This is a genomic window from Streptomyces sp. NPDC042201 (assembly GCF_055582185.1).
The window spans coordinates 397419-453572 of the sequence record NZ_JBVJDS010000005.1; the positions used below are offsets into that span (position 1 = coordinate 397419).

Sequence of the window (56154 nt, forward strand, 5' to 3'; positions counted from 1 at the left end):
GTGACGTCGGGGGAGATCCACCTCGACGAGACGGAGATCACGAAGCTCAAGGACAAGCGGCTCACGCAGCTGCGCAGAGACCGGATCGGCTTCATCTTCCAGGCGTTCAACCTGCTGCCGACGCTCAACGCCCTGGAGAACATCACGCTGCCCATGGACATCGCCGGCCGCAAGCCGGACGGCCCGTGGCTGGAGAAGGTCGTGGAGACCGTAGGGCTCGCCGACCGGCTCAAGCACCGGCCGACCCAGCTCTCGGGCGGCCAGCAGCAGCGCGTCGCGGTGGCCAGGGCGCTCGCCGCCCGCCCCGAGATCATCTTCGGTGACGAGCCGACCGGGAACCTGGACTCGCGGGCGGGCGCCGAGGTGCTGGGCTTCCTGCGCCGGTCCGTCGACGAGCTGGGCCAGACGATCGTGATGGTCACGCACGACCCGGTCGCCGCCTCCTACGCGGACCGCGTGCTGTATCTGGCCGACGGCCGCATCGTGGACGAGATGTTCCGGCCGACGGCCGACGCCGTGCTCGACCGTATGAAGGACTTCGACGCGCGGGGGCGGACGTCGTGACCGTGTTCAAGACCTCGATGCGCAACTTCTTCGCGCACAAGGGACGGATGGCGCTCTCTGCCGTCGCGGTCCTCCTGTCGGTGGCGTTCGTGTGCGGCACGCTCGTCTTCACCGACACCATGAACACCACGTTCGACAAGCTCTTCGCCGCGACCTCCTCGGATGTCACGGTCAGCCCCAAGGCCGCCAAGGGCGCGGACGAGGTCTCGCAGACCGGCAAGCCCGAGTCGCTGCCGGCCTCGGCCGTGGCGGCGGTCGAGAAGGCGGACGGAGTGAAGTCCGCCGAGGGCGCGGTCAGCAGCATGAGCGTGACCGTCGTCGACGCCGACAACGAGAACGTGGGCGCGACCAGCGGCGCCCCGACGATCGCCGGCAACTGGACGCGCAACGACCTCCGTTCGATGGAGATCACCTCCGGCCACGCCCCGCGCGGCCCCACCGAGGTGATGGTCGACGCCGACACCGCGGACAAGCACCACCTCGCGATCGGTGACGAGCTGCGCACCATCGCGGTCACCGGCGACCTCACGGCGAAGATCTCCGGTATCGCCTCGTTCACCGTGACCAACCCCGGTGCGGCCATCGTCTTCCTCGACACCGCCACCGCCCAGCGCGCCCTGCTGGGGGACACCGGCCGGTTCACCCACATCAACGTCACCGCCGCCGACGGCGTCAGCGACACCCGGCTCAAGCAGGACGTGGCGGCCGCGATCGGCGACGGCCCGTACAAGCTGCAGACGCAGCAGGAAGCCGCGGACGCGAACCGCTCGGACATGGGCTCCTTCCTCGACGTGATCAAGTACGCCATGCTCGGCTTCGCCGGGATCGCCTTCCTCGTCGGCATCTTCCTGATCGTCAACACCTTCTCGATGCTGGTCGCCCAGCGGACCCGGGAAATCGGCCTGATGCGGGCCCTCGGCTCCAGCCGTAAGCAGGTCAACCGCTCGGTGCTGCTGGAGGCGGTGCTGCTCGGGATCTTCGGTTCCCTGGCCGGTGTCGCCGCCGGGGTGGGGCTCGCCGTCGGGCTGATGAAGCTCATGGCCACCATGGGCATGGAGCTGTCCACGCAGGATCTGACGGTGAAGTGGACGACTCCGGCGATCGGGCTGGTGCTCGGCGTCGTGGTCACCGTCCTCGCCGCGTACATCCCCGCCCGGCGGGCCGGGAAGATCTCCCCGATGGCCGCGCTGCGCGACGCCGGTACGCCGGCCGACGGCCGGGCCGGCTGGATCAGGGCGGGCATCGGACTGGTTCTCACGGGCGGCGGCGCCGCCGCGCTGCTCGTCTCCACGCAGGCCGACAAGGCCGGCGAAGGCTCGCTCTTCCTCGGCCTCGGCGTGGTCCTCACGCTCATCGGTTTCGTCGTCATCGGCCCGCTGCTCGCGGGCGGTCTGGTCCGGGTGCTCAGCGCGGTCGTGCTGCGGATGTTCGGCCCGGTCGGCCGGATGGCCGAGCGCAACGCGCTGCGCAACCCGCGGCGTACGGGAGCGACCGGCGCCGCCCTGATGATCGGGCTCGCGCTGGTGGCCTGTCTCTCGGTCGTCGGCTCCTCGATGGTCGCCTCGGCGACCGAAGAGCTGGACAAGTCGGTCGGCGCGGACTTCATCATCCAGTCGGGCAACGGCCAGCCGATCATGCCGCAGGCCCAGGCGGCGCTGGAGAAGGCGCCGGACATCGCGTACGTCACCGAGTACAAGTGGGTCGACGTCGAGCTGACCGACCCCGCGGGCAAGACCGACAGCGTCGGAGTGGTCGCCGCCGACCCGACGTACGCGCAGGACCTGCGCCGCGAGACCGTCGGGGGCGAGCTGTCCGCGGCGTACGGGAAGGACGCGATGTCGGTCGGCGACACGTACGCCACGAAGCACGGCGTCAAGGTCGGCGACACGATGTCGGTCGTCTTCCCGGGCGGAAAGACCGCCCGGCTGACGATCGCGGCGATCACCTCGGACGACACGAGCGTCGACAAGGGCGCGATGTACACGAACATCTCGACCGCCGAGCGGTACGTGCCCGCCGACAAGATGCCCAAGAACATGATCATGTTCGCGGCGGCCGAGGACGGCAAGGAGAAGCAGGCGTACGCGGCCCTCAAGGACTCGCTCGCCGCCTACCCGCAGTACACGGTGCAGGACCAGACCGACTTCAAGCAGCAGCTCAAGGACCAGATCGGCCAGCTGCTCAATATCGTCTACGGCCTGCTGGCCCTCGCGATCATCGTCGCGGTGCTGGGCGTGGTGAACACCCTGGCCCTGTCGGTGGTGGAGCGGACCCGCGAGATCGGTCTGCTGCGGGCGATCGGTCTCTCCCGCCGCCAGCTGCGGCGCATGATCCGCCTGGAGTCGGTCGTCATCGCCCTCTTCGGCGCCCTGCTCGGCCTCGGCCTGGGCATGGGCTGGGGCACGGCGGCCCAGAAGCTGCTGGCTCTGGAGGGCCTCGGCGTCCTGGAGATCCCGTGGCCGACGATCCTGACGGTCTTCGTGGCCTCGGCCTTCGTCGGCCTGTTCGCCGCCCTGATCCCGGCCTTCCGGGCGGGCCGGATGAACGTGCTCAACGCGATAGCCACGGAGTAACCGCGATAGCCACGGAGTAACAGGGAGCGGGGGAGCGGAGCGATACGGTGGGGGCTTCCGGCCCCGGTGGGCGTCCTCCAACGCCCACCGGGGCCGGACCGCGTGGTGTGCGCGGCCGTCCGGCGTCAGCTCATCGGCGCTCAGTGCGGGGTCGGTGACGGCTCCAGGATGAAGAGCGGGATCCGGCGGTCCGTCTTCTCCTGGTATTCGGCGTACGGGGGGAAGGCCGCGACCGCGCGCTCCCACCACACGGCCTTCTCCTCCCCGGTGGCCTCGCGGGCGATCATGTCCCAGCGCTCGGTGCCGTCCCGGAGTTCCACCCGGGGGTCGGCCACGACGTTGTGGTACCAGACCGGGTGCTTGGGGGCGCCGCCCAGACTGGCCACGGCGGCGTACGCGCCCTCGTGCTCCACCCGCATCAGCGGGCTCTTGCGGATCTTGCCGCTCTTCGCGCCCCGGGTCGTGAGGACGATGACGGGGCGGCCGCCCAGCGTCGTCCCTTCCGTACCGCCCGAGCCTTCGTACACCTCGACCTGCTCGCGTGCCATCGCCAACGAACTGGGCTCGTACTCACCCTCAAGAGGCATGCTGACCATCCCTATCTGCGGAATCTCGCGTCGGAATCTACGGAATCTCACGCCGCGCCGGTCACGGCCGCGTCTTTTCGCGTCTTTTCCTTCGCTCAATGACCGGAGCTGGTGAGATCATTCCCGGTTTCGCCCGGACAGTGACCGTGCGGCCTCGCCCCGGGACCGCGCTCCGGTCCCCGGTGTCACACCGGCGTCGTACGCTGGAGAACCCCGGCCCGTGAGACGTGTCGGGCCCTTCGCGTTGCCCCTCGCTTTTCGGACCCGGACGGAAACCCCCTTCATGAGCCTGCACGGTCTGCTCGACGCCGTCACCAAGGACCCGGCGCTCGCCGAAGCGGTGAAGGCCGCCACCGACGGTCACCGCATGCATGTCGACCTGGTGGGACCGCCCGCCGCGCGGCCCTTCGCGGTGGCCGCGCTGGCGCGTGAGGCCGGTCGGCCGGTGCTGGCCGTGACCGCCACGGGCCGGGAGGCCGAGGACCTGGCGGCGGCCCTGCGGTCCCTGCTGGACCCGGACACCGTCGTCGAGTACCCGTCGTGGGAGACGCTGCCGCACGAGCGGCTCTCGCCACGCTCCGACACCGTGGGACGCCGGCTCGCCGTGCTGCGTCGGCTCGCGCACCCGGTGCAGGACGACCCGTCGGCCGGGCCGGTCAGCGTCGTGGTCTCGCCGGTGCGGTCCGTACTCCAGCCGCAGGTCAAGGGCCTCGGCGAGCTGGAGCCCGTCGCGCTGCGCACCGGCGAGAGCGCCGATCTGAACGAGGTCACGGAGGCGCTGGCGGCCGCCGCGTACGCGCGGGTCGAGCTGGTCGAGAAGCGCGGCGAGTTCGCCGTCCGCGGCGGCATCCTGGATGTCTTCCCGCCCACCGAGGAGCACCCCCTGCGGGTGGAGTTCTGGGGCGACGACGTCGAGGAGATCCGCTACTTCAAGGTGGCCGACCAGCGCTCCCTGGAGGTCGCCGAGCACGGTCTGTGGGCGCCGCCGTGCCGGGAGCTGCTGCTGACGCCCGAGGTACGGGAGCGGGCCGCCGCCCTCGCCGAGCTCCATCCGGAGCTGGGCGAGCTGCTCGGCAAGATCGCCGAGGGGATCGCGGTCGAGGGCATGGAGTCCCTCGCGCCGGTCCTCGTCGACGACATGGAGCTGCTGCTCGACGTCCTGCCCAAGGGCTCGATGACGCTGGTCTGCGACCCGGAGCGGGTCAGGACCCGCGCGGCGGACCTGGTGGCCACCAGCCAGGAGTTCCTGCAGGCGTCGTGGGCGGCGACCGCGGGCGGCGGCGAGGCCCCGATCGATGTGGGCGCGGCCTCGCTGTGGGGCATCGCGGACGTCCGGGACCGGGCGCGTGAGCTGGGCATGATGTGGTGGTCGGTGTCCCCGTTCGCCGTGGACGAGGAGCTCTCCGAAGAGTCCATCACGCTGGGGATGCACGCCCCGGAGTCGTACCGGGGCGACACCGCCCGCGCGCTCGCCGACACGAAGGGCTGGCTCGCGGACGGCTGGCGGACGGTGTTCGTCACGGAGGGCCACGGCACGGCGTCCCGTACCGTCGAGGTCCTGCGCGGCGAGGGCATCCCGGCCCGGCTCGACACCCCCGGCGCGCGGACCGCGGGCGGCCTCGCCGAGATCGCCCCGGCCGTCGTGCATGTCGCCTGCGGCTCGATCGACTACGGCTTCGTGGACCCGGCCCTCGGACTGGCCGTGCTCACGGAGACCGACCTGTCGGGCCAGAAGGCGGCCGGCAAGGACGGCGCGCGGATGCCCGCCAAGCGCCGCAAGACCATCGATCCGCTCACGCTGGAGGCGGGCGACTACATCGTCCACGAGCAGCACGGTGTGGGCCGCTATGTCGAGATGGTGCAGCGCACCGTGCAGGGCGCGACCCGTGAGTATCTGCTCGTCGAGTACGCCCCCGCCAAGCGCGGCCAGCCCGGGGACCGGCTGTACATCCCCACCGACCAGCTGGAGCAGGTCACCAAGTACGTCGGCGGCGAGGCCCCGACGCTGCACCGCCTCGGCGGCGCGGACTGGACGAAGACCAAGCAGCGCGCCAAGAAGGCCGTCAAGGAGATCGCCGCCGACCTGATCAAGCTCTACTCGGCGCGGATGGCGGCCCCTGGTCACGCGTTCGGCCCCGACACCCCCTGGCAGCGGGAGCTGGAGGACGCCTTCCCGTACGTGGAGACGCCCGACCAGCTCTCCACGATCGCCGAGGTCAAGGAGGACATGGAGAAGACGGTCCCGATGGACCGGCTGGTCTGCGGCGATGTCGGTTACGGCAAGACGGAGATCGCCGTACGGGCGGCCTTCAAGGCGGTCCAGGACGGCAAGCAGGTCGCGGTCCTGGTCCCGACGACGCTGCTGGTGCAGCAGCACTTCGGCACGTTCTCCGAGCGGTACGCGCAGTTCCCGGTCGTCGTGAAGGCGCTGTCCCGCTTCCAGTCGGACGCGGAGGCGAAGGCGACCCTCCAGGGGCTCAGGGAGGGCTCGGTCGATCTCGTCATCGGGACGCACCGGCTGTTCTCCGCCGAGACCAAGTTCAAGGACCTGGGCCTGGTCATCGTCGACGAGGAGCAGCGCTTCGGCGTGGAGCACAAGGAGCAGCTGAAGAAGCTGCGCGCCAATGTCGACGTCCTGACGATGTCCGCGACGCCCATCCCCCGTACGCTCGAAATGGCCGTCACCGGCATCCGCGAGATGTCGACGATCACCACCCCGCCGGAGGAGCGGCATCCGGTGCTGACCTTCGTCGGGCCGTACGAGCAGAAGCAGATCGGCGCGGCCATCCGGCGTGAACTGCTGCGCGAGGGCCAGGTCTTCTACATCCACAACCGCGTCGAGTCGATCGACCGTGCCGCCGCCCGGCTGCGCGAGATCGTCCCCGAGGCGCGGATCGCCACGGCGCACGGCCAGATGTCGGAACAGGCGCTGGAGCAGGTCGTGGTGGATTTCTGGGAGAACAAGTTCGATGTGCTGGTCTCCACGACGATCGTCGAGTCCGGGATCGACATCTCGAACGCCAACACCCTGATCGTGGAGCGCGGCGACAACTTCGGTCTCTCGCAGCTGCATCAGCTGCGCGGCCGTGTCGGGCGGGGGCGGGAGCGCGGCTACTCGTACTTCCTCTACCCGCCGGAGAAGCCGCTGACCGAGACCGCCCACGAGCGGCTCGCGACGATCGCCCAGCACACCGAGATGGGCGCGGGCATGTATGTCGCCATGAAGGACCTGGAGATCCGCGGCGCGGGCAATCTGCTGGGCGGCGAGCAGTCGGGTCACATCGCGGGCGTCGGCTTCGATCTGTATGTGCGCATGGTGGGCGAGGCGGTCGCCGACTACCGCGCCTCCCTCGAAGGCGGGGTGGAGGAGGAACCGCCGCTGGAGGTCAAGATCGAGCTTCCGGTCGACGCGCATGTCCCGCACGAGTACGCGCCGGGCGAGCGGCTGCGTCTGCAGGCGTACCGCGCGATTGCCTCCGCCAATACGGAGGAGGACATCACCGCGGTCCGCGAGGAGCTCACCGACCGCTACGGCAAGCTCCCGGAGCCGGTGGAGAACCTGCTGCTGGTGGCGGGCCTGCGGATGCTCGCGCGGGCGTGCGGCGTCGGCGAGATCGTGCTCCAGGGCCCGAACATCCGCTTCGCGCCGGTGGAGTTGAGGGAGTCCCAGGAGCTGCGGCTGAAGCGGCTCCATCCCCGTACGGTCATCAAGCCGGGCGCCCACCAGATCCTGGTCCCGCGCCCGACGGCGGGCAAGATCGGCGGCAAGCCGGTGGTGGGACGCGAACTGCTGGTGTGGACAGGCGAGTTCCTCACGACGATTCTCAGCTAGTAACCGGGGCACACGTCCTGTGCCGGGTCCGTCCGGCACAGGACGTAAGGTGCGGACGTGCGCAGACTTCGGGTACGGATATCGCGAACGTGTCGTTGCGGAGGGGCCGTTGCCCTCTCCCTGCTCGTGCTCGCGGGCTGCAAGGAGGAACTCGTCCCGGATCCGGGGCAGTCGGCGGCGAGCGGCGACCGGGGAACCGGCTCGGGAACCGGCCACGGGGCCGGTCCGCTCGGCAACCCCGACGGTACGAAGCCGGGGCTCGCGCCGATCACCTCCGAGCCCGACAAGAAGGCCGCGCGCCGGCTCATCGGCACGGTACGCACCGCCGGCCGGGGCCCGAAGACCGGCTACGACCGGGACGAGTTCGGCTACGCCTGGATGGACACGGCGGACGGGGTGCCGCTGGCGAGGAACGGTTGTGACACGCGGAACGACTTGCTGAAGCTCCATGGCCGGAACGTCCAGTTCCGAGCCGGTTCCGACTGCGTGGTCGTTTCCATGGACTTGTACGACCCGTACACGGGCAGGGACATCGCCTGGAAGAAGGCGAAAGCCACCGAGGTGCAGATAGACCACGTGGTGCCACTGTCCTACGCCTGGCAGATGGGTGCCGCCCACTGGGACAAGGACAAGCGGGAGCAGTTGGCGAACGACGTGCTGAATCTTCTGCCGGTCTCAGGCCCGACGAACTCCGCCAAGCGAGACTCAGGGCCAGCATCCTGGCTGCCACCCAGTAAGGCGATTCGCTGCTCGTACTCGGTGCGGTTCGCGCAGGTGGCAGAGAAGTACAAGCTCTCTGTGACGTCGGCGGACAAGAGCATGATGCTCAAGCAGTGCGGTGCCTGAGATACGCAGGCGCCAGATGTTCGGCTTTGTCGGCTTCAGGTCTGCAGCGGAAGCGGATCTTGACGTCCTGATCGCCAGGTGGGCGCCTTGGAACTCAATGGTGAAAGCTTCGGCGGCCGTGCAAGAGTGCTCCCCTGACCATCGACGGAGCCCAAGAATGACCCAGGACGATGCCCGGAGACATCTCAGCCATATCGCGCGCGAGAGGGCGTTCGGTAGGCATGTTGGGTCTGACCGGCTAATCCAGGCGGGGTTGCACGCACTGGTCGCTGGAATCGAGAGTCCCTCGCTCGCCATGTTGGCAGGCCTCCTGCGGAGTGAAGAGCCCGAAGCTCCGGAGCTTTTCGACCACGTGCTGGAGGAGCTGGGATTGCTCTTCCGCCTGCCGGCTGACCCCACGGTCGCAAAGTGGGCCATGGCCCGATGGATCGCTGGTCAGATCGTCGACGGATCCATCGATCCTGCCACCGGCACGTATCTCATCTGGGCGGACATCGCCTACGATCTCGACTATCCCGAAGACCTTGAACCACTCGTCCACTGTGCGCACAATTTGGACGGCTGGGAGGAGAGCTGGGGCGTCTCCATTGAGGAGCTCAACAGGGAAGCGGTCGAGGCCGCGGAGCAGTTCTTGAGCAAGCGGCCAGTGGAAGAGCCGAAGGGCTGATAGTCAGCCGACAGATTATCGACGCGTCACGTATGAACCGGCGGAGACGACGGAGCAGGTTCGCGTCGGCGCTCAAGTTGCCTGATCACACCGTCCTGGCTCTCCTCGCCATTGTGCTCCGGGCTCTCGAGAAACTCGTCGAGGAGCTGGATCGGTGTGTAGCCGGCGGCTCCTCAGAAGGGCCGCAGGATGCCTTCGGGATCGGCGAGTGCCGCCTCGGCAAAGTCTTCGAAATCCAGGTTCGCGATCGACAGATTCGCGTGCACGTCATGGACGGCGGCCGGAGTAGTACGGAACTCGCGGGGCGGCGGGGAGTCGATGAGCTCTTGGTAGTACATCGGGTCGAGATCCTCGTCCTCGGTCGAGGTGGTGAGGGCGAGAAGAGCGCGGTGGGCAGACTGCGTCGTGGCGCGATCGGCGATGAAGACCACGCTGAGGTCCTCGTCCCGTCTCACCGCGGTGAGGACGGCGTCGGGTGTGGCCCCAGCCCAGACGGGATCGTCGACCAGGTGGACATGGGCCTCAAACTCGCCGTTGTTTCCCCACGGCTGAGTCGCCTCCGCCACCACCGCCGGCCATGTCGCCTCGTCGTTGTAGTCGGTTCTGATGATCAGAGCAGCGAATTCATCACGTCCGGCAATCTCGGGCAACACGTTCACGGACTCCTCCCCTTCCTCGGTCCCTGGTTGGGGTCCGACTGTTTCGCGGAGCACTGACATCGCCTTCGCCTCCCCAGGCCGCGATCCGACGCGTCGCCATCATCGTCTGATCTTGACGTAGGAGAGCAGGATCGTGGAGTCCCCGGCTCAGTCGACGTCCTGCGTGAGCAGGTCCTCGATGCCGTCCGGCACAATGCCGGAGCAGATGCCGAACAACAGCCGTTGGGCGATGAGTACTTCCAGGTGCGGGAACAGGGCCTGCGTCGCGTCGTGGAAACCGCCGCGGCGGTGGACCGGAGCGGCCGAGATGCCGACGTTGCGGCCGAACTCGGAGATGCTCACCGGTCCGACGGTGGCCAGCAGCCAGCGAAGGTTCTGGGGGGCATCCGCCCTCGGCGGGATGCTGCCCATGAATTCGGCAACTCGGGGGCGATGGTTCAGCGGTGCGGATCTCAGCGCGCTTCCGTGAGCAACTCCGCCAGGTGGTCGACGAATTGGGTGAGCAGGTCCAGCCGTGGTCCGTTGCGGGCGATACGGAATCCGTGGCGGCGGCCCCAGAACGCCGCCTGGACGGCGTGGAGCTGGGCCCACCGCTGGACGCGTTCGCGATCGAGTTCCGCGGCCTCGGCGAAGATGTCCAGGAGGCGGTGGACAGCTGTGCGCAGGTCGTCCGCCGCGAGGAGTGTGAGCGCGCGCGTCTTGAGCAGGGTGCCGCCGTCGTAGGCGGGGTCTCCCACGTACCCCTTGGGGTCGACGGCCAGCCACGGCTCGCGGTCGGCGCGCAGGATGTTGCGGGCGTGCAGGTCGCCGTGGATGAGGGTGTCCGGCTGGACGCGCCCCAGTTCGCGGACGGTCGCGGCGGCGGCGTGCACCACGTGGCCCGGCAGGGCGTGCGTCAGCTCCTTGGCGTCCTTACGGAGCTGCTCCTCCCAGGTGGCGGCCCGCTCCCGCAGCCGGGGCAGGCCGGGTGGCGCGGGGATGGCCAGTCGGCGATTGATCCGCCCTGCGGCCGTCGCCACCTCGTCGCTGTCTTCGACCTCCGCCAGGGTCGACGTCCGGGCCCGTTCGAGCAGCATCGCGAACCGTTCGTCGTCGCGCTCGTGCAGCAGGACAGCGCCGCGCCCGCGCCATGCCGCGAACGCGTCAGGCTCATGGACGTTGCCGGGATGCGGAAATGACACTTTCAGCACGGCGGTCCCTCCGGCCCGCCGCCGCACCGGGACGATCACCCCGACGCCCCCGTGCATGACCTCGCCGTCCGGTGCGCATTCCCAGCCCTCCAGCAGATCGGCCACGATCCCGGGCAGTTCGGCGAGCCACGCCGCTCCGGGCGCTCCTTCGCGCTCGACGGTGCTCCGTACGAAAGCCTCCGGTACCGCAATCATCCGGGCACCTTACGCGCCGGCCCTTTCCCGGGCCGGAGGCGCTTCGGGGGTCAGCCTTCGGGGGTCAGCCGTTGAGGTTGTCCAGGTCCAGGATGTCCTTGTCGGCGGGGACCTTGGCGGGGACCGGCTTGTTGAAGTCGCTGAAGATCATCGTGCCGGGGTCGGTACCGGTGGAGACGACCTTCAGCAGGTAGGGCTCGCCCTCCGTGGCGACATGCATGGTGTAGCTGTCCTTGCCGTCGGTCTCGGTGAGGGCGATCGTCGGCTGGTTGTTCACCGTGCCGAGCGGTCCCTTGCGGGCCACCGAGCCGCCCTCGTACGCGGACAGCAGCTCGTCCAGGTCGCAGAAGGTGACGAAGTCCTTGGCGTCCGGGGACGTGGCGTCGGTCTTCACCCAGCGGCCGGCGAGCATCTTGACCACCGCGTCGGTCTCGGCCTTGGGCTCCCCCTTGGCCTGGGCCCGCAGGAACTCCTCGTCGTACTGCATGTAGACGGTCTTGCCGACCTTCGTGATGATCACGTTGCCCTCGTCGTTCATCGACATGGTGCCCGTGCAGTCGCCCTTGGTGCTGAGGGCCATGTCGAAGACGATGTGCCCCTCTTCGGTGTCCTGCAAATCGGCCTTGAGGGTCAGCGAGGAGGCGCCGCGGGTGGCCTTGGACGCCTTCTCGGCGATCTCGGGGCCCGACAGGTCCGCGAAGGGCGCGGCCTTCTTCTCCTCGCCGCCCTTGCCCGTGGTCTTGCCGGTGGTCTTGGGGTCCTTGCTGTCCTGGCCGAGCGGGCCGCAGGCCGGGAGGGTGAGGACGGCGGCCACGCAGAGGGTGCCGAGGACGGCGCGACGGATACGACGGGGACGGGAAGCGGCGGTGACAGACATGACGGATCTCCAGGAGACGTCTGGAACGGGCGGAAAGGAAGAGGAGAAGAGAGGAGAGGAGAAGCGCAAGCAATGAGCGAGAAGCGGACGGCACAGCGGGAGGTGGGCCTTCGAGGCCGTCCCGTGTAGCGATACGTCAATAACAACAGATGCTGTGAACCGAGTCAACACGGTTCGCGGGATTTGAATGAGTCCACGCTGTGAATCCCTCTTGGCCGCCCGCGCCGCTATGCTCGGCGCCACCACAGGTCGTGCGGTGAAGGAGGCAGCCAGGTGCCGGAGAACGCAGCAGAGGTGACGGCTGCCGGAATCGCCCGGCTCGCCGGGGTGGGACGGGCCGCCGTCTCCAACTGGCGGCGTCGGCACGCCGACTTCCCGCTCCCCGTCGGCGGCACCGAGACCAGCCCCGCCTTCGCGCTCGGCGAGGTCGAGCAGTGGCTTCGTGAGCAGGGAAAACTCGCCGAGGTTCCGCTGCGTGAACGCGTCTGGCAGGAGCTCTCGGGCGATCCTGCGGGCGCCGCCACCGCCCTGGTCCGCGCGGGCTGCGTCCTGCTCCTCGTACGGGAACGGCCGATGGAGTGGCTGGAGCTGGCCGCCGCCTCCGACGCGCGCCTCGCCGAGCTGCTGCCCGCGGCCCTCGAAGAGGTGCTCACCCCGCGCTTCGGATCCCCCACGGACCGGGCTGTTCACACCCCGGCGCCCCGGGAACTGCTGCCCGCCGTCCCGCTGCTGCGCGGCGTCGCCGAACTGGCGGCGGAGCGCGGCGCCCGTCAGACGTACGAGTTCCTGCTCAGCCGGCATCTGGACGCCAACCCCCGTCAGTACACGCCCACCCCGCCCGAGGCGGCCGCGCTGATGACGGCGCTGGCCGGCGCCACCACCAAGGGCGTCACCGTCCTCGACCCCGCCGCGGGCACCGGCACCCTGCTGCGCGCCGTCCCGCATCCCGCCGCCCTGTACGCCCAGGAGGCCGCCCCGGAGCCGGCCGCGCTCACCGCCCTGCGCCTCGCCCTGCACACGGACGCCGATGTCAGGGTGCGGGCCGGGGACACCTTGCGCGCCGACGCCTTCCCCCGGCTCACCGTCGACACCGTGCTCTGCCATCCGCCGTTCAACGAGCGCAACTGGGGCCATGACGAGCTGGCCTACGATCCGCGCTGGGAGTACGGATTCCCGGCCCGTACGGAGTCCGAACTCGCCTGGGTCCAGCACGCGCTGGCCAGACTGCGGCCCGGCGGCGCCGCCGTACTGCTGATGCCGCCCGCCGCCGCGTCCCGCCGCTCGGGCCGCCGGATCCGCGCCGATCTGCTGCGCCGCGGCGCCCTGCGCGCCGTCGTCGCCCTGCCCGCCGGAGCCGCGCCCCCGTACGGCATCCCGCTCCACCTCTGGGTGCTGCGCAAGCCCGTCGCCGGCGGCCGGCCCGCGCCCGAGCTGCTGCTCGTCGACACCGCCGAACTCTCGGCGGGCGGCGGCCGCGACAACGTCGACTGGGGGACGGTCCACGCCGCCGTCCTCGACGCCTGGCAGCCCTTCGACCGGCAGGGCACGGTCGAGGAGCAGCCGGGCGTCAGCCGTGCGGTGCCCGTCCTCGAACTCCTCGACGACGACGTGGACCTGGCCCCCGCCCGGCATCTCCCGCCCCCGGCCGGCGGCGGCGGGGCGGCCGAACTGGCGCGCGTACGGGAGCGGCTGGCCGACACCCTGCGGCTGACGGTCGAGCTCACCCCGCAGACCACCGGGCCCGCCGGTCCTGCGGGAGCGGCGCAGCCGGCCCACCGGCTCGCCACCACCGTCGGTGAACTCGCCCGCGCCGGCGCGCTGGTCCTGCACACGGGCGGTACGGGAACCACCGCCGCCGCCACCCCCGTGCCCGTCCTCACCGAGCAGGACGTGCTCGCAGGACGCGCCCCCTCGGGCACGCTCCCCGAGGGTGCGGCCGAGGAGCCCGTACGGACCGAGGAGGGCGATGTCGTCGTGCCCGTCCTCGGCGGCGGCGCGGTCGCCCGGGTCGTCGACGCCGCCACGGCAGGCGCGGCGCTCGGCCGCAACCTGCATCTGCTGCGCCCCGATCCGGCCACCCTCGACCCGTGGTTCCTCGCCGGCTTCCTGCGCGGCACCGCCAACAACCGGCAGGCCAGCAGCTACGCGTCCAGCGCGACCCGGCTCGATGTACGCCGTCTCCAGCTGCCGAGGCTGCCGCTCGCGGACCAGCAGCGGTACGGGGAACGCTTCCGCGCGCTCGCCGCGTTCGAGGACGCGCTGAGGCTCACGGGACGGCTGGGGGAGCAGCTGACGCAAGGGCTGTACGACGGACTGACGGACGGCACCGTCACGATGTGATCAGCTCGACATCGGTTACGTACAACTCCGGGCCGGGTGTCCGTGTCGGTGTATACGCTCGTCCCGTACCGTCCCGGATTCCGACATGGATCCCGGATCCGGATCCGCGTTCGTATCCCGTGCCCACCTCGACCAGGCATCCAGGAGCAGTCATGTACGGCCCCGGCCCCGGCTTCACGCCGACGCCCCGGCGGCGACCGCACCCCGCCGTGCTCGTCACGCTCAGGGTGCTGCTCGTGGCCATCACGATGCTCAGCGTCGGGTTCCTCGGCTGGGTGGCGATGCTGCGGATCGCGATCATGCGCAGCCGCGCGCTCGACTGGGTGCTGTTCTGCGTCACCGTCATCCTGGCCTTCGGCGCCCTGATATTCATCGGCGGGAGCGAGACGGAGGAGCCGCGGGACATCGACATGGCCCTCATCGGTCTGCTCTTCCTGATGTCGATCGCGATCACGACGCACTATCTGGTCGCCGACATCAAGCACTTCGCCGTGCACGGCAGGACCCCGCCGGGTCCGTACGCACCGCGGCAGCAGTACGGCTACGGCTACCCGCCGTTCTCCGCCACCGCCCAGACGCGGCCCCAGCCGCAGCCGCAGCCGGTGCCGCCCGAGCCGGTCCGCCCGCGCCCGGTCCTGCCTCCGCCGGTGCAGCCGCCCTCCGTGCAGCCGCCGCCGCCCGTGCAGCCGCCCTCCGTCCAGCCGCCGTCCGTCCAGTCCCAGCCGTCGCACACGCCTCCCCGTATCGACCAGGTCCGCGCCGAGCTGGACGAGCTCAGTGACATCCTGCGCAAGGGCCAGGAAGGCCGGTGAACGGACGGGTCATCGCCGGCCGTTACGAGCTGTCCACCGTCATCGGCCAGGGCGGTATGGGCCAGGTCTGGACGGCGTACGACCAGCGGCTCGACCGCCGCGTGGCGGTGAAACTCCTCCGTCCCGACCGGATGGCGGCCGCCACCGGCGCCGACGAGATGCGCCGCCGCTTCGTCCGCGAGTGCCGGGTCACCGCCCAGGTCGACCACCCCGGCCTTGTCACCGTCCATGACGCGGGCAGCGACAGCGACGACCTCTATCTCGTCATGCAGTACGTCGAGGGCGCCGACCTCGCCGACCATCTCGCCGAACACGATCCGTACCCCTGGCCGTGGGCCGTCTCGGTCGCCGCTCAGCTGTGCGCCGTACTCGCCGCCGTGCACGCCGTGCCCATCGTCCACCGCGACCTCAAACCGCGGAATGTGATGGTCAGGCCCGACGGCGCGATCACCGTCCTCGACCTCGGCGTCGCGTCCGTCATCGACACCGACACCACCCGCCTCACCCACACCGGATCACCCATCGGCAGCCCCGCCTACATGGCCCCCGAGCAGGCGATGGGCGGAGCGGTCGGCCCGTACACCGATCTCTACGCCCTCGGTGTGCTCCTGCACGAACTCCTCAGCGGCAATGTGCCGTTCGCGGGCTCCACCGTCCTCGGTGTGCTCCACCGCCATCTGTACGAGCCACCGGTGCCCGTCCGCCGGCTCAGACCCGAGGTCCCCGACCGGCTCGAAGAGCTCGTCCTCCGGCTGCTCGCCAAGGACCCGCAGCACCGCCCGGCCGGAGCCCAGGAGGTGTACGAGCAGCTCGCCCCGCTGCTGCCCTCCCGGGGCGGCCCCGCGGCCGGGCCGCTCGACCCGACCCGCCCCTTCCTGCGCCCGCACGCCCCCTGGCCCGACCGGGCCACCACCCCGCCGTCCGTGCCCGCGCCGCAGCAGCCGCCGGTCCCGGCGGAGCGACCGGATGTCGCGGCCGCCGTCGACGAGGTCAAACGCCTGCTCGGCGAGGGCAGCATCACCCGGGCCGTGGACATCCTCGGGGGCATCCTCCCGGCGGCCGCCGCCGAGCACGGCGAGCACTCCCCGGTCGTCCGCATCCTGCGCAAGCAGTACGCGTCGACGTTGATGGACGACGGCCAGTACCGCCGCGCGCTCCCGGAGCTGCGCCGGCTCGCCGACGACCGGGCCGCGGAGGCCGGGCCAGGCGATCCGCAGACGCTCCAGTTCCGTTACGACGCCGCGCAGTGCCTGGAACAGCTCGGCGAGGCGGCCGCCGCGCTGGCCGAATACCGCGCGGTCCTCCCGTACTACGAGAACGGGCAGCCGGCCGGCACCGATCCCGGCCGCGCCTTCGACATCCGGCACCGCGTCGGGCATCTGCTGCTCGCGGTGGGCGATCACCCGGCGGCGCGGCAGCAGTTGCAGAACCTGCTGTGGGACGTGGAGCGGGTCTACGGCCCGTACCACCCGCTCCCGGCCGAGCTCCGCCGCTCGCTCGACCACCAGCAGCAGTTCCGGGGCCTCTAGAGAGGCTGTTCTCGCCGGGATCCAGGGGGATTTGACGGCGCCCTCTCCTGGGCTAATGCCACACACCTGAGGGCACATCGGGGTCTGCTCTCGGTGTTCAACTCCCTTACTCGCACCCCACGGACCGTGGATGACACACCGGCCACGTGTGTCCGTGACGTGCGGCACCCACCCCTGGAGGTGTGATGCGGTCCAGATTCACCCTGACCCGCCTCGCCGCGACGCTGGTTCTGGCCTGCGCCGTCGCGGTGAGCGGCTGCGCCAGCCGCGACGGTACGGATATCGGCAGCGGCGGTGGCAGCGGCGGTGGCGGCGGCCGGTCGGCGGCGGCGCAGGCACAGACCCCGGGCGCCCCGCTGCAGGACCCGGAGGAGTGGGTGAGCCGCAACGGGCTGCTGCGCGCGCGCCTCGATGTGAGCAGGCGTCAGGTCGATGTGGCCGGCCGCAAGCTCTGGGCGCTCACCTACAACGGCCGCTACATGCCACCCACCCTGCGCATCCGGCCCGGCGACAAGCTGGAACTGGAGGTGAGGAACCGGCTGGACAAGTACACGAACGTGCATGTGCACGGATTGCACGTATCGCCGTCGGGCAACGCCGACAATGTCTTCGTCCATATTCATCCGGGCGAGACATTCCACTACTCGTACCAGTTCCTGAAAACCATTGAGCCCGGCACCTACTGGTACCACTCGCACGCGCACCCGATGTCCGCGGCGCAGGTCGCCGGGGGAATGTCCGGCGCCATCATCGTCGACGGTCTGAAGCAGTATCTGCCGCCGTCCCTGCGGAACATCACCGAGCATGTCATCGGTCTGAAGGACTTCCAGGTCCAGGGCGACAGCATCAAGACCAAGGATCTGCACATCGGCTCGGCCACCACGCGCACGATCAACGGCCAGCTGAAACCGGTCATCCGTATCCGGCCGGGGGAATATCAGCTCTGGCGGCTGGCCAACATCAGCGCCAATATTTACTACAAACTCCATTTGGAGGGGCAGAAGTTCCAGGTGATCGCCCAGGACGCCAGCCCCGTCGACCGGATCTGGTCGGCGGATTCGCTCCTCATCGCGGCCGGCGCGCGGTACGACGTACTCGTACGGGGCGGTCCGGCCGGCCGTACCCAGTTGCAGACGCTCGCGTACAGCACCGGGTCCGCGGGCAACCAGTTCCCGAAGGAGCAACTGGCCACCGTGGTCTCGGAAGGAGCCGCGGTGCCACCGGTGGAGCTGCCCCCCACCTTCGCGCCCAGGGAGGACCTGGACAACGCGACGCTCGCCGCCCGGCGCACCCTCGTCTTCTCCGAGAACGCGGCGGGGGACAAGTTCTACATCAACGGCAAGCAGTTCGACATGGACCGCATCGACGTCCGGTCCCGGCTGAACACGGTGGAGGAGTGGACCGTCCGCAACGACAGCGACGAGGAACACTCCTTCCACGTGCACACCAACCACTTCCAGCTGATGAGCGTCAACGGCCGCCCCTATGACGCGCGCAGCATGCAGGACACCGCGAACGTCCCCGCCAGGGGGCAGATCGTCATCAGGAACAAGTTCAGCGACTACACCGGGAAAACCGTCTTCCACTGCCACATCCTCAATCACGAGGACGAGGGAATGATGGCCACTCTGGAAATCGTCAAATAATCGGAGCCCGTCCGGGCCGCCCCGGCCCGGACGGCCCCCGTGGCGGCCGCCGGGGACCATGTCACACTTCCTGGTGGCCACACCGCGCTCCGGGGGCAGGGCCGGGCAGACTCAGGGAGAGCTCGTACGCAGATGACGGTCCGGCTGCAGATGGTCAGGTTCGCCTTGGTCGGCGTGGTCAACACCGGCACGTATTACGCGTGTTATCTGTTCCTGCTGAACCGGCTGCCGTACGTCGTCTCGCACGTGCTCGCCTTTCTGCTGAGCATGACGGGCTCGTTCTTCCTGCACAGCCGGTTCACCTACCGCACCCGCCCGACCTGGCGGAAGTTCCTGCTCTTCCCGCTCACCAACGCCGCGAACTTCGTGATCACCACGAGCGGTGTCTATCTGCTGGTGGACGTGGCGCACTTCGGCAGCCGCTACGCGCCGCTCATCGCGGCGGCAGCGGCCGTGCCGATCACCTTCGTGGTCTCGCGCACGATCCTGCTGCGCCCGGACCGCGTCCGGGACCGCGCGCCGGAGTTCGATCCGGAGCGCGATCAGGACCAGGGACGCGACCCGGACGGGGACCTACGCCCGCATCCGTCCAGCCTGTAGCTTCATCGCGCGCTTGAGGCGCGGCCCGAACGGCTTCTCCACCAGCCGGTGGATGAGCCACGCCAGCACGAGCATCGAGGCGATCGTGGCGACCAGGGTCAGTCTCGCGTCCAGGCCGAAGTGCCGGTGCAGAATGGTGATCGCGAACCAGCCGAGATGCTCGTGGACCAGGTAGAAGGGGTACGTGAGCACCCCGGCGAGCGTCAGCCAGCGCCAGTTCGCCCAGCGCAGCCACCCCAGGGCGACCGCGGCCACCGACGCGAAGGCGAAGGTGACGATCAGCAGGATCACGTACGGGGAGCGCTCCTGGAAGACATTGGTCGCGTCCGGGTTCCACAGCGCGACGGTCGAGTAGCGCTGGCCGAGCAGCCAGCTGGTGCCGACGATGCCCCAGAGCAGCAGATCGCTGCCGTACCGGTGGATCAGATAGAGCGCGAGACCACCGATGAAGAACGGCGCGTGTTCCCGCATCACGATCTCGTCGACGAGCGGCTGGTCTGCGACGGCGGCCAGCGCGCCGGCCACGGTCCACAGACAGCAGAAGATCACGACCCGGCGGTAGGTGACGCCCTTCCACACCACGAAGAGCGCGAAGAGCAGATAGAAGCGCGCCTCGACCCACAGGGTCCAGCACACTCCCAGCACCCGGTCCACGCCCATCGGCTGCTGGAGCATGGTCAGGTTGACCAGCACCTCGTTGAGGCGCAGCGGCTCGCTGACCGAGGGGAGCACGACGCACGCGGCGGTGACCAGGACGATGGCCGCCCAGTACGCCGGGTAGAGCCGGGAGACGCGTGAGCGGAAGAAGTCCCCGAGCGACCGTCCCCAGCTGCTCATACAGATGACGAAGCCGCTGATGACGAAGAAGATCTGCACGCCGAGACAGCCGTAGGCGGCGGCCGCGGACAGATCGGGGAACAGCTCCTTGGGCGACTGGCTCCACACGTCGCTGATCTGGCCGCCCCTGCCCGCGTAGTGGTAGACGCAGACCATGAGCGCCGCCAGGATGCGCAGCCCGTCCAGGGCGCGCATACGGTCGTGCTTCGGGGCGGCGGCCGCCGGGGGCACCGACGGGCTCTCCGGCTCGGGTGCCGGATCCGGTACCCGAGCCAGTGTCGCGTGAGTCATTCCGTTTCGTTCCGTCCGTCGGCGCCAGTGCGCGAGAGGCGCGTGAGTACGCCCGGCGGGGCCGGATGCGGCGGTGCGACGGAAGGCCCCGGCACCGGTGGCGGGCATCCGGCCCGGCGCCGGGGCGGGACTCGAAGGGTCTGTGAAGAAAGGCACGGCGGCAGCGCGCCGGCAGCAGGACAGTAGGCGGCGTCCGGTGAACGGGGCGACATCGGCAGAATGAACAGAACCTCGGTACAGGTGACCGCGGGGTGAACTGCCGGTAGGGCCGTGGCGAGGGTTCCGCGGCGGGTTACCGGCCGCGTCGGGGCCCGAACCGCACCACCTGCGCCAATCTTCCCGTGGTTCGTTGGCCGAACCAGTGGCCCGGACCACGCGGACTGCCTACCATCGGTCACTGCTAGGCCTTGTGCATCGCCGCACAATCACGCCGGGAGGCCCCTTTGCACCGCCGCCGTCGCACCGCGCTCTCCATCTCCGTCGCGCTTCTCGCCGCGGCCCCACTGCTCACCGCCTGCGGCAATGACGCGCACCCGGGAGCGGCGGCCGTCGTCGGCGGGGAGCGGATCGAGGTGTCCGCACTCCAGGCCGAGGTACGCGAGGTCCGGGACGCGCAGGACGCCTCGCCGGAGGCCGCGCAGCTCATCAAGAACACCGGGCAGCTCAGCCAGGCCAAGCTGAACAGCATGATCTTCGACCGGATCCTGGACCGGGCGGCGGCCGACGCCGGGGTGAAGATCAGCCGCAAGGAGATCCAGGGCACCCGGCAGCAGGCCGCCGCGCAGTCGGGCGGCGAGAAGCAGTTCGCCGCGATGCTGCTCCAGCAGGGTGCGCTCTCCGAGGGCCAGATCGACGCCGCGATCCGCCGTGAGGTCCTGCTGACCAAGCTGGCCCAGGCGATCGGCGCCAACACCACGACACCGCAGGGCCAGCAGACGGTCCTCGCCGAGCTGACCAAGACGTCCGAGAAGCTCGGGATCGACGTCAATCCGCGCTACGGCAGCTGGGACGTCAAGCAGGTCCAGCTGGGCGCGGCGAAGACCCCCTGGATCACCCAGGTCACCCGCCAGACGCCGGAGCAGGAGCCGACCGGAGCCTGAGGTCGGCGCGGCCGGCGGCCGGAGGTAGGTTCGAGAGGTGACAGACGAAGCTCCCGCCGCCCCCGGCCGTATCGTCCTGCTGACCGCCAGCCACCGGGTCGCTCCCGGCCTGCTGTCCTGGCCCGCCTGGCAGACGCTGCACGCCGCGGACCGGGTGCTGTGCGCCGACGCCGGCCATCCGCAGCTGCCGTATCTGCGCGAGGCCGGCATCACCGTCGAGCACACCGCGCCCAGCGCGGAAGAGCTGGTCGACGCCTGCGCCGGCGGCCGTACGGTCGTGGTCGTCCCCTCCAGCCAGGGCGACGGGACCGACGGGCCGCTCACCGACGGCCTCGCCCGGCTGGCCGGCTCCGGCCGCGTCCAGATGCCCGACCTGGAGCTGCTCCCCGGCTCGTACGACCTGCCGGGCGCCCGGCTCCTCGATCTCGTCCAGGTCATGGACCGGATCCGCGTCGAGTGCCCGTGGTCGTCGACGCAGACGCACCAGGGCCTCGCCAAGTACGGCATCGAGGAGGCGTACGAACTCGTCGAGGCGATCGAGGACGGCGACGGCGACGAACTGCGCGAGGAGCTCGGGGACGTACTCCTCCAGGTCGTCTTCCACGCCCGGATCGCCCAGGACGGCCTGGACGAGGAGATCGAGCCGTTCTCCATCGACGATGTCGCCGGCACGATCGTGGACAAGCTCATCCACCGCCATCCCCATGTCTTCGGTGACGAGACGGCCGAGACCCCGGCGGAGGTCAAGGAGCACTGGCTCCGGATGAAAGCGGTCGAGAAGCAGCGCGACTCGGTCACCGACGGCGTACCGCTGGGCCAGCCAGGACTGGCTCTCGCCTCCAAGCTCGCGGGCCGCGCCCGCACCGCCGCCCTGGAGGTCCCGGTCCCGCGCGGCGAGGGCATCGGGTACGAGCTGCTCGCCCTGGCCGTACGCGCGGAGGAGACCGGCGTCGACCCGGAAACCGCCCTGCGCGTCGCCGCCCGTACCTACCGGGACGCGATCCGCGCCGCCGAGGGCCACCCCGACCGCGGCTGATCCGCGGCTGATCCGCGGCCGATCCACCGCTGATCCGCGCCTGATCAGGCCGTTACTGTCGGGGCATGCCCGATCAGCCTGCCGCCGCCCCGGCCCCCGCGCACGACGGACCCGATGAGGTGCCCGCGCTCTTCACCTGGGAGTTCGCCACCGATCCCTACCCCGCCTACGCCTGGCTGCGCGAGCACGCGCCCGTGCACAGGACCGCGCTGCCCAGCGGGGTCGAGGCCTGGCTCGTGACGCGGTACGGCGACGCCAGGCAGGCGCTCGCCGACCCGCGGCTCTCCAAGAACCCCACGCATCACGCGGGACCGGCGCACGCCAAGGGGAAGACGGGGATCCCCGGGGAGCGCAAGGCGGAGCTGATGACGCACCTGCTGAATATCGACCCGCCCGACCACACCCGGCTGCGGCGGCTGGTGTCCAAGGCGTTCACGCCCCGTACGGTCGCCGAGTTCGCCCCGCGCGTACAGGAGCTGACGGACCGGCTCATCGACGGCTTCGCGGCCGACGGGGAGGCGGACCTGATCCATGACTTCGCCTTCCCGCTGCCCATCTACGCGATCTGCGATCTGCTGGGGGTGCCGCGCGAGGACCAGGACGACTTCCGGGACTGGGCGGGCATGATGATCCGGCACGGCGGCGGGCCGCGCGGCGGGGTCGCGCGCTCGGTCAAGAAGATGCGCGGATATCTCGCCGAGCTCATCCACCGTAAGAGGGAGAACCCCGGCGAGGACCTGATCTCCGGCCTGATCCGCTCCAGCGACCACGGCGAGCACCTCACCGAGAACGAAGCCGCGGCGATGGCCTTCATCCTGCTCTTCGCGGGGTTCGAGACCACGGTCAACCTCATCGGCAACGGGATGTACGCCCTGCTGCGCCACCCCGAGCAGCGCGCGCGGCTACAGCGCTCGCTCGACGCGGGGGAGACGGGGCTGCTCGCGTCGGGGGTCGAGGAGCTGCTGCGGTACGACGGGCCCGTGGAGATGGCGACCTGGCGCTACGCCACCGAGCCGCTGACGCTCGGCGGACAGCGGATCGCGGCGGGCGATCCCGTCCTGGTCGTACTCGCCGCCGCCGACCGTGACCCGGAGCGGTTCGCCGATCCGGACACGCTCGATCTCGCTCGCCGTGACAATCAGCATCTCGGCTACGGGCACGGCATCCACTACTGCCTCGGCGCCCCGCTCGCCCGGCTGGAGGGACAGGCCGCGCTCGCCACGTTGCTGACCCGGCTGCCCGATGTGCGGCTTGCCCAGGATCCTGCTGATTTGCGATGGCGCGGAGGGCTCATCATGCGTGGATTGCGCACGCTTCCGGTGCAGTTCACGCCATTGTCCGGCTGACGGAACGTCAGGACTGTGACTTTCGCGTGATCTCTGCTGCATCGACTTGTGACAAGCGTTCGAGTACCGCTACGTTCACCGACGACTCAGCAGCAACACGCCGTAGTCGAATTGACAGTCTCACGGAAGGCAACCGCATGCGCTCCGCGAACGGCCGGCACCGTCGACCTCGCCAGGCCCCCGCCCTGATCGTCGCGGCAGGGGTGACCGGATCGGCGCTCGCGATCCCGCTGCTCGGTGCCACCGGCGCCGTCGCGGCCGACGCCACCACCTGGGATCACGTCGCCGAGTGCGAGAGCGGCGGAATGTGGAGCGCGGACCTCGGTAACGGCTACTACGGCGGACTGCAGATCTCGCAGGAGACCTGGGACGACTTCGGCGGCGGGGACTACGCGGCCCGCGCCGACCTCGCGAGCCGCTCCCAGCAGATCGCGATAGCCGAGAAGGTGCTCGCCGCGCAGGGGCCGACGGCCTGGCTCAGCTGTGCGGCGATCTCGGGGCTGACGGACGACGGCGCCCTGCCCGGCGTCGACCCGGGGGCCGCCCCCGACGCGTCCGGAACCCCGAAGGACAGAGGGAGCGCCGATCCGGCGGACACGGCCCCGTCAAAGTCTCCGTCCAAGTCGCCGTCAAAGTCCCCGTCGACTCCGGACGGCGCGGAGAAGCAGACGGACAAGCCGGCCCCCTCCGGGTCCGCGGGCGGCTCCGGCTCGGACGGCTCCGACGCCTCGGACGGCTCCGACGCGGAGGGCGCGGACGGTACGGATCCGGCCACCGGCAAGCACCGCGGCGACGCCGCCCCGGAAGAATCTGCTTCGGGCAATTCGGGCGAAGACCGCGAATCTGGACGTCATGCCTCGCGAGGTGACGGATCGACACGCGACGCGGACGGCGTCGACGGTGGGGCGGAGGGCGCGGATGGTGCGTACACCGTCCAGTCCGGCGACTGCCTCTGGCTCATCGCCGACGAGCAGGAGGTGCCCGGCGGCTGGACCGCGCTCTACGAGGCGAACAAGGACACCGTCGGCTCCGACCCCGACCTCATCCTTCCTGGCCAGAGCCTTGATCTCGGCGTGAAGTAGGGGAAGTTAGAGGCCCTATGTCCGCTTCTGTGCAAGTGAGACAAGGGTCTCTTTGCCGCAACTCGGGCTTTTTGCTCCGTCCGTTGACCCGCTGGATCCCTCACCTGCGTAAACACCCACGATCCGCCGGGGGATAAGGGCGTTTTCTCACCTATGCGCCCCTTTGGATATCCGGCAGACCTGTGATTACGGTCTGAACCGCTCGCACCGCGGGCCTCGTCGACCGTCACGCCGAATCCTGCCGTCGGTCGGGGGGAGTAATCGTCGCGTCAAGCGCCGAAGGCAGGAGCGGGGGACCCAAAGGTTCGTGCCGGCCCGGCCGTCGAGAGACGGCCGACGACCGGCTTGGGGTGAAGTCGTGTGCGAGAGCGCGCGGCCGGGCAACTCACTTGGCCCGAACCCGACAGCTGACCTCGTAGGCGTCGGTGAGGAGAAGCTCCATGCTGCGTTCCAGCAAGGCCAAGCACCGTCGCCCGTCCTCGTCCAGGGCTGTTCGCTACGCCACTCTCGCCGGCATGACCGGTGCCGTCGTCGCGGCGCCGCTGATCGGTGCCACGTCCGCCTCCGCCGCGACCCCGTCCGAGTGGGACCAGGTCGCCCAGTGCGAGTCCGGCGGCAACTGGTCCATCAACACCGGCAACGGCTTCTACGGTGGCCTCCAGTTCACCACCTCCACCTGGGCCGCGTACGGCGGCAGCGCCTACGCCGCCAGGGCCGACCAGGCCTCCAAGTCCCAGCAGATAGCCGTCGCCGAGAAGGTCCTGGCCGGCCAGGGCAAGGGTGCCTGGCCCAGCTGCGGCGTGAACCTGTCCAACGCCGCGTACGACGGCGGCTCGGCCGACTCCGCAGCGCAGCCCGTTCCCCAGCAGAAGGAGCAGGCCCAGCCCGCCCCCCAGCCGGAGCAGCCCGTCCGTAGTGACGCGCAGGCCGCCTCGCGCGGCGAGAGCCGTCCCGCCCCGGTCGAGAAGGGCGACGGCGAGTACAAGGTCAAGTCCGGCGACACCCTCTCCAAGATCGCCGGTGCCCACCACGTCAAGGGTGGCTGGAAGAAGCTGTTCGAGCTGAACAAGGACATCGTCAAGGACGCCGACGTCATCCACCCGGGCCAGCTGCTCCACCTGAGCTGACCCGCCCCGGCCGGCCCCGACCACCCCGGTCCGGCGGCCCGGCCGGCCGGCCCCGGCCACCCCGGTCCGGCGCGTTCTCCCCCGTACGCGCCGGGCCGGGGTTTCCGCTGTCCGCCCCGCCCTCCGAGGGCCGGACGGTCTCAGCGGGCGGGCACCGGCCTGCCGACGATCCCGAGCGGTTAGGCTCTTGCCGCAAGGCCAAGAAGACCCTGCACTCAAGCGTCACATCCCAGAAGGAGATGCTCGTGCCGTCCATCGACGTCGTCGTAGCCCGGGAAATCCTTGACTCCCGAGGCAACCCCACGGTCGAGGTCGAGGTCGGCCTCGACGACGGCAGCACGGGTCGTGCTGCTGTCCCCTCCGGTGCCTCCACCGGTGCGTTCGAGGCCCTTGAGCTCCGCGACGGTGACAAGAACCGCTACCAGGGCAAGGGTGTCGAGAAGGCCGTCCTCGCCGTCATCGAGCAGATCGGCCCGGAGCTGGTCGGGTACGACGCCACCGAGCAGCGCCTGATCGACCAGGCGATGTTCGACCTGGACGCCACCCCGGACAAGTCGTCGCTCGGCGCCAACGCCATCCTCGGCGTCTCCCTCGCCGTCGCGCACGCCGCCTCCGAGGCCTCCGACCTCCCGCTCTTCCGCTACCTGGGCGGCCCGAACGCGCACCTGCTGCCCGTTCCGATGATGAACATCCTGAACGGCGGCTCGCACGCCGACTCCAACGTGGACATCCAGGAGTTCATGATCGCCCCGATCGGCGCGGAGTCCTTCTCCGAGGCGCTGCGCTGGGGCGCCGAGGTCTACCACACGCTCAAGAAGGTCCTGAAGGAGAAGGGGCTCTCCACCGGCCTCGGCGACGAGGGCGGCTTCGCGCCGAACCTGGACTCCAACCGCGCCGCGCTGGACCTGATCCTCGAAGCCATCAAGGAAGCCGGTTACGCCCCCGGCAAGGACATCGCGCTCGCGCTCGACGTCGCCGCGTCCGAGTTCTACAAGGACGGCTCGTACGCGTTCGAGGGCAAGTCCCGCTCGGCCGCCGAGATGACCGAGTACTACGAGGAGCTCGTCGCCTCGTACCCGCTGGTCTCCATCGAGGACCCGCTCTTCGAGGACGACTGGGCCGGCTGGAAGGTCCTCACGGACAAGCTCGGCGCCAAGGTCCAGATCGTCGGCGACGACCTGTTCGTCACCAACCCGGAGCGGCTGGCGCGCGGTATCGAGGAGGGCTCCGCCAACGCCCTGCTCGTGAAGGTCAACCAGATCGGTTCGCTGACCGAGACCCTGGACGCCGTCGAGCTGGCCCAGCGCAGCGGCTTCAAGTGCATGATGTCCCACCGCTCCGGTGAGACCGAGGACGTCACCATCGCCGACCTCGCCGTCGCCACCAACTGCGGCCAGATCAAGACCGGCGCCCCGGCCCGCTCCGAGCGCGTCGCCAAGTACAACCAGCTGCTGCGCATCGAGGAGATCCTCGACGACGCCGCGGTGTACGCCGGCCGCAGCGCGTTCCCGCGCTTCCGCTCCGCGTAGTGAGGAAGCTCCGCCTCGCGCCCGCGGAACAGGTGACAGGGCGCGAAGGCGGAGCGTAGCGAAGCGTCCCCGGCCGCGGTCCCGTACCGTGTCGGGGACGTACGCACGTGACAGGGGAGGCGAGCCATGGCCGGGAACCGGGACCGGTTCTCCACCGCGACCAGGCTGCGGCTGCTCGGCGAGCAGACCGCCGCCCGCGTCTACCGCTCGCAGAACCGCCGGCAGGACCGCCGCTCCCGGCTCACCGGCCGGGCGGCCTTCCTCGCCCTGATCCTCTGCACCCTGGTGGTGGCGCTCGCGTATCCGATGCGGCAGTACGTGTCGCAGCGCAACGAGATCGCCGACCAGCAGCGGCTGACGCGCGAGGCGAAGCAGCGGGTCGAGGAGTTGCGCGACGAGAAGGCGCGGCTCCAGGACGACGCGTACATCCAGCGGCTGGCCCGCGAGCATCTCCACTATCAGCTGCCGGGCGAGACCGGCTACACCATGATCGACCCGGAAGCGGTGAAGCAGGAGCGCGAGGAGCAGGGGACGGCCGGCCGTCCCTGGTACTCGAACGTTCTGGACGGCGTCGACAACGCCGACCGCCCCGGCAGATAGCACCCGACCGTAGAACCACCCGACCGTAGAACTCTGTAGAACCAAGGCAGGCATGCACACGCCCCCTCCGCAGACCGAACGCACCGAGCCCACCGAGGCGGATGTCGCGGCGTTCAAGGAACAGCTCGGCCGCCCGCCGCGCGGATTGCGCGCCATCGCGCACCGCTGCCCCTGCGGACAGCCGGACGTGGTCGAGACCGCCCCGCGGCTTCCTGACGGCACCCCCTTCCCGACGACGTACTACCTGACCTGCCCGCGCGCGGCCTCGGCCATCGGCACGCTGGAGGCGAACGGCGTCATGAAGGAGATGACCGAGCGCCTCGCGACCGACCCCGAGCTGGCCGCCGCGTACCGCGCGGCCCATGAGGACTACCTCGCGCGCCGGGACGCCATCGAGGTGCTGGAGGGCTTCCCCAGCGCGGGCGGCATGCCGGACCGGGTGAAGTGCCTGCATGTCCTGGTCGGCCACTCGCTGGCGGCAGGCCCCGGGGTGAACCCGCTGGGCGACGAGGCGCTGGCGATGCTGCCCGAATGGTGGAGCAAGGGCCCGTGCGTGACGCCCTGCAAGGAAGCGGACGCCAAGGAAGCGGACGGTCGGCAAGAGAACGGCCAGGAAGAAGACGGCCAGGAAGCAGACAGGGCGGGGGACGCCGGATGACCAGGGTCGCCGCCATCGACTGCGGGACGAATTCCATCCGGCTGCTCGTCGCCGACGCGCACCCCGACACGGGCGAACTGACCGACCTCGACCGGCGGATGACGATCGTCCGGCTCGGTCAGGGCGTGGACAGGACGGGCCGGCTCGCCCCCGAGGCGCTGGAGCGCACCTTCGCCGCCTGCCGTGAGTACGCCGCCGTCATCAAGTGGCTCGGCGCCGAGCGGATCCGTTTCGTGGCCACCTCCGCCTCGCGCGACGCGGAGAACCGCGACGAGTTCGTGCGCGGGGTCCTGGACATCCTGGGTGTGGAGCCCGAGGTGATCACCGGCGACCAGGAGGCGGCCTTCTCCTTCACCGGCGCCACCAAGGAACTGCCGGGCGAGGACAGCTATCTGGTCGTGGACATCGGCGGCGGCTCGACCGAGTTCGTCGTCGGTGAGGACCAGGTGCGGGCCGCGCGGTCCGTGGACATCGGCTGCGTACGGCTGACCGAGCGGCATCTCGTACGGGACGGGGTCGTCAGCGACCCGCCCACGCCCGCGCAGATCGCCGCGATACGCGCCGACATCGAGGCGGCCCTCGACCTCGCCGAGGAGACCGTCCCGCTGCGCGAGCCGCGCACCCTGGTCGGGCTGGCCGGTTCCGTGACCACGGTGGCCGGGATCGTGCTCGGACTGGACGCGTACGACTCCGCCGCGATCCACCACTCCCGGATCTCCTTCGAGCAGGTCGAGGAGATCACCGGCCGGCTGCTCACGGCCACCCACGACGAGCGGTCCGCGATCCCCGTCCTGCATCCGGGACGCGTGGACGTCATCGGCGCGGGGGCGCTCGTACTGCTCGCGATCATGGAACGGACCGGGGCCCGGGAGGTCGTCGTCAGCGAGCACGACATCCTCGACGGGATCGCCTGGAAAACAGCAGAGGACGCCTAGGTCCTGTCCGGTCGATCTTCGTGGATCAGCCCGCGGCGTCCGGTGCGGTGCATCGCAAGGCGGAGGATCGTCCTCGTACTGGACGTACTTGGACGACTCCGACAACGCGGCGAGGTGCCGTGCCGGGCGTCGCGGGCCCGCGAAGATCGACCGGACAGGGCCTAGTGACTTCCCAGGTTCGGAGGCTGCCCGGAGCTCAGGGTTCCGGGTGGCCCCTACCTCAGACGCCGCGGTAGACGTCGCGCCGGTCGCCCACTTTGACCACGAGGATGATGAGCTCGCCGTCCTCGACCTGGTAGGCGACCCGGTAGTTGCCGACCCTGAGGCGATAGAGACCCGACGGGCCCGTGAGCTTCTTGATGTCGGCGTCATCACGGTACGGATCGTCGCCGAGCGCGGTCAGCGCTGGCAGGACGCGCATGGCGACAGGCCGGCCGGGGGCCCGGAGCTGCCGCTGGGCCACCGCGGTGAACCGGAACGCGTACGTCACGCCTCGTCCCGGGTGGGCTCGGCGAACAGGTCTGCCAGCAGCTCGGTCATCGTCACGGTGGGGCCGCCTTCGGCCAGGACCGCCTCTGCCTCTCGGGTCAGCAGTACATCGGCCGCTTCTTCCAACGCCTCGAATTCCGCGATGGGCACCAGGGCCGCCATCGGCGCACCGTTGCGGGTGATCACCGTGGGTGTGCCCTGCTCGGCGCGATTGATGTGGTCGGCCAGGTGCGCACGGGCTTCCCGCACGGTCACCGTGTTCTCGTCCATACAGGAAGTGTGTACGCGACAGGAAGTGTGTACGCGCAACTGTGCACACGACTGCTCGGAAGTGACACGAAAACTCGACGCGTTGCCGACCGGCGCAGCCTCCGCGAGAAACTTCGTGAAGTTCTTCACAAGGAAAAGACCCCTCTTGGCCGCTCTTCCGGTTCCCGGGGGCCGTCCAGGGGCCTCGCAGGGTGACGGCGCCTTTATAACGGGTGGTTCCGGGCGCGTTACGACCGTATGAAACGGGGGTCTGGTCCACTCGCCGGAAGGGGCGGAGGGCCAGCTCACGAGGGGTGAGCAACGACCCGGGGTGCCCTCTGGTTCCCCCGCGGGCAGGTGATCTCGATCATGCGAGCCGCGCAGTGTAGCACCAGGGGGCCAATACCTTGTGAAGGGGCTCACGAGCACCCCCTCCAAACGGGGTGGATACTCGATGGCATGAGCACCACGGAGCGTCCCAGGATCCTCGTTGTAGGCGGTGGGTACGTAGGCCTGTACGCAGCTCGTCGCATTCTGAAGAAGATGCGCTACGGGGAGGCGACCGTCACGGTCGTCGACCCTCGCTCGTACATGACGTACCAGCCCTTCCTCCCCGAAGCTGCCGCCGGCAGCATCTCGCCTCGGCATGTCGTCGTCCCGCTGCGACGCGTGCTGCCCAAGGCTGAGGTGCTCACCGGCCGGGTCACTACCATTGACCAGGACCGCAAGGTCGCCACGGTCGCGCCGCTCGTCGGCGAGGCCTACGAGCTGCCCTTCGACTACCTGATCGTCGCGCTCGGCGCCGTCTCCCGTACCTTCCCGATCCCCGGCCTCGCCGAGCAGGGCATCGGCATGAAGGGGATCGAGGAGGCCATCGGCCTGCGCAACCACGTTCTGGAGCAGCTGGACAAGGCCGACTCGACGACCGACGAGGAGGTCCGCCGCAAGGCGCTGACCTTCGTCTTCGTGGGCGGCGGCTTCGCCGGCGCGGAGACCATCGGTGAGGTCGAGGACCTGGCCCGCGACGCCGCGAAGTACTACACGAACGTGAAGCGCGAGGACATGCGCTTCATCCTCGTGGATGTCGCCGACAAGATCCTTCCCGAGGTCGGCCCGAAGCTGGGCAGCTGGGGCAAGGAGCACCTCGAGGGCCGCGGTGTCGAGATCTACCTGAAGACCGGTATGGACTCCTGCGTGGACGGCCACGTGATGCTCAACAACGGCCTCCAGGTCGACTCCAACACCATCGTGTGGACGGCCGGCGTCAAGCCGAACCCGGCGCTCGCCCGCTACGGTCTGCCGCTCGGCCCCCGTGGCCACGTGGACACCAGCGAGAAGCTCCAGGTGCAGGGCACCGACTACATCTGGGCCGCCGGCGACAACGCCCAGGTCCCGGACATGGCGTCCCGCCGGGCCGGTGTCGAGAACGCCTGGTGCCCGCCGAACGCCCAGCACGCGCTGCGCCAGGCGCGGCTGCTCGGCGACAACGTGATCTCCGGCATGCGGGGCTTCCCGCAGAAGGAGTACAGCCACGCCAACAAGGGTGCGGTCGCCGGTCTCGGCCTGCACAAGGGCGTCGCGATGATCGTCATGGGCAAGGTGCGGATCAAGCTCAAGGGCCGGCTGGCCTGGTACATGCACCGTGGCTACCACGGCATGGCCATGCCGACCTGGAACCGCAAGATCCGTGTCTTCGCCGACTGGACGCTCGCGATGTTCCTCAAGCGCGAGGTCGTCTCGCTCGGCGCCATGCAGACGCCGCGTGAGGAGTTCTACGAGGCCGCCAAGCCCGCCCCGGTGGCGGCCGCCGCCCGGCCGGCGCAGGAGAAGGCCAAGGCTTCCTGACCCCGCCCGCTGTCCCCGAGAGGGCCGCCCGCCATCCGTGGTGCGGGCGGCCCTCTCGTATGCCCGGGTGACTCCGACGGCCGTAGCCCGGTGACTCCGACGGCCCAGCAGGCCGGCGCCCGCTGCACGGCCCTGACGCCCCGTCCGGACCCCGGACCCGGTCTCCCGCGCGGCGCGGCGCCCCGGGAGCGGCCCCGGCACAGAGGTCCCTCACCCCACAGAAGTGTGTGGTGAGTGCAGGTATTTTGCCGTCCCATTGCGAACCGCCGGGACTGCATCGGTAGGCGTCCGGTGTTTACGTGGTGTTGAGCATGCCCGGAATCCACCATCACGGAGGTGTACGCCATGGCCGACGCCGCGCTGCGGCTGACCACTCTTGCCGAAGAGTTGCTGGGAGCCCCGCTCCCGGTCCGTATCCGTGCCTGGGACGGCAGTGAATCGGGCCCCCCGGACGCCCCGACCTTGATCATCCGCAACCGCCGCGCACTGCGCCGCCTCCTGTGGAAGCCCGGTGAACTGGGCCTGGCGCGCGCCTGGGTGGCCGGTGAGATGGATGTGGACGGCGATCTGTACGAGCTGCTCGACCGGCTCGCCGGACTCATCTGGGAGCGCGGCGCGGACGCCAAGGACGCGGTCCATCCCGTACGCGACCCCCTCATGCGGGCCGCCGCCCGCGGCCTGATCCAGATCGCGGGCCCCTGGCCCCCGCCCGCCCCGCCCCCCGAGGAGATCCGGCGGCGGCAGGGCGCGCTGCACACCAAGCGCCGCGACAAGGCGGCGATCAGCCACCACTACGACGTGGGCAATGACTTCTACGAGCTGGTGCTCGGGCCTTCCATGGTCTACTCGTGCGCCTACTGGGACTCCGGTCCCGGATTCAGTCTCGAAGACGCACAGCGCGACAAGCTCGACCTGATCTGCCGCAAGCTCGCTCTGAAGGAGGGGGTACGGCTCCTGGACGTCGGCTGCGGCTGGGGCTCGATGGCCATCCACGCCGCCCGCGAGTACGGCGCCCGGGTCACCGGGATCACGCTCTCCAGGGAGCAGGCCGCGTACGCCCGTAAGCGCATCGCGGAGGAGGGGCTCACCGACCGGATCGAGATCCGTGTCCAGGACTACCGGGACGTCAGGGACGGCCCGTACGACGCGATTTCCTCCATCGGGATGGCCGAGCACGTCGGCTCGGTCCAGTACCGGCAGTACGCCGACGACCTCTACGCCCTTCTCAGGCCGGGCGGGCGGCTGCTCAACCACCAGATCGCCCGGCGCCCCGAGAAGGACGAGGGCGAATACCGCATCGACGAGTTCATCGACGCGTACGTCTTCCCGGACGGCGAGCTGGCGCCGCTCGGCAGGACCGTCGCGACCCTGGAGGAGGCGGGCTTCGAAGTCCGTGACGTCGAGTCGATCCGGGAGCACTACGCCCTGACCCTGCGCCGCTGGGTGACCAACCTGGAGGAGCACTGGGCCGAGGCGGTACGCAGCACCTCCGCCGGACGCGCCCGCGTCTGGCGTCTCTACATGGCGGCCTCGGCGCTGTCCTTCGAGCACAACAAGATCGGTGTCAATCAGGTCCTGGCCGTGCGGACCCCGGAGAGCGGCGCGTCGGGAATGCCGCCGCGAGCGCGCGTCTGGGGCCGCTGACGTACGGCGCGTGACAGACGGAGGGCCGGACCCCGCGGCGGGGTCCGGCCCTTTCCCGTACGGACGGCCCTTCTCGTCCGTACGGTGCGTATCGCGCCGGTCCGTATCGCGGTGCGGCTACTCGGTCTTGATCGCCGTCAGCATGTTCAGCTTCGCGGCGCTGCGCGCCGGCCACAGGGCGGCCAGCACTCCCACCAGGCCGGCCAGCACCAGGAAGAGCCCGATCCGCTCCCACGGGACGACCAGCGCGTAGCCCGGGATCCCGGACTTGATCGTCTGGCCGATCGCCCAGGCCAGGAAGGATCCGAGGGCGACACCGATCACCGCGCCGAAGACCGAGATCACCACGGCCTCCAGCCGGATCATCCGCTTGACCTTGCGGCGGTCCAGGCCGATCGCGCGCAGCATGCCGATCTCCTGCTGCCGCTCGAAGACGGACATCGCCAGGGTGTTGACGACCCCGAGGACCGCGATGAGCAGGGCCATCGCCAGCAGGCCGTACATGATGTTCAGCGCGGTGTTGATGAAGCCGCTGTACGTGTTCCTGATGTCCTGGTGGTCCATGACGCTGATTGCCGGGTTCTTGCCCAGCGCGTTCACCAGGGCCTGTTCATTGGCCTTGCTCGCGCCGCCGGCCGTCTTCACGTACACCTCGCGGATGTACGGCTTGGAGTCGTGCGCGGCGAGCAGGTCCTTCGAGATCAGCACCGGCGAGAGGAACTCGTTCTCCTTGTAGGTGGCGCCGACCTTCAGCCGGGCCGCCTTGCCGTCCAGGTACGTCACCGACAGGGTGTCCCCGGCCTTCCAGCCGTTGGACTCCGCGGTCTTCTCGTCGACCGCGATGCCGCCCTCGCCGAGCGTGTCCATCGAACCGGAGACCGTGCTGAGGCTGATGACCTTCTCGATGTCCCCGGGGGTGACCCCGGAGGCGGAGTGGAACTCGTTCTTGACCTTCAGGCCGGTGGCCTGCTGCGCGGAGAGGGCGCTCACACCGGGCGCCTCGCCCAGCGCGGTCAGCGCCGACGGGTCGAGCCCGCCGCTGCTCGCCATCGTCACCATGTAGTCGGCCCTGATGTTGTCCGTGGTCATCTTGTCCACGGCCTGACCGACCGTGACGCCGAGCACCGAGAGCCCGGTGACCAGGGTGAGGCCGATGGCCAGCGCCGAGGCGGTGGCTCCCGTACGGCGCGGATTGCGCACGGCGTTCTGGCCCGCCAGCTTGCCGGACACCCCGAAGACCCGGTGCAGCAGCGGCCGTACCAGCGCGATGACCGGACGCGACAGCAGCGGGATCAGCACGATGATGCCGATCATCGCCAGGAACGCGCCGACGCCGATGAGCAGCCGGCCGTCGGATCCCGCCGCCGCGCCCGCGAAGATCACGGCGGCGCCGATCAGGGTCAGCCCGCCGCCGATGGAGTTGCGTACGACGAGCGACTTGGTGGTGGGCACGGCGTGCGCGCTGCCCATCGCCGCCACCGGCGGGATCTTCGCGGCCCGGCGGGCCGGCAGCCAGGCGGCGAGCAGGGTGATCAGCACACCGACGCCGAGAGCGGCGCCGATCGCGGTCGGCGAGATCACCAGCGGCCCCGCGGGCACCTTCGCGCCGAACTGGCCCATCGCGGACCGCAGTCCGATCGCCAGCCCGACGCCGAGCACGAAACCGATCACCGAGGCGATCAGCCCGACCAGCCCGGCCTCGACCAGCACCGAGCGCTTGACCTGGCGGCGGGAGGCGCCGACGGCGCGCAGCAGCGCCAGCTCCCTGGTGCGCTGGGCGACCAGCATGGTGAAGGTGTTGGAGATCAGGAAGACTCCGACGAACAGCGCGATGGCCGCGAAGGCGAGCAGCATCTGGTTGAGATTCTCGAGGCCCTGCTCGGTCTGCGTCGCCTGGTCGGCGGCGAGCCGCGCCCCGGTCTGCGCCTCGGCGTTCTCCGGCAGCAGGCTTTTGACCTCGCTGAGGATCTCCGTGTCGGAGGCGCCGGGCGCCGCGGTGATCGTGAGGTCCTTGAAGAAGCCGGGCTCCAGATAGAGCTTCTGGGCGATGTCCGTGGTGAACAGGACCAGGCTGCCGCCCGCGTTGACCGCGCCGTCCTCGGTGGTGAAGACACCGGTGAGGGTGTACTCCTTCACCGGTCCGTTGGTGGCGACACGCACCTGGTCGCCGACCCGGTACTTCCCCTTGGCGGCGGAGTCCTTGTCGAGCGCGATCTGACTGTCCCTGGTGGGCCCCGAGCCGTCGGTGAAGGTGTAGGAGGGGTCCTTGCCGTCCTTGCCGGGCACGAAGTTGGAACCGGTGTTGGACCAGCCGTTGCCGATCAGCTTGCCGTCCGGGTCGGCGACGCCGGCGAAGCCGTCGACACGGCTGGTGACGGAGGCGACGCCGTCGACGGCCCGGATCGTGTCGACGGTCCGCGTGCTGATGCCGGGGTCGAGCTTCCGGTCGGCGGCGTCGCCGCTGTCGCGGGGGTCGTACGAGGTGACGCCGACGGCGACGTCCTTGTAGCTCTTGGCCGACTGGTTCTGGAAGGCGTTGCCGAGGGTGTCGGTGAAGACCAGGGTGCCGGAGACGAAGGCCACGCCGAGCATCACGGCGAGCACGGTCATCAGCAGCCTGGCCTTGTGCGCGAGCACATTGCGCAGGGCGGTACGGAACATGGTGGAAGTCCTGGTGAGAGGTGCCGGGCGGGCGGAAGGGGCGGGCGGCGGGAGCGCCGGCGCGGACGGCTCGGCCGCGGACGGCTCAAGCGCGTGCGGCCTCGGGTCCAACCGCCTCAGCTCGTACGGCCCTTGGAGTCGAAGGCCTTCATCCGGTCGAGCACCCCGTCGGCGGTGGGGTGTTCCATCTCGTCGACGATCCTGCCGTCGGCGAGGAAGATCACCCGGTCCGCGTAGGAGGCGGCCACCGGGTCGTGCGTCACCATGACGACGGTCTGCCCCAGTTCCCGTACGGAGTTGCGCAGGAAGCCCAGCACCTCGGCGCCCGAGCGCGAGTCCAGGTTCCCGGTCGGCTCATCACCGAAGATGATCTCCGGCTGCGAGGCCAGGGCGCGGGCGACGGCGACCCGCTGCTGCTGGCCGCCGGAGAGCTGGGTCGGCCGGTGGCTGAGCCGGTCGGACAGCCCGATCATGGTGATGACCTTGTCCAGCCACTGCTGGTCGGGCTTGCGGCCCGCGATGTCCATCGGAAGGGTGATGTTCTCCAGGGCCGTCAGGGTCGGCAGCAGATTGAAGGCCTGGAAGATGAAGCCGATCTTGTCCCGGCGCAACTGGGTGAGCTGTTTGTCCTTGAGCGTGCCGAGTTCGGTCTCACCGAGCCGTACGGACCCGCTGCTGAAGCTGTCCAGGCCGGCCACACAGTGCATCAGCGTGGACTTGCCGGAGCCGGAGGGGCCCATGATCGCGGTGAACTCGCCCTGTCGGAAGTCCACAGTGACGTGGTCGAGGGCGACCACCTGGGTCTCGCCCAGGCCGTAGACCTTCGACAGCTCGGAGGCACGGGCGGCCACGGCGGTTGCGCGGTGGGCGATCTGGGTGGTGGTCACGGGAGAACTCTCCTGTCGGACGTGCTGCGGGGACCACTCCATCGTCACGCCCGCAGGTCCCCCCGGTCGTCCCTCCCGGTGCCCGTTCACGGGGCCCTCTCGGGTCGGACCGCCGGGGCACGCTCTCCTCCTCGGGTATGACGCCACCCCTGAGACGCTTCGCCGCCGGTTGATGGTGCCGAATGAGTGACCGGGCGGCGACTTTTCGTCATTCCCGCACGCCTCGATATGAGATGACCACCCGCGCCCGGCATGTGCCGATGGCCCGTCAGGTGCCCTGACGCACCCTCAGACGTCAATAAAATAAGACAACATCGGGTAGCCGCCCGCGAATTCGGGGCGCGCGCCCCGATAGGCTCCTGTGCCAACGCGGAGCCGCGCGCCCTGCCCGGATGGTGGAATGCAGACACGGCGAGCTTAAACCTCGCTGCCCTCGCGGGCGTGCCGGTTCAAGTCCGGCTCCGGGCACAACGCAGCGCACCAGGACTGACCTGGTCGAATGGCGGCTCCTCGGCCGGCCCGACATCCCCTGCGGGAGCACCACGGGCACACCGGCACCGTCGCGACAGCGTAACCGCGACGGTGCCCGTCAGCCGGAAACCCCCGATGACGAAGCGTCAGCCGGCGGACGTGTGTCCGTACACGGCCTTGCCCAGCATCGGTCCGGTTCGGGGGCGTACGCGTGTGGTCCGATGGGCCTATGACTTCACGGGTCTTGTATCTGTTCGGCAGTGCGGCGCCGCCTGTCTTCGACGTGGCGCAGGTGATCGAGGCCGCCCAGAGCCGAGGGTGGGACGTACGGCTCGGGTTGACGCCCACGGCGGGGCGTTGGCTGGAGCCGCAGCGCGTCGAGTTGGAGCGGCTGACGGGCGGCCCGGTCCGCTCCGAGTACAAGATGCCCGGGGAGCCGGATGTCTGGCCCGAGGCGGACGCGATCCTGGTGGCGCCGGCGACGTTCAACACCATCAACCGGTGGGCACTCGGCATCACTTCGTCGTTCGTCGTCGGAGTCGTCGCGGAGGGCATTGGCAAGGGCATCCCCATCGTGACGATGCCGTGCGTGAACGCCGCTTATGCGCAGCATCGCCGGTTGGACCTGAGCGTCGAGGAGCTGCGTGAAATGGGCGTGACGGTGCTGTACGGAGACGCCGGGTTCGTCCCGAACCAGCCGGGCGAGAAGAAGCCCTACCCGTGGGATACGGCGTTGGCGGCGGTGGAGGGCATGAGCAGCGGTGGGTAGCCCAACCTCCCGAACATGACGGAACCGCTGCCTCTTGGGTAGTGGGCCGCGTGTGGCCTGCTCGGTGGTGTCTGTGGGGCGCGGGGCGGCTCGGCCCGTACCGGGGTCACTCGACCGGTCGTACGGGGGGTTGGGAGAGGCGGGGCCGGGCACGTGGTGTCAAGGGGCCCTGGCGGAGCGGGGTTCGGGGGTGGGGGTGTGATGTGCGGCACACTGGTGACGTCACGATCCTGGAAAGATCCTCCCCGAGCACTAGAGTGTTCGCTTTGCCCGGCCATTACTCTTGACGCAAGGCCGCGCAGGGTGGCCATGGAGGAGTGAGATGAGGAGCAGTAACCCGGTCTTCTCGCGACGGGGCTTCAGCCGCGACAACGGCCACGCGGGCTTCAACGCGGCGCCGCAGGCCGGGGGCCCCGCTGTTGGAACCAACCCGTACGCGACCAACCCCTACGCGCCGCAGCAGGGCACCCAGTACGGAGCGGGCCCGCAGGCGCCCGCGCGTACCGACGTCATGACGATCGACGACGTCGTGACCCGTACCGGCATGACGCTGGGCACGGTCGTGCTCACCGCGGTCCTCTCGTGGGTCCTGCTGCCGGTGGACGAGGCCAACCTCGGCAAGTCGTACGGCATCGCGATCGGCGCCGCGCTGGTGGCGCTGGTCCTCTCTCTGATCCAGTCCTTCAAGCGCAAGCCGACCCCGGCGCTGATCCTGGCGTACGCCGCCTTCGAGGGTGTCTTCCTCGGCGTGATCAGCAGCGCGGTCAGCACCTACATCGCGCCGGGCGTGGTGATGCAGGCGGTGCTGGGCACGATGGCGGTCTTCGCCGGTGTGCTCTTCGCCTACAAGATGCGCTGGATCCGCGTCACCCGCCGCTTCTACGGCTTCGTGATGGCCGCGGCCATGGGCTTCGTGTTCCTGATGGTCGCCAACATGCTCTTCAGCGTCTTCGGCGGCGGTGACGGCCTCGGCTTCCGCAGCGGCGCCCTCGGCATCATCTTCGGCGTCGTCGGGATCATCCTCGGCGCGTGCTTCCTGGCGCTCGACTTCAAGCAGGTCGAGGACGGCGTCGCGTACGGCGCTCCGCGCGAGGAGTCCTGGCTCGCGGCCTTCGGCCTCACGCTGACCCTGGTGTGGATCTACCTGGAGATGCTGCGTCTGCTCTCCATCCTGCAGGGCAACGACTGACGCCTCACGCAGTGCGAAGGGGTCCGCGGGCTGATGCCCGCGGACCCCTTCCGCTTGAGTCGCTTGAGTTAGGTCGGACAGGAACTAGAGCAGGCGGCGGGCCGCCCGCCTCAGGTCGTACTCGTGGACGAGCGCTTTCGCGTGTCCGTACGCGAGTCCGTATTCGCCCCGCAGCCAGCTGACCTTCTCCTCGAAACGGAAGAGAGCGGGGCCGTCCTCGACGGTGCGGAGCCAGTCGGAGACCTCACGACCGGTGCATTGCGGGATACGGGAGAGCAGATTGCGATGGGTCTCTTCGGAGAAGACAAGTGACATCGGCGCCTCCGGACGCTGTGCGCGTACTGGTCCTTCACGCCACCGTGCCTGAGCGTGGGCCTGTTGGCAACAGTGCCGGGCCCGGACAGGCGTAGGGTCGCCCGCGTGCTCGATACAACGCCGCTGACGGCCGCCGTGGACCGATTCGCCGACCGGCTGCGGTCGGCCCCGCAGAGCCGGCTGCAGCGGGGCGCCGCCGCGCAGGCGCTCGCGCTCGCCAGGGAGCTGTCCGTACGGGCCCAGCGGCTCGACGACCCCGGTGCGGAACCGCGGATCATGCCGGACGCGGGTGTCTTCGTGGTCGCGGACCAACTCACGGTCGCGGCGGCGGACTTGGCCGAGGCGCTGCGAGCGGCCCCGTCCGCGGTCGAGCTGGACGAGGCCGTGAGGTCGGTCGAGCGGGTGGTGACTACAGCGACGCTATGACGCGGTCCGCGAGAATGTAGATGTGCTCCGCACCCTCGGCGCCGGCGCCGGTATCGGGCCCCGGAGCGGCATCGGCATCGGCACCGGCATCGGCGTCGTCGCCGCTCCTGCCACCGCCGCACGAGAACGTCAGGGCGTACGCGCCGGAGACACCGGAGCCGCCCAGCAGGAACGGGGCGTGGCCCTCGCGCAGTGCCTCGGCGAGCCGCTCGGCGGTTTCGCGGTGGCCCGGGGTCATGCAGAGCGTCGTGCCGTCGGCGAAGACGTACACATCGAGCGTGCCCAGCGGCCCCGGACGGACGTCGGCGAGCGCCGTACGGGTCTCGGCGAGCTCGTCGAGCCGCGCTACGGTACGCTCATGGTCGTTGACAACGGGTGTCTGTACGGGCACGAAATCGGGGTGCGAGGGGTGCCTGCGGCGGGCGGCGGCCAGCTCGGGTGAGTCCTCGGCGAACTCACCGGCCCCGCCGACCTCGGTGAGGTCCGGGTAGTCGGAGAAGTCGTCGAGCCCTTCGGCGGCGTCGAGATCCAGCGCCTCCAGCCCGGCGAAGTCCGCCTGGCGGGGCACGTAGAACGGGCCGTCCTCGGAGCCGAGGCCGGCCAGCCCGCCCAGCAGGGACGGGGCGTCGGTGGCGTCCCGGGCCTCCTGCGCGGCCCAGAAGGCGCGCGCCTCGGCGAGCTCGCGCTCGCGTTCCTCGGCGAGCGCCTCGGCGACGGCGGTGCGTATGTCGTCGGTGTGGTTGGCGCTTCTGGCCTGCGGAACAGTGGCGACGAGGCCGCTCGGGTTCGCCGCGGCCAGTTCACTGCGCAGCGCGGTGACCTGCCTGCGCAGCCCGTGAGCGGCGTGCAGGGCGGCGACGCCCACCGCCGTGGCGGCAGCTGTGGTCAGCAGCAAGGCAAGAGACATGGCGCTCACTGACTACTCCCGATTCCAATCGATACCCCCGACTTCCTACCTCAGCTTGTAGGGGGCGGATGCCCGCTGTCAGTGCATTACGTCACGAATTGGACAGGTCTTTGGGCCTTAGGTTTAGTCTGAATGCATCTCTGACCTGGGCAAACGAATCTCCCCCAGGGTTAGGTCACATCCTGGGGGAGATTCAGTCACGACTGGGGCTCGGTGGGGTTGATGAGCGTCTTTCCGGCTCGCCCGACTACCCTCCGTCATATTTCGGACCGAACCGGGCCGGATGCGGCCCGGTTCGGTCCGGGTCAGCTCAGCCGCTCGATGACCATGGCCATGCCCTGGCCGCCGCCGACGCACATGGTCTCCAGGCCGAACTGCTTGTCGTGGAACTGGAGGCTGTTGATCAGGGTGCCGGTGATCCGGGCGCCGGTCATGCCGAAGGGGTGGCCGACGGCGATGGCGCCGCCGTTCACGTTCAGCTTTTCCAGCGGGATGCCCAGGTCGCGGTAGGACGGGATGACCTGGGCGGCGAAGGCCTCATTGATCTCGACGAGGTCGATGTCGTCGATGGTCAGCCCGGCGCGGGAGAGCGCCTGCCGGGACGCCTCGACCGGCCCGTATCCCATGATCTCCGGCGACAGGCCGGTGACACCGGTGGAGACGATCCTGGCCAGCGGGGTCAGGCCCAGCTCGCGCGCCTTGGTGTCGGACATGATCACGAGCGCGGCCGCGCCGTCGTTGAGCGGACAGCAGTTGCCGGCCGTGATCAGGCCGTCGGGGCGGAAGACGGGCTTGAGGCCCTGGACACCCTCCATGGTGACGCCGGCGCGCGGGCCGTCGTCCTTGCCGACGACCGTGCCGTCCGGGGTGGTCACGGGCGTGATCTCGCGCTCCCAGAAGCCGTTCTTGATGGCTTCCTCGGCGAGGTTCTGCGACCGTACGCCGAACTCGTCCATGTCCTGGCGGGTGACGCCCTTGAGGCGGGCCAGGTTCTCGGCGGTCTGCCCCATCGCGATGTACGCGTCAGGGACCAGGCCGTCCTGGCGCGAGTCGTGCCACTGCGCGCCCTCGCTCTGCGCGACGGCGGCGGTACGGGCCTCGGCGTCGGCGAAGAGTGGGTTGTGGGTGCCCGGCATGCCGTCCGAGGAGCCGTTGACCTGCCGCGACACCATCTCGACACCGGCGGAGATGAAGACATCGCCCTCGCCCGCCTTGATGGCGTGCAGCGCCATCCGGGAGGTCTGGAGGGAGGAGGAGCAGTACCGGGTGATGGTGCAGCCGGGGAGGTGGTCCATCCCCATCTGGACGGCGACGATCCGGCCGAGGTTGTGTCCCTGCTCGCCGCCGGGCAGCCCGCAGCCCAGCATCAGGTCGTCGATGTCGCGGGGGTCGAGCTCGGGGATCTTCGCGAGCGCGGCCTGAATGATCGTGGCGGTCAGATCGTCGGGCCGCAGTTCCTTGAGCGAGCCCTTGAAGGCCCGGCCGATGGGGGAGCGGGCGGCAGAGACGATCACGGCTTCGGGCATCACGGCTCCAGAGGAGAGAAGGCAGGCTTCCTGGGAAGTTACCCGTACGTAGTCCGGGGGTCACCGGGCCGGACGTGTGATGCGGGCCTCTTTTCTAAGCGCTTGCTCAGTCGCGCGCCCGGCCGGAGGGGTGCGGGGCGGGCAGAAGCGGGTCGGAGAGTCTGATTCCGCTTCCACCAGCCCGTCCAGTGTGCCGCGCTGCCCGTCCGGTGTGCCGCGCGCGTCGGATCAGATCCGGTGGGCCTCCGTCGGGGTCGCCTCCTCCGCGGTGGGGAGGTGACGGCGCCTGCGGTGTTTCAGGAGCGCCCACGGCGCGCGGACTCCGGTGACTTCGGTGCCTGCCTGGGCCGCCGCCGCCGACGCCGCCTTCGCCACGGGGAGCATGCCCTCGTCGCGCGACGCGTCCAGGTGATCCGTCTCCGGCCACAGGCCGAGCACCGCGCACAGCGTCGGCAGGAGCGCCATCGCCGCGGTCGCGTACCCCTCCGCCGAGGGGTGGTAGTTGTCGGGACCGAACAACTCCCGCGGATTCGCGGCGAACTCCGGGCCGAGCAGATCACCCAGCGAGACCGTACGGCCGCCCTGCTCGACCGCCACGATCGTCTGGGCCGCCGCCAGCTGGCGGCTCACCCGGCGGGCCAGCCAGCGCAGCGGCTGGTAGACCGGCTCGATCGTGCCCAGATCCGGGCAGGTGCCGACCACCACCTCCGTCCCCGCCGTGCGCAGCCGCCGTACCGCCGCGGAGAGATAGCGCACGGAGCGCGTCGCCGGCATCCGGTGCGTGACGTCGTTCGCGCCGATCATGATCACGCAGACGTCGGGGACACGGGCCGTGTCCGACAGCAGCAGCGTCACCTGGCGGTCCAGATCGTCCGACCTGGCCCCCGGCAGGGCCACGTTCCACAGGTCCACGGGCCGCTCTGCGACCGCCGCGAGCCCCGAGGCGAGCAGCGCCCCCGGTGTCTGCCCGGCCCGGCGTACGCCCTGGCCGGCCGCCGTGGAGTCGCCGAGCATCCCCATCCGCAGGGGTGCGGTGTGCCCGAAGGCGAGTCCGTACCAGCCGTCCCCGCTGGGCGGCAGGGGCGCCACCCCGCCGCCCACCGACCGCTTCGCCAGCTGTACCTCCGCCAGCAGCACCCCGATGCCCGCCGCTCCGAGCAGGCCGATGCTCCCGCCGCCGTAGGCCGCGCCGGCGGCGATGCGCCGCGCCACTCTCGCCCTTGACACAGTCCGAGCCACCTCCTCCTCGCCGTACGCACGAGTACGTACCTCAGCTAACTGCCCCGTAGGGACTGTCGCCCAATCTCGCGCGCGTACGCATACGCTGGCCGGACCATCACGGAGACCCCGGAGACTACGGTGCAATTCCACGACTCGATGATCAGTCTGGTTGGCAATACCCCGCTGCTGAAGCTGAACAGCGTGACCGCAGGCATTCAGGCGACAGTCCTGGCCAAGGTCGAATACTTCAACCCCGGCGGTTCGGTGAAGGACCGGATCGCCCTGCGCATGATCGAGGCGGCGGAGCAGAGCGGTGAGCTCGAGCCCGGTGGCACGATCGTCGAACCGACGAGCGGCAACACCGGCGTCGGTCTCGCCATCGTGGCCCAGCAGAAGGGCTACAAGTGCGTTTTCGTGTGCCCTGACAAGGTCTCCACGGACAAGATCAATGTGCTGCGGGCGTACGGCGCCGAGGTCGTCGTCTGCCCGACGGCGGTCGACCCCGAGCACCCCGACTCGTACTACAACGTCTCCGACCGGCTGGTGCGTGAGACGCCGGGCGCCTGGAAGCCGGACCAGTACAGCAACCCGAACAACCCGCGCTCGCACTACGAGACGACCGGTCCCGAGCTGTGGGACCAGACGGACGGGAAAATCACCCATTTCGTCGCGGGCGTCGGCACCGGCGGCACCATCACGGGCACCGGCCGCTATCTCAAGGAGGCCAGCGAGGGGCGGGTACGGATCGTGGGCGCCGACCCCGAGGGGTCCGTCTACTCCGGCGGTTCCGGGCGGCCCTACCTGGTCGAGGGCGTCGGTGAGGATTTCTGGCCGACCGCGTACGACCGTACGGTGACGGACGAGATCGTCGCCGTGTCCGACAAGGACTCCTTCCAGATGACCCGGCGCCTCGCCAAGGAGGAGGGCCTGCTCGTCGGCGGCTCCTGCGGCATGGCGGTCGTGGCCGCGCTGAAGGTCGCAGAGGGGCTCGGCCCGGACGATGTCGTGGTCGTCCTGCTGCCGGACAGCGGCCGTGGCTACCTCAGCAAGATCTTCAACGACGAGTGGATGAACGACTACGGCTTCCTCGACCACGGCGGCGACTCGGCGAGCGTCGGCGATGTCCTGCGGCACAAGGAGGGGCCTATCCCGACCCTCGTGCACATGCACCCGGAGGAGACGGTCGGCGAGGCCATCGAGGTCCTGCGGGAGTACGGCGTCTCGCAGATGCCGATCGTGAAGCCGGGCGCGGGACACCCGGACGTCATGGCCGCGGAGGTCATCGGCTCGGTCGTGGAGCGGGAGCTGCTGGACGCGCTCTTCACCCAGCGCGCCTCGCTCGGCGACCCGCTGGAGAAGCACATGTCCTCCCCGCTGCCGCAGGTCGGCTCGGGCGAACCGGTGGCCGATCTGATGGCGGCGCTGAGCGGTTCCAACGGCGCCGACGCGGCGATCGTGCTGGTGGAGGGCAAGCCGACAGGGGTCGTGAGCAGGCAGGATCTGCTGGCGTACCTCTCCAAGGACGCGAAGTAGCGTCCCCGGCAGCCACCGGAGACGCGGATTCGTGAAAGTGGTACGAGCGCGACACGTCCGCGCAGCACCCGCTTAACACGCGTCAGGCACATTGGTGGTTGTCGGCGTCACGGACCTCCGGAGCGGCTCCCGGACCTCCATGGACGCCAGGACACGTAAGCCGGCCCTGACCCGGACCGTGTCCCTCGCGGGGACCGCCGTCGTCCCGCCCCCCGGTAACGGGGGTGCGGCGGTCCCCGCGACTACTCGTTTCAGCGCGACTACCCGTTTCCCCGCGACTACTCGTTCGGCGAGACCACCCGTTCGGCGAGACCACCCGCTCGGTCAGTCCTCCCAGTCGGACGACTCGCGGTTCTTCCGTGACATCCAGGGCCGGCCGCGCGCGGCGTGCACCGTGTTGACGGCGACAATGCCCAGCCAGCAGACGAACAGGCCCTTGAAGCCTGTCTGGACCGCCGCGATGGCGGACAGCGGGATGGCGAGGATCAGCGAGATGACGCCGAACCCGAAGCGCTCGCCGAACCCCTCGGCGGGGCCCGGCGAGCGGGAGCCACGGGCGACGGAGATCTGCTGCTCGGCGAGCCGGCGCCGGACACGGCGGTCGATCGTGCCGTCCAGACGCTGTTCGACCTTCTCCAGGAAGGATTCGATGAGCGCGGACTCGTACTCCGCCCCCAGTTCGCTGCGGGCCTGAAGGGTGGCGTCGAGCTCCTTCTTGAGCTCAGGGTCACGGGCTTCCATGACCCATACGGTACGAAGCCGGACCGGCCCGGGCATTGGGGCTAGCCCCCGTCTTCACCTGCGGTACGCCTCAGGGCGCCGGGGAGCCCGGGCCCCGAGGCGTACCCGGCCCGCTACTTCTTCGTCAGGCCGTGGTCGGCGGCCCAGGCGTCCGCGACGTCCTCCGGGTCCTTCTTGTCCTTGTCGACCTGGCGGTTCAGCTCGGTCAGGTCCTCCGTCGTCAGGGCGTTGCCCAGCCGGGCCAGCGCCCTGCGCACGGTGGAGTCGGCCTTGCGGTCGGCTATCAGGGGGACGATGTGCTGGCCGGGGACGAGGTTCTTGGGGTCGGTGAGGACGACCCAGCCCTCGGCGGCGATGTCCGTGTCCGTGGTGAAGAGGTTGGCGACATCCACATCGCCCTTCTTCAGCGCGCCCTTCACCAGCGGCCCCGAGGAGTCCAGCGACTTGAACTCCTTGAACTCCACGCCGTACACGTCCTTGAGCCCGATGACGCCCACGACCCGCTTCTTCACCTCGGGCGCGGCGCCGATGACCAGCCTGCCGTTCTGCTTCGCCAGATCGGCGAGCGTCCTGAGGCCGTACTTCTCGGAGGTCTCACGGGTGACGGCGAACGCGTCGGAGTCCTCGGCCTTGCCGTACGGGAGGACCTGCAGGCCCGGGGGGAGCGCGACGGCGAGGGCGTTCTGCATCTCGCCCTCCTCGGTGGCGGTCGCCTTCGGGGAGAGGTAGTGGAGCAGCGCGCCCTGGTACTCGGGGAGCAGATCGATGTCGCCGCCCTTGAGCGCGGGGATAAGGATCTCGCGGGTGCCCAGGTTGGGGCGGACGGTCGTCTTCACGCCGGCGGCTCCGAGCACGGCCGCGTAGAGGAAGCCGAGGATCTGGTTCTCGGTGAAGTTGGCGGTGCCGATGGTGATGCCGCCCGCGCTGGAGCCGCCTCCTCCACCGCCGCCCTGGCTGTCGAGGGAGGTGATACCGCTGCTGCACGCGGCGAGCGCGGGTACGGAGGCCGCAGCGAACAGGCCGCCGAGCAGGGTCCTGCGGTTCATGCGTGAGCTCATCCGTGAGTTCTTGGCAGGGGTCATCTGAGGGGTCATCCGGGGGATCGTCTGAGAGGTCGTCTGAGAGGTCGTCTGAGGGGTCGTCTGAGGCGGCATCGGAGTGTTCTCCTCGGGCGGTCAGGCGGAGCGGTGGCGGAAGAGGACGCGCTGGATCGCGGACAGCGCCAGATCGAGGACGACGGCGACGGCCGCGACCAGCACCGCTCCGCCCAGTACCTGGACGAGATCGCGCTGGGCCAGGCCGTCGAAGACGTACCGTCCGAGCCCGCCGAAGCTGACGTACGCGGCGATGGTCGCCGTCGCCACCACCTGGATCAGCGCGAGCCGCAGCCCGGTCATGATCAGCGGCAGCGCGAGCGGTATCTCGACCTGGAGCAGCACCTGACGGCCGCGCATGCCCTGGCCGCGCGCCGCGTCCTTCACCTCCGGGTCGACGGCGGTCATCCCGGCGTACGTATTGGTCACGATGGACGGCACGGCGAGGGCGACCAGCGCGACGTACACCGGGGTCATGGACAGCCCGCTGGCCAGGAAGACCAGCACGACGAGGCCGACGGTGGGCAGCGCCCGGCCGAACGAGGCGAGGTTGATGGCGAGGAACGCGCCCCGGCCGGTGTGCCCGATGAGCAGCCCGAGGGGCAGCGCGAGCACGGCGGCGATCAGGGTCGCGAGCAGTGAGTACTGGAGGTGCTCGGCGAGCCGGTGGCCGATGCCGTCCGGCCCCGTCCACTGCTCGCCGGACACCAGCCAGGAGCCGAGGTTCTTGAAGAGTTCGTACATGTCGGGTCAGGCCCTCCCACGCGGTGCCGGCTGCCGTCCCGGCTTCCTGGTCCAGGGGGTGAGGACGTACTGCACGGCCACCAGCAGCGCGTCCGCGACCAGCGCGAGCAGCAGGGTCAGCACGACGCCGGCCATCACCGGGGTGGGGAAGTTGCGCTGGAAGCCGTCGGTGAAGAGCTGGCCGAGGCCGCCGTCACCGATGTACGTGGCGACGCTGACGAGCGAGATCGACATGACGGTGGCGATCCGTACGCCCGCCATGATCACGGGCAGCGCGAGGGGCAGCTCGACGGTGAGGAGCGTGCGCAGCGGGCGCGTGCCCATGGCCACGGCCGCCTCACGGGCCCTGGCCGGCACGGAGTCGAGTCCTTCGACGGTGTTCCGCAGCAGGACGACGAGCGTGTAGATCGTCAGCCCGATGACGGTGGTGGTCCTGGTCAGCCCCGAGACGGGGAGCAGCAGGACGAAGACCGCGATGGACGGGATCGTGAACAGGACGTTGGAGAGCCCGAGGAGGAAGCCGCGCAGCGGGCGGACCCGGTGCGCGACGACGGCCAGCGGCAGGGAGATCAGCAGCCCGAGGAGTACGGCGGTCAGGGCGGCCTGGAGGTGGGAGAGGGTGAGGGTGGTGAGATCGCCCGCGTGGTCGGATATCCACGCCCACTCGATGGTCATACGGTCCCGCTCCCGGCCTTCGACAGGCCCACGGCCGGCCGCGCGGCCTCGTGATGGCGACGGCCCGCGTGCTCGTGGATCGTCTCGCGTGACGTGACGCCCGTCAGGACGCCGTCGGCGTCGACGCGGGCCACCAGACCCGTCGGGGAGGCGATCGACTCGTTCAGCGCCGCGAGCAGGGAGTCCGTGTCGCGCAGCGGGCGTACCGGCAGCAGCGGGGCGTCGCCCGACCGGCCGGCGCCGCTCGCGGGGTCGGGGTCGAGCCAGCCGAGGGGCTCGTCCCGGGCCGATGTCACCAGATGCGGTCCTGTGCCCGTGCGAGGGACGGGCTCGTCCGCCCGTACGGTCGTGGCGCGCTGCTGCGGCACATCCGCGAGTGTCGTCAGCGACAGCAGCTTCAGTTCGCGCTCCGCGCCGAGGAAGTCCGCGACGAAGTCGTCCGCCGGGCGGGCCAGCAGCTCGGCGGGCGCCGCGCACTGCACCAGATGGCCGCCCGTGCGGAAGACGGCGATCCGGTCGCCGAGCCGTACGGCCTCGTCGATGTCGTGGGTGACGAAGGCGATGGTCTTGTTCAGCTCCTGCTGGAGCCGCAGCAGCTCGTCCTGGAGCTGGGTCCGCACGACCGGATCGACCGCGCCGAACGGCTCGTCCATCAGCAGCACCGGCGGATCGGCGGCGAGCGCTCTGGCCACGCCGACGCGCTGCTGCTGCCCGCCGGACAGCTGGTGCGGGTAGCGCTTGCCCGACTCGGCCGTCAGCCCCACCGTCTCCAGCAGCTCCGCCGCTCGCGCGCGGGCCTTCCTGCGGCCCCAGCCCAGCAGCAGCGGAACGGTCGCGATGTTGTCGAGGACCGTGCGGTGCGGAAAGAGGCCGGACTGCTGGATCACGTAGCCGATGCCACGCCGCAGCTGGGCCGCGTCCTGCTCCAGCACGTTCTTGCCGGCCAGCCGGATGATGCCCGAGGTCGGCTCGACCATCCGGTTGATCATGCGGAGGGTGGTGGTCTTACCGCATCCGGAGGACCCGACCAGGACGGTGATACCGCCCTCCGGCATCTCCAGGGTGAGGTCGTGAACCGCCGTGGTGCCGTTGGGGAAGCGTTTGTTCACCGCGTCAAATTTGATCATCAGTCGTCCCTTGCCCGGCTTGCATATAGTCATGCAGAGTTCTTGGTGGCTGAATAGATTGTCAATGCCCCGAGGTAAATCGCTGGTTACGGATGGCCGCAGGGCAAGACGGAGCGTCCGATAAGGAGGCGTTTACGCATGATGTCGTCCCACATGGTGGACTCGCCGTATGCGAGCCCGGCCATCGTCGTTCTGGACGGACAGAGCCTCCCGGTCGCCGATGTCGTACGGCTGGCCGACGGCGCCGCCCGTCCCGTACCCGGGACCGAGGCGATGAAGCGCGTCGAGCGGACCTGGCACGTCGCGCGCGAGCTGGCCGCCTCCGGCCGGGTGTACGGGCGCTCCACCGGCGTCGGCGCCAACCGCACTGAGGCCGTGCCCACCGAGGCCGCCGCCGACCACGGCCTGCGCCTGCTGCGCAGCCACGCCGGGGCCATCGGCGAACCCCTGCCGGCCCGCGAGGTCCGCGCCATGCTCGCCGTCCGCGCCAACCAGCTGCTCGCCGGCGGCGCGGGACTGCGGCCGACCGTCGTCACCGCCCTCTGCGAGGCGCTGGAGTCCGGCGCGTACCCGGTCGTCAACGAATTCGGCTCGGTCGGTACGGGCGACATCGCGGCCCTCGCGCAGATGGGCCTCGCCCTCGCCGGCGAACACCCCTGGCAGGGCGGCGGGGCTCCCGCGCCGCAGCTGCTCGACAACAACGACGCGCTCGCCCTGATCAGCAGCAACGCCCTGACCCTGGGACAGTCCGCGCTCGCCCTGTACGAGCTGCGCGGGCTCGTCGCCGCCACCGAACTGGTCGCCGCGCTCTCCCTGCTGGCCGTCGACGGCTCGTACGAGGCGTACGCGGAGCCCGTCCACGCCGCCCGCCCGCACCCCGGCTCGTACGCCGTCGCCGCCCGCATGCGGCGGATCCTCGGCGCCCCCGAACGGCCGGGGCCACCGCTCGGCCGCATCCAGGACCCGTACGGCTTCCGCTGCGTCCCGCAGATCCACGGCCCGGCGCGCGACGCCGCCGACGCGCTGGAGAACGCCCTCGCCGTCGAGATCAACGCCGCTGCCGAGAACCCGCTGATCTGCCCGGGTACGGAGGCGGAACCGATCCCCGCCGCCTACCACCACGGCGGCTTCTACCTGGCCCAGATCGCCCTGGCGCTCGACCACTTCAGGCTCTCCCTCGTACAGACCGCGCGGCTGTCCAGCTCCCGGCTCTCCGCCCTGAACGAGCCCGCCTTCACCCGGCTGCGGCCCTTCCTCGCCGACGCCGAGGCCGCCAGCTCCGGCGTGATGATCCTGGAGTACGCGGCCGGGGCCGCCCTCGGCGATCTGCGGGCCTTCTCCGCGCCCGCCTCGCTCGGCCACGCGGTACTGTCCCGTGGCGTGGAGGAGCAGGCCAGCTTCGCCTCGCTGGCCGCACGCCAGACGCTGCGCGCGGGGAGCGCGTACCGCCTGGTCGTCGGCTGTGAACTCGTCGCCGCCGTACGGGCCCTTCGCCAGCGCGGACTGCGGCCCGAGCCCGGTCTCCCGGTCGGCCGCGCCTTCGAACTGGCCGAGACCGTACTCGACGAGGCGGTCACCGACCGGCCATTGACCGATGATGTGACGGCGGCCGCCGCGCTGCTCGACCGGTTCACCGACCTGACGAGTGAGCTGACGACCGGTCAGACCATTGGCCCGACCAACGACTTGACGAGGGGGATCGCATGAGCGACAGCCCTGCCGCCCGACTTCAGCAGCTCTTCGAGGGCCACCGGCTGACCCCCACCCAGCGGCGCATCGCGCACAGCATGGTGCGCAGGCCGGCGGACGCGCCGTTCCTGTCGAGCGTCGAGCTGGCGGAGCTGGCCGGGGTCAGCCAGCCGTCCGTGACCCGCTTCGCGGTCGCGCTCGGCTTCGACGGCTATCCGGCGCTGCGCAGGCATCTGCGGGAGGTCGCGCCGGCCGAGCCCGACGAGGGCGCGTCCGCGTACAACGAGTACCAGCAGGCCGTCCAGGGCGAGATCGAGAACCTGCGGCATCTGGCCGAGCTGCTCGCCGACCCCGAACCGGTCGAACGGGCGGGACGGCTGCTCGCCGCGTCCCGTCCGCTGCCGGTGCTCGGCCTGCGCGCCGCCTCCTCGCAGGCGCGCGGCTTCGCCTACTTCGCGGCCAAGGTCCATCCGGACGTACGGCTGCTGGACGAGGGCGGCACGATGCTCCCCGACCGGATCGACGCGGCGCGCACCGCGGGCGCGAGCGCGCTGCTCTGCTTCGCGCTGCCGCGCCATCCGAAGGAGGTCGTGGACAATCTCGCGTACGCGCGCGCGGCCGGGCTGACGGTGGTGACGGTCGCCGACTCCGCCTTCGCACCGGTCGCCAAACACAGCGACCTGCTGATCCCGGCGGCCGTCGGCACCGGCCTCGCCTTCGATACGGCCTGCGCGCCGATGCTGCTGGGCCGGGTGCTGCTGGAGGCGATGTGCGACGACCTCCCGGATGCCCAGGCGAGGCTGGAGGAGTTCGACGCGCGGGCCGCGGCGCGCGGGCTTTTTGTCGAGTAGCCGCCGGGTTCCGCCGTTCTCAGGAAATGCTCAGAGAACGTCATTAATCTGCCCGCCACGCAGGTGGAATGCCGCACACAGGCATGAGGAGGCAGATCGTGGGGCGTGGTGGGCAGTCTCTGGCGCGGGTGGCCGTGATTGTGCGGGCCGGCGCGGTTCCGCTGTGGTGGCTGGGGGTGCTCGCCGCCGGTATCGGGGTCGTCCTCCCCGGCCTGACCGGGCGCAGGATCGGCGTTTTCGTAGGCGCGGCGCTCTTCGTCGGGTGCGGCGCGGCCGTCGCGCTCGTACGCCGGCGCGGATATACGGAGTGGGCGGAACGCGCCTCACGAGCCGGGAAGTTCGACTACCTCCAGGACCGCGCCGTGACGCTGCGGAACTGGCGGCGGGCGCACCGCTGGTGGCTGCTGCTCGCCTTTCTCGTCGCCGTGGGAAGTTCCCTCGCGCTGCCCGCCGCCGGGGGCCTCGCGCTGGCGGGCGCGGGCGCCGGGCTGTGGCTCAAGGCGGCCTGGCTGGGGCGGCGTGAGCGCCGGGACGAGGCGCTGCTGTGGGTACGTACGGACTGGGCCGGGTCCGGGCAGCCCGTCGGCAAGAAGGTGAAGGGCTACCGGACCACGGGCACCGGGGCAGGTGACGCCGTGCCCGGTGGGGCACGGCGCCGCTGAGGGGAGCCCGCCTGGGGCCTGTCCGCCGGACAGGGCCCAAGGGGCGCTCAGACCTCCAGTTCGGCTTCTATCTTCCCGAGCTGATGGCGGGCCATCGCCAGATTGGCGCGGGACTTGTCCAGCGCCAGGTAGAGGAACAGGCCGTTGTTGCCCCGCCCCTTGAGCAGCCGGATCAGGTGGTACTGGCTGCCCAGCGTGATCAGGATGTCCTCGATCTCGTCCTGGAGACCGAGCAGCTCCATGGCGCGGACCTTGGCCCGGACCACATCGGTGTTGCCGGCCGCCGCGACCGTCAGATCGAGATCCTTGCCGCCGCCGACGGTGCCGAGGGCCATGCCGCTGGAGTAGTCCACGAGGGCGGCCCCCAGGGCGCCTTCGATGACGGTCGTGGCTTCCTTGAGGGCGGCTTCGGTCTTGGCCATGGATGTCGCACTTCCTTTCCGTCTGATGGGGTCCGGGGAGTTCCGGACGCCCGGGTCGTTCGGGGTGTCACGGGTGTCGCGGGTGTCGCGGGTATTGGGGTGAGCCGGGGATCAGGTGTTCTCCAGCCGGTCGAGGGCGCCGTCGACCAGTTCGCCGATACGGGCGCTGGACCGGCGGGCCTCCAGATGGAGCCGGCCCACATTGATCCGGGGCTCCGCCAGGAGGGTCAGAACGGCCGAGGAGCCCGCGGCGTACGTCGCGACATAGCCCAGCTCGCCCCGGATCAGCAGCTCCTTGAAACCGCCCTGGCCGGTGGTGTCCGTCAGCCGCAGCGCGACGCCCAGCGCGGCGGCGGTCAGCGCGGCCACCCCCTCCGCCTCCACGCCGGCCGTGTCCTGCGCCAGCACCAGACCGTCGGTGCTGGCCGCCAGCGCCCCGGTGAGCTGGGGGAGCCGGGCCCGCAGGCGTCTGAGTTCGCCGAGCACATCGGCTTCCGCCGTCATCAGCTGTCTCCTCTCGGCGCGCTGCCGCAGAGCGCGCCTCATGACGGCGCGGCGAGGGCCCGGTGGACGGAGCGAGAAGTCACAGACTTGCCTCCAGAGCGTCGCGGAGCCGGCGTAACAGGGCGATGTCCGGGTCGGCCGAGACGGTCGCGACCCAGGAGGGAACCGCGGCGGGGGTGACCGCCGCCGGTTCGTCGGGTGTCTCGACCAGTCCGGCCGCGGCCAGCCGCCGGATGTCGAGCAGTGTGTGGAACGCGGGCCGGCCCAGGGCCCAGGCGATGGCCACCGGGGTCCGCACGCCGTCGGCCAGCGCCAGCAGGGCGCGCTGGCGGCGGGTCACGGCCTGTCCCGGCGCGGGCCTGCGGGCCACCACGGGGGCGGTGTCGACAGCCGCGTACGGCCAGACCTGGTCGAGGAGTTCGCGTCGGCGCGCGGTCTCGCGCTCGACGGCGGCCGCGGCGACGGGCCGTACGGGGCCGATCCAGTGCGCGACTCCGGAGCGGAAGCGGGTGGGTCCGCTGCCCGGGGCGAGAGCGAAGAAGGCGGCGTCGAACAGCGCGCCCAGATGGCAGATCTCCAGCTCGCCGTCGCCGAGCCGGCCGCTGTCGACCAGGAACCGGCCGACCTCGCGGCGGGTGCCCGCCCGGTCGACCGCCTCCTCCCAGCCCGCGCGCGGCAGCCGGCCGCTCGCCGTCAGCAGGACGTCGATTCCGGGGGCGGCGGGGCTCTCCGCGTGCACGACGCGGCCGTCGGCGAGATAGAGCGTGCCGTGGTCGCGCAGCAGGGCGCCGGTGGCGCGTTCGCCGGCCAGCCGGACGAGCATCGGGGAGACGGCGGACGGCAGGGGAGTCTTCGTGGTGGCCTCGGTCGTCATGCCAGCACCAGCCGTTCGGCGAGCTGGCGCAGCCGCAGCCGGGCCAGGGCGAGATTGCCGGTGTCGCGGTCGAGCCACAGATGGAGGAAGACGCTGCTGTCGAACGTTGTCTCGACGAAGCAGAGGACGTGATAGCCGACGCGGGTGGTGACGATGAGGTCCTCGACGGGCGGTCTCTTGTCGGCCGCGTCCCGGCCGGGCGCTCCATGACCGGGCGCTCCGTGGCCGGGAGCTGCGTGATCCGGCGGGCCCTGGCCGGCGGCTTCCTCGCCGGGTGCCTCCGGGCCAGGTGCGTCCGGGGCGAACGCCGTGTACTCCGCCGCGGCCCTGGCCAGTTCGGCCGTCTCGGCCGCGGTGGCCTCATGGTCACCGTTGGGCGACTCGCCCGCCGTGCCGAGCGCGAGCCCGCTCGTCCAGTCGACTATGGCCGCTCCGCGCGCTCCTGGCAGGCCCATGGCCTCCTGTAAGCATGCGTCGATTCCGGGCACGCGGACTCCCCTCACAGCCGGGCGTGCGGACGTACTGTCCTGCGGCAGTGACCGTGAGGTTACGCAACGTTCGTTCGATGGGGAGGAGTTCTGGCATTTTCCATCGGAACATGCCGGGCGCCGACAGGGCCGCTACTCCTCGCCGCGTACCTTGAGCACCGCCTTGTTGACCGCCCACAGCCCGATGCCGATCGCCACCAGCACCCCGGCCCGGACATAGACCTCGGCGGCGCGGTCCGCGAACGGGCTGGCCAGGACCAGTGCCGTGACCGCTCCGAGCACCGGCAGGACCGTCGGCGCCCGGAAGTGGTCATGGCCGACCGGGTCGCGGCGCAGTACGAGCACGGCGATATTGACCACCGCGAACACACAGAGCAGCAGGAACGAGGTCGTGTCCCCGAGCCCTTCGATCTCGCCGGTCGACACCAGCCCGACGGCGAGCAGCGAGACGAAGACGATGCCGACGACCGGCGTACGGCGCTTGGGCAGCACCCGGCCCATGGCCCGGGGCAGGATGCGTTCGTTGGCCATGCCGTAACAGAGCCGCGAGGCCATCATGATGTTGATCAACGCGGAGTTGGTGACCGCGAACAGCGCGATCAGGGCGAAGAGCTTCGGCGGGAAGTCGAGTCCGCCGGCCTTCACAACCTCCAGCAGCGGGCCGCTGGACCCCTCCAGGGTGCGGTAGTCCAC

Annotated in this window: 52 protein-coding genes, 1 tRNA gene and 1 riboswitch (2 of these 54 running past the window's edge); of the genes, 29 read left to right on the top strand and 24 right to left on the bottom strand. The window is 70.3% G+C overall.

Going from position 1 to position 56154, the window contains the following annotated elements; genetic code table 11:
* Together ACZ6MZ_RS15410 and ACZ6MZ_RS15415 are read left to right on the top strand one after the other, a co-directional pair.
* A protein-coding gene (locus ACZ6MZ_RS15410; RefSeq protein WP_469352214.1) for an ABC transporter ATP-binding protein crosses the window boundary here: on the top strand, positions 1-564 show its 3' portion. The gene continues 225 nt to the left of window position 1, outside the view; 564 of the gene's 789 nt are visible here — the last part of the coding sequence; its start codon lies beyond the left edge, outside the window; it ends in the stop codon at positions 562-564.
* The gene (locus ACZ6MZ_RS15415) at positions 561-3137 is read left to right on the top strand and encodes an ABC transporter permease (RefSeq protein ID WP_469352216.1); all 2577 of its coding nucleotides are present in this window, start codon (positions 561-563) and stop codon (positions 3135-3137) included. Before ACZ6MZ_RS15410 ends, ACZ6MZ_RS15415 begins: the two co-directional genes overlap by 4 nt.
* Positions 3138-3277: 140 nt before the next feature.
* On the opposite strand, the gene ACZ6MZ_RS15420 is transcribed toward ACZ6MZ_RS15415, so the two are convergent.
* Complete coding sequence (locus ACZ6MZ_RS15420; protein ID WP_384187284.1) at positions 3278-3724, bottom strand: nitroreductase family deazaflavin-dependent oxidoreductase; 447 nt, start codon at positions 3722-3724, stop codon at positions 3278-3280.
* Between the two features lie 283 nt (positions 3725-4007).
* On the opposite strand from ACZ6MZ_RS15420, the gene mfd reads away from it, so the two are divergent.
* The 3 genes from mfd (at position 4008) to ACZ6MZ_RS15435 (ending at position 9069) form a co-directional block, all read left to right on the top strand.
* Positions 4008-7556 (top strand): transcription-repair coupling factor, encoded by a 3549-nt coding sequence (mfd, locus tag ACZ6MZ_RS15425; RefSeq protein WP_389789293.1) that lies wholly within the window; start codon positions 4008-4010, stop codon positions 7554-7556.
* Positions 7557-7613: 57 nt separating this feature from the next.
* The gene (locus tag ACZ6MZ_RS15430) at positions 7614-8402 is read left to right on the top strand and encodes an HNH endonuclease family protein (protein ID WP_469352219.1); all 789 of its coding nucleotides are present in this window, start codon (positions 7614-7616) and stop codon (positions 8400-8402) included.
* 157 nt (positions 8403-8559) lie between these two features.
* Positions 8560-9069 (top strand): hypothetical protein, encoded by a 510-nt coding sequence (locus ACZ6MZ_RS15435; protein WP_469352220.1) that lies wholly within the window; start codon positions 8560-8562, stop codon positions 9067-9069.
* A gap of 173 nt (positions 9070-9242) precedes the next feature.
* Here ACZ6MZ_RS15435 and ACZ6MZ_RS15440 read toward each other — a convergent pair whose 3' ends face one another.
* From ACZ6MZ_RS15440 to ACZ6MZ_RS15455, 4 genes are all read right to left on the bottom strand, one after another.
* On the bottom strand, positions 9243-9728 hold the full coding sequence (locus ACZ6MZ_RS15440) for a DUF6924 domain-containing protein (RefSeq protein ID WP_469352222.1): 486 nt from the start codon (positions 9726-9728) through the stop codon (positions 9243-9245).
* A gap of 147 nt (positions 9729-9875) precedes the next feature.
* A complete protein-coding gene (locus ACZ6MZ_RS15445) occupies positions 9876-10070 on the bottom strand; it encodes a hypothetical protein (protein WP_384187300.1) in 195 nt (64 codons plus the stop codon).
* A 110-nt stretch (positions 10071-10180) separates the two neighbouring features.
* On the bottom strand, positions 10181-11113 hold the full coding sequence (locus tag ACZ6MZ_RS15450; RefSeq protein ID WP_469352224.1) for an aminoglycoside phosphotransferase family protein: 933 nt from the start codon (positions 11111-11113) through the stop codon (positions 10181-10183).
* Between the two features lie 64 nt (positions 11114-11177).
* Positions 11178-11990: a hypothetical protein gene (locus tag ACZ6MZ_RS15455; RefSeq protein WP_384187306.1), complete on the bottom strand. Its 813-nt coding sequence runs from the start codon at positions 11988-11990 to the stop codon at positions 11178-11180.
* 273 nt (positions 11991-12263) lie between these two features.
* Here ACZ6MZ_RS15455 and ACZ6MZ_RS15460 point away from each other — a divergent pair, with 273 nt between their 5' ends.
* From ACZ6MZ_RS15460 to ACZ6MZ_RS15480, 5 genes are all read left to right on the top strand, one after another.
* On the top strand, positions 12264-14330 hold the full coding sequence (locus ACZ6MZ_RS15460; protein WP_469352226.1) for an N-6 DNA methylase: 2067 nt from the start codon (positions 12264-12266) through the stop codon (positions 14328-14330).
* A gap of 152 nt (positions 14331-14482) precedes the next feature.
* A complete protein-coding gene (locus ACZ6MZ_RS15465) occupies positions 14483-15142 on the top strand; it encodes a hypothetical protein (protein ID WP_469352228.1) in 660 nt (219 codons plus the stop codon).
* The gene (locus tag ACZ6MZ_RS15470; protein WP_469352230.1) at positions 15139-16671 is read left to right on the top strand and encodes a serine/threonine-protein kinase; all 1533 of its coding nucleotides are present in this window, start codon (positions 15139-15141) and stop codon (positions 16669-16671) included. Before ACZ6MZ_RS15465 ends, ACZ6MZ_RS15470 begins: the two co-directional genes overlap by 4 nt.
* A 185-nt stretch (positions 16672-16856) precedes the next feature.
* Entirely contained in the window at positions 16857-18317 is a 1461-nt protein-coding gene (locus tag ACZ6MZ_RS15475; RefSeq protein WP_469352232.1) for a multicopper oxidase family protein, read from the top strand.
* Between the two features lie 132 nt (positions 18318-18449).
* Positions 18450-18917 (top strand): GtrA family protein, encoded by a 468-nt coding sequence (locus tag ACZ6MZ_RS15480; protein ID WP_469352234.1) that lies wholly within the window; start codon positions 18450-18452, stop codon positions 18915-18917.
* On the opposite strand, the gene ACZ6MZ_RS15485 is transcribed toward ACZ6MZ_RS15480, so the two are convergent.
* Positions 18891-20045, bottom strand: coding sequence for an acyltransferase family protein (locus ACZ6MZ_RS15485; RefSeq protein ID WP_469352235.1), 1155 nt, complete (start codon positions 20043-20045; stop codon positions 18891-18893). The two genes, ACZ6MZ_RS15480 and ACZ6MZ_RS15485, sit on opposite strands and share 27 nt — an antisense overlap.
* A gap of 443 nt (positions 20046-20488) precedes the next feature.
* Between ACZ6MZ_RS15485 and ACZ6MZ_RS15490 the strand changes: the two genes are divergently transcribed.
* The 9 genes from ACZ6MZ_RS15490 to ACZ6MZ_RS15530 all read left to right on the top strand — a co-directional run bounded on the left by ACZ6MZ_RS15490 (position 20489) and on the right by ACZ6MZ_RS15530 (position 29458).
* Entirely contained in the window at positions 20489-21145 is a 657-nt protein-coding gene (locus ACZ6MZ_RS15490) for a SurA N-terminal domain-containing protein (RefSeq protein WP_384333680.1), read from the top strand.
* A gap of 37 nt (positions 21146-21182) precedes the next feature.
* Complete coding sequence (locus ACZ6MZ_RS15495; protein WP_469352238.1) at positions 21183-22181, top strand: nucleoside triphosphate pyrophosphohydrolase; 999 nt, start codon at positions 21183-21185, stop codon at positions 22179-22181.
* A 65-nt stretch (positions 22182-22246) separates the two neighbouring features.
* A complete protein-coding gene (locus ACZ6MZ_RS15500) occupies positions 22247-23527 on the top strand; it encodes a cytochrome P450 family protein (RefSeq protein WP_384333677.1) in 1281 nt (426 codons plus the stop codon).
* A gap of 137 nt (positions 23528-23664) precedes the next feature.
* Complete coding sequence (locus tag ACZ6MZ_RS15505) at positions 23665-24609, top strand: transglycosylase family protein (RefSeq protein ID WP_389789252.1); 945 nt, start codon at positions 23665-23667, stop codon at positions 24607-24609.
* A 264-nt stretch (positions 24610-24873) separates the two neighbouring features.
* Positions 24874-25046, top strand: a riboswitch (cyclic di-AMP (ydaO/yuaA leader).
* 3 nt (positions 25047-25049) lie between these two features.
* Positions 25050-25736 carry a transglycosylase family protein gene (locus tag ACZ6MZ_RS15510; protein ID WP_469352239.1) on the top strand — a complete coding sequence of 229 codons (687 nt, stop codon included), beginning with the start codon at positions 25050-25052 and terminating at the stop codon, positions 25734-25736.
* A 245-nt stretch (positions 25737-25981) separates the two neighbouring features.
* A complete protein-coding gene (eno, locus tag ACZ6MZ_RS15515; protein ID WP_384187339.1) occupies positions 25982-27265 on the top strand; it encodes a phosphopyruvate hydratase in 1284 nt (427 codons plus the stop codon).
* Positions 27266-27391: 126 nt separating this feature from the next.
* Positions 27392-27865, top strand: coding sequence for an FtsB family cell division protein (locus tag ACZ6MZ_RS15520; RefSeq protein ID WP_384187342.1), 474 nt, complete (start codon positions 27392-27394; stop codon positions 27863-27865).
* Positions 27866-27917: 52 nt separating this feature from the next.
* Positions 27918-28523, top strand: a complete 606-nt coding sequence (locus ACZ6MZ_RS15525; RefSeq protein WP_469352242.1) for a DUF501 domain-containing protein — start codon at positions 27918-27920, stop codon at positions 28521-28523.
* Positions 28520-29458 (top strand): Ppx/GppA phosphatase family protein, encoded by a 939-nt coding sequence (locus tag ACZ6MZ_RS15530; RefSeq protein ID WP_469352244.1) that lies wholly within the window; start codon positions 28520-28522, stop codon positions 29456-29458. Before ACZ6MZ_RS15525 ends, ACZ6MZ_RS15530 begins: the two co-directional genes overlap by 4 nt.
* 220 nt (positions 29459-29678) lie before the next feature.
* On the opposite strand, the gene ACZ6MZ_RS15535 is transcribed toward ACZ6MZ_RS15530, so the two are convergent.
* Together ACZ6MZ_RS15535 and ACZ6MZ_RS15540 are read right to left on the bottom strand one after the other, a co-directional pair.
* Positions 29679-29948 (bottom strand): type II toxin-antitoxin system RelE family toxin, encoded by a 270-nt coding sequence (locus ACZ6MZ_RS15535; protein ID WP_469352246.1) that lies wholly within the window; start codon positions 29946-29948, stop codon positions 29679-29681.
* A complete protein-coding gene (locus ACZ6MZ_RS15540) occupies positions 29945-30217 on the bottom strand; it encodes a type II toxin-antitoxin system Phd/YefM family antitoxin (protein ID WP_469352248.1) in 273 nt (90 codons plus the stop codon). Before ACZ6MZ_RS15540 ends, ACZ6MZ_RS15535 begins: the two co-directional genes overlap by 4 nt.
* Before the next feature lie 438 nt (positions 30218-30655).
* Here ACZ6MZ_RS15540 and ACZ6MZ_RS15545 point away from each other — a divergent pair, with 438 nt between their 5' ends.
* A complete protein-coding gene (locus ACZ6MZ_RS15545) occupies positions 30656-32041 on the top strand; it encodes an NAD(P)/FAD-dependent oxidoreductase (protein WP_384187351.1) in 1386 nt (461 codons plus the stop codon).
* 345 nt (positions 32042-32386) lie between these two features.
* Positions 32387-33685, top strand: a complete 1299-nt coding sequence (locus tag ACZ6MZ_RS15550; protein ID WP_469352251.1) for a class I SAM-dependent methyltransferase — start codon at positions 32387-32389, stop codon at positions 33683-33685.
* 117 nt (positions 33686-33802) lie between these two features.
* On the opposite strand, the gene ACZ6MZ_RS15555 is transcribed toward ACZ6MZ_RS15550, so the two are convergent.
* Together ACZ6MZ_RS15555 and ACZ6MZ_RS15560 are read right to left on the bottom strand one after the other, a co-directional pair.
* The gene (locus tag ACZ6MZ_RS15555; protein WP_469352253.1) at positions 33803-36346 is read right to left on the bottom strand and encodes an ABC transporter permease; all 2544 of its coding nucleotides are present in this window, start codon (positions 36344-36346) and stop codon (positions 33803-33805) included.
* A 116-nt stretch (positions 36347-36462) separates the two neighbouring features.
* Positions 36463-37275 carry an ABC transporter ATP-binding protein gene (locus tag ACZ6MZ_RS15560; RefSeq protein ID WP_469352366.1) on the bottom strand — a complete coding sequence of 271 codons (813 nt, stop codon included), beginning with the start codon at positions 37273-37275 and terminating at the stop codon, positions 36463-36465.
* Positions 37276-37619: 344 nt separating this feature from the next.
* Between ACZ6MZ_RS15560 and ACZ6MZ_RS15565 the strand changes: the two genes are divergently transcribed.
* From ACZ6MZ_RS15565 to ACZ6MZ_RS15575, 3 genes are all read left to right on the top strand, one after another.
* A tRNA-Leu gene (locus ACZ6MZ_RS15565) sits at positions 37620-37701 on the top strand.
* A 232-nt stretch (positions 37702-37933) separates the two neighbouring features.
* Positions 37934-38473, top strand: coding sequence for a flavoprotein (locus ACZ6MZ_RS15570; RefSeq protein WP_469352255.1), 540 nt, complete (start codon positions 37934-37936; stop codon positions 38471-38473).
* A 322-nt stretch (positions 38474-38795) separates the two neighbouring features.
* A complete protein-coding gene (locus tag ACZ6MZ_RS15575) occupies positions 38796-39662 on the top strand; it encodes a Bax inhibitor-1/YccA family protein (protein WP_469352257.1) in 867 nt (288 codons plus the stop codon).
* 84 nt (positions 39663-39746) lie between these two features.
* On the opposite strand, the gene ACZ6MZ_RS15580 is transcribed toward ACZ6MZ_RS15575, so the two are convergent.
* Positions 39747-39977, bottom strand: coding sequence for a DUF4287 domain-containing protein (locus tag ACZ6MZ_RS15580; protein ID WP_384187363.1), 231 nt, complete (start codon positions 39975-39977; stop codon positions 39747-39749).
* A 105-nt stretch (positions 39978-40082) separates the two neighbouring features.
* Between ACZ6MZ_RS15580 and ACZ6MZ_RS15585 the strand changes: the two genes are divergently transcribed.
* The gene (locus ACZ6MZ_RS15585) at positions 40083-40403 is read left to right on the top strand and encodes a hypothetical protein (RefSeq protein ID WP_384187365.1); all 321 of its coding nucleotides are present in this window, start codon (positions 40083-40085) and stop codon (positions 40401-40403) included.
* Here the strand turns inward: ACZ6MZ_RS15585 and ACZ6MZ_RS15590 are convergent.
* The 3 genes from ACZ6MZ_RS15590 to ACZ6MZ_RS15600 form a co-directional block, all read right to left on the bottom strand.
* The gene (locus ACZ6MZ_RS15590; protein WP_469352260.1) at positions 40387-41310 is read right to left on the bottom strand and encodes a hypothetical protein; all 924 of its coding nucleotides are present in this window, start codon (positions 41308-41310) and stop codon (positions 40387-40389) included. The genes ACZ6MZ_RS15585 and ACZ6MZ_RS15590 overlap by 17 nt on opposite strands.
* A gap of 305 nt (positions 41311-41615) precedes the next feature.
* Entirely contained in the window at positions 41616-42836 is a 1221-nt protein-coding gene (locus tag ACZ6MZ_RS15595; RefSeq protein WP_469352262.1) for an acetyl-CoA C-acetyltransferase, read from the bottom strand.
* A 228-nt stretch (positions 42837-43064) separates the two neighbouring features.
* Positions 43065-44048, bottom strand: a complete 984-nt coding sequence (locus ACZ6MZ_RS15600; RefSeq protein ID WP_384187473.1) for an SGNH/GDSL hydrolase family protein — start codon at positions 44046-44048, stop codon at positions 43065-43067.
* A 147-nt stretch (positions 44049-44195) separates the two neighbouring features.
* Here ACZ6MZ_RS15600 and ACZ6MZ_RS15605 point away from each other — a divergent pair, with 147 nt between their 5' ends.
* Positions 44196-45590 (top strand): cystathionine beta-synthase, encoded by a 1395-nt coding sequence (locus ACZ6MZ_RS15605; RefSeq protein WP_384187371.1) that lies wholly within the window; start codon positions 44196-44198, stop codon positions 45588-45590.
* Between the two features lie 324 nt (positions 45591-45914).
* On the opposite strand, the gene ACZ6MZ_RS15610 is transcribed toward ACZ6MZ_RS15605, so the two are convergent.
* The 5 genes from ACZ6MZ_RS15610 to ACZ6MZ_RS15630 all read right to left on the bottom strand — a co-directional run bounded on the left by ACZ6MZ_RS15610 (position 45915) and on the right by ACZ6MZ_RS15630 (position 49971).
* Positions 45915-46331 (bottom strand): hypothetical protein, encoded by a 417-nt coding sequence (locus ACZ6MZ_RS15610; protein ID WP_389790966.1) that lies wholly within the window; start codon positions 46329-46331, stop codon positions 45915-45917.
* 113 nt (positions 46332-46444) lie between these two features.
* The gene (locus ACZ6MZ_RS15615; RefSeq protein ID WP_469352264.1) at positions 46445-47377 is read right to left on the bottom strand and encodes an ABC transporter substrate-binding protein; all 933 of its coding nucleotides are present in this window, start codon (positions 47375-47377) and stop codon (positions 46445-46447) included.
* A 129-nt stretch (positions 47378-47506) separates the two neighbouring features.
* Positions 47507-48169, bottom strand: coding sequence for an ABC transporter permease (locus tag ACZ6MZ_RS15620; protein WP_389790968.1), 663 nt, complete (start codon positions 48167-48169; stop codon positions 47507-47509).
* 6 nt (positions 48170-48175) lie between these two features.
* Entirely contained in the window at positions 48176-48844 is a 669-nt protein-coding gene (locus tag ACZ6MZ_RS15625; protein WP_469352266.1) for an ABC transporter permease, read from the bottom strand.
* A complete protein-coding gene (locus ACZ6MZ_RS15630; RefSeq protein ID WP_469352268.1) occupies positions 48841-49971 on the bottom strand; it encodes an ABC transporter ATP-binding protein in 1131 nt (376 codons plus the stop codon). Before ACZ6MZ_RS15630 ends, ACZ6MZ_RS15625 begins: the two co-directional genes overlap by 4 nt.
* A 141-nt stretch (positions 49972-50112) precedes the next feature.
* Here ACZ6MZ_RS15630 and ACZ6MZ_RS15635 point away from each other — a divergent pair, with 141 nt between their 5' ends.
* From ACZ6MZ_RS15635 to ACZ6MZ_RS15645, 3 genes are all read left to right on the top strand, one after another.
* Complete coding sequence (locus ACZ6MZ_RS15635; protein ID WP_469352368.1) at positions 50113-51678, top strand: aromatic amino acid ammonia-lyase; 1566 nt, start codon at positions 50113-50115, stop codon at positions 51676-51678.
* Entirely contained in the window at positions 51675-52511 is an 837-nt protein-coding gene (locus ACZ6MZ_RS15640) for a MurR/RpiR family transcriptional regulator (RefSeq protein WP_389790971.1), read from the top strand. Before ACZ6MZ_RS15635 ends, ACZ6MZ_RS15640 begins: the two co-directional genes overlap by 4 nt.
* A gap of 83 nt (positions 52512-52594) precedes the next feature.
* The gene (locus tag ACZ6MZ_RS15645; RefSeq protein WP_469352270.1) at positions 52595-53173 is read left to right on the top strand and encodes a hypothetical protein; all 579 of its coding nucleotides are present in this window, start codon (positions 52595-52597) and stop codon (positions 53171-53173) included.
* Positions 53174-53220: 47 nt separating this feature from the next.
* Here ACZ6MZ_RS15645 and ACZ6MZ_RS15650 read toward each other — a convergent pair whose 3' ends face one another.
* The 5 genes from ACZ6MZ_RS15650 to ACZ6MZ_RS15670 all read right to left on the bottom strand — a co-directional run.
* Entirely contained in the window at positions 53221-53595 is a 375-nt protein-coding gene (locus tag ACZ6MZ_RS15650; RefSeq protein ID WP_384187392.1) for a hypothetical protein, read from the bottom strand.
* Between the two features lie 111 nt (positions 53596-53706).
* Positions 53707-54141, bottom strand: coding sequence for a roadblock/LC7 domain-containing protein (locus ACZ6MZ_RS15655; protein WP_384187394.1), 435 nt, complete (start codon positions 54139-54141; stop codon positions 53707-53709).
* Positions 54142-54178: 37 nt separating this feature from the next.
* Positions 54179-54973 carry a transcriptional regulator gene (locus ACZ6MZ_RS15660; RefSeq protein WP_469352273.1) on the bottom strand — a complete coding sequence of 265 codons (795 nt, stop codon included), beginning with the start codon at positions 54971-54973 and terminating at the stop codon, positions 54179-54181.
* Positions 54970-55461 carry a hypothetical protein gene (locus ACZ6MZ_RS15665; protein ID WP_469352275.1) on the bottom strand — a complete coding sequence of 164 codons (492 nt, stop codon included), beginning with the start codon at positions 55459-55461 and terminating at the stop codon, positions 54970-54972. Before ACZ6MZ_RS15665 ends, ACZ6MZ_RS15660 begins: the two co-directional genes overlap by 4 nt.
* Before the next feature lie 132 nt (positions 55462-55593).
* Positions 55594-56154, bottom strand: partial view of an APC family permease gene (locus ACZ6MZ_RS15670; RefSeq protein WP_469352277.1) — the end only. The gene runs 843 nt beyond the window's last position; the window shows 561 of its 1404 coding nt (coding positions 844-1404); its start codon lies beyond the right edge, outside the window; the stop codon is at positions 55594-55596.

Coding starts and splice junctions, on each gene's coding strand:
- ACZ6MZ_RS15420 (WP_384187284.1), bottom strand. CDS start 3,724: ATGCCTCTTGAGGGTGAGTACGAGCCCAGTTCGTTGGCGATGGCACGC.
- mfd (WP_389789293.1), top strand. CDS start 4,008: ATGAGCCTGCACGGTCTGCTCGACGCCGTCACCAAGGACCCGGCGCTC.
- ACZ6MZ_RS15435 (WP_469352220.1), top strand. CDS start 8,560: ATGACCCAGGACGATGCCCGGAGACATCTCAGCCATATCGCGCGCGAG.
- ACZ6MZ_RS15450 (WP_469352224.1), bottom strand. CDS start 11,113: ATGATTGCGGTACCGGAGGCTTTCGTACGGAGCACCGTCGAGCGCGAA.
- ACZ6MZ_RS15455 (WP_384187306.1), bottom strand. CDS start 11,990: ATGTCTGTCACCGCCGCTTCCCGTCCCCGTCGTATCCGTCGCGCCGTC.
- ACZ6MZ_RS15465 (WP_469352228.1), top strand. CDS start 14,483: ATGTACGGCCCCGGCCCCGGCTTCACGCCGACGCCCCGGCGGCGACCG.
- ACZ6MZ_RS15475 (WP_469352232.1), top strand. CDS start 16,857: ATGCGGTCCAGATTCACCCTGACCCGCCTCGCCGCGACGCTGGTTCTG.
- ACZ6MZ_RS15480 (WP_469352234.1), top strand. CDS start 18,450: ATGACGGTCCGGCTGCAGATGGTCAGGTTCGCCTTGGTCGGCGTGGTC.
- ACZ6MZ_RS15485 (WP_469352235.1), bottom strand. CDS start 20,045: ATGACTCACGCGACACTGGCTCGGGTACCGGATCCGGCACCCGAGCCG.
- ACZ6MZ_RS15500 (WP_384333677.1), top strand. CDS start 22,247: ATGCCCGATCAGCCTGCCGCCGCCCCGGCCCCCGCGCACGACGGACCC.
- ACZ6MZ_RS15505 (WP_389789252.1), top strand. CDS start 23,665: ATGCGCTCCGCGAACGGCCGGCACCGTCGACCTCGCCAGGCCCCCGCC.
- ACZ6MZ_RS15510 (WP_469352239.1), top strand. CDS start 25,050: ATGCTGCGTTCCAGCAAGGCCAAGCACCGTCGCCCGTCCTCGTCCAGG.
- ACZ6MZ_RS15520 (WP_384187342.1), top strand. CDS start 27,392: ATGGCCGGGAACCGGGACCGGTTCTCCACCGCGACCAGGCTGCGGCTG.
- ACZ6MZ_RS15525 (WP_469352242.1), top strand. CDS start 27,918: ATGCACACGCCCCCTCCGCAGACCGAACGCACCGAGCCCACCGAGGCG.
- ACZ6MZ_RS15530 (WP_469352244.1), top strand. CDS start 28,520: ATGACCAGGGTCGCCGCCATCGACTGCGGGACGAATTCCATCCGGCTG.
- ACZ6MZ_RS15540 (WP_469352248.1), bottom strand. CDS start 30,217: ATGGACGAGAACACGGTGACCGTGCGGGAAGCCCGTGCGCACCTGGCC.
- ACZ6MZ_RS15545 (WP_384187351.1), top strand. CDS start 30,656: ATGAGCACCACGGAGCGTCCCAGGATCCTCGTTGTAGGCGGTGGGTAC.
- ACZ6MZ_RS15550 (WP_469352251.1), top strand. CDS start 32,387: ATGGCCGACGCCGCGCTGCGGCTGACCACTCTTGCCGAAGAGTTGCTG.
- ACZ6MZ_RS15555 (WP_469352253.1), bottom strand. CDS start 36,346: ATGTTCCGTACCGCCCTGCGCAATGTGCTCGCGCACAAGGCCAGGCTG.
- ACZ6MZ_RS15560 (WP_469352366.1), bottom strand. CDS start 37,275: ATGGAGTGGTCCCCGCAGCACGTCCGACAGGAGAGTTCTCCCGTGACC.
- ACZ6MZ_RS15570 (WP_469352255.1), top strand. CDS start 37,934: ATGACTTCACGGGTCTTGTATCTGTTCGGCAGTGCGGCGCCGCCTGTC.
- ACZ6MZ_RS15575 (WP_469352257.1), top strand. CDS start 38,796: ATGAGGAGCAGTAACCCGGTCTTCTCGCGACGGGGCTTCAGCCGCGAC.
- ACZ6MZ_RS15580 (WP_384187363.1), bottom strand. CDS start 39,977: ATGTCACTTGTCTTCTCCGAAGAGACCCATCGCAATCTGCTCTCCCGT.
- ACZ6MZ_RS15590 (WP_469352260.1), bottom strand. CDS start 41,310: ATGTCTCTTGCCTTGCTGCTGACCACAGCTGCCGCCACGGCGGTGGGC.
- ACZ6MZ_RS15595 (WP_469352262.1), bottom strand. CDS start 42,836: ATGCCCGAAGCCGTGATCGTCTCTGCCGCCCGCTCCCCCATCGGCCGG.
- ACZ6MZ_RS15610 (WP_389790966.1), bottom strand. CDS start 46,331: ATGGAAGCCCGTGACCCTGAGCTCAAGAAGGAGCTCGACGCCACCCTT.
- ACZ6MZ_RS15615 (WP_469352264.1), bottom strand. CDS start 47,377: ATGAACCGCAGGACCCTGCTCGGCGGCCTGTTCGCTGCGGCCTCCGTA.
- ACZ6MZ_RS15620 (WP_389790968.1), bottom strand. CDS start 48,169: ATGTACGAACTCTTCAAGAACCTCGGCTCCTGGCTGGTGTCCGGCGAG.
- ACZ6MZ_RS15625 (WP_469352266.1), bottom strand. CDS start 48,844: ATGACCATCGAGTGGGCGTGGATATCCGACCACGCGGGCGATCTCACC.
- ACZ6MZ_RS15630 (WP_469352268.1), bottom strand. CDS start 49,971: ATGATCAAATTTGACGCGGTGAACAAACGCTTCCCCAACGGCACCACG.
- ACZ6MZ_RS15635 (WP_469352368.1), top strand. CDS start 50,113: ATGTCGTCCCACATGGTGGACTCGCCGTATGCGAGCCCGGCCATCGTC.
- ACZ6MZ_RS15640 (WP_389790971.1), top strand. CDS start 51,675: ATGAGCGACAGCCCTGCCGCCCGACTTCAGCAGCTCTTCGAGGGCCAC.
- ACZ6MZ_RS15645 (WP_469352270.1), top strand. CDS start 52,595: ATGAGGAGGCAGATCGTGGGGCGTGGTGGGCAGTCTCTGGCGCGGGTG.
- ACZ6MZ_RS15650 (WP_384187392.1), bottom strand. CDS start 53,595: ATGGCCAAGACCGAAGCCGCCCTCAAGGAAGCCACGACCGTCATCGAA.
- ACZ6MZ_RS15655 (WP_384187394.1), bottom strand. CDS start 54,141: ATGAGGCGCGCTCTGCGGCAGCGCGCCGAGAGGAGACAGCTGATGACG.
- ACZ6MZ_RS15660 (WP_469352273.1), bottom strand. CDS start 54,973: ATGACGACCGAGGCCACCACGAAGACTCCCCTGCCGTCCGCCGTCTCC.